Raw genomic sequence first — 57671 nt, 5'->3', positions numbered from 1 at the left:
CGCTGAATCAGGTCGCCATAGGTAAACAGCCCCAGTTCTTTGCCCAGCAGCTGCGCCCGTTGGGTGCTGCCCACCGTACGCAGGAATTCAAGCCGCGTGTTGAAGAAATTACTCATTGCATTTGACAATCAACATGTAACAGATAACATCTTTCCAAGCCGCCCCAAGGTCTCGCCAGCATGTTAAATGTTAAGCATTGAAGGCTGACTGACTATTTGTATTTCAGGGTATTCAGCATCCGCACCATATCCGTTTTCACGTACTCAATCACTGGCGCGAGCGAATCATTGGCCGTAGCCGTTTGGAAATAAAGAGCTCCCCGCAGAAAGTGCCGGGTACTGTCGGTGATATAAAACTGAAACTGGCTGGGCACCTCGCCCGATAGCTCAAAAACCGAGGCGCGCATGCCGCTGGGCGTCTTCAAAATTCGCTCCTCAATAGCTGTGGCCTTGATTTCGTGCTTACCGGTGAGCTTGCGAGCGTCTTCCATCATCTTGTTGTAAAGGCGTTGGTCGCGCTGCACGTCCATGTAGGTAATCTGCACATTGGCGTGCAGCTTGGGATAGTAGATATTGAGCCAGTGCGGCTGAGCTATGTAGGATGAATCGCGCTTTATCACGGCTTCCCTCGAGTATTCGAACGAGTACGGATGCCCCGCAGGCAACTCCTGATAGCGGTGTGCGGGCAAGTCAATACGGTTATAACCCTTAGGCTTAGGGGTGAAATCCGGTGCTGACGAGCAGCCCATCAGCAGCGCCAGCCCTACAACCAGTACGGGAAGTTTTTTCAACAGTGATATCACGTAATTGCGTCGACTAGAAATGGGGCTACCAGTGTTTCGAATAGCGTCCGAAGTTCCAAAGGTAGCCTTTGGCCTTTGCTGGGCGCAACGAAAAAAGCCCCGAGCTAGTGCCGGGACTTTATACCCAAGTCAGGAATTCGTACGCGCTTTCCACATTACCCAGGTTTCACACCTGGATTCTTGAAAAATGATAATTACTAATTCGTCGCAGAGGCCATGAGCCATTGTTTTATCATCAGTTACATAAGGGCGTTGGAAGTAAACAAAAAGGCCACCGTAAGGTGGCCTTTTGTTAGTTAGAGTCAACTAGAAACTCTGTACGATTTTAAAAACATTAACCAATTTATGGCCTAAAAAGGCAATTGGTCTAGCTCCGGCTCTTGTCGGAAGCTTTGCTCTGGTTCGGCTACGGCTTGGCCGTTGGCATCGGCAGCCCCATTAGCTCCCTGGGGTCGACCACCTAACATCGAAATCTCATCGGCGATGATTTCCGTGATGTATCGCGTCTGCTGGTCTTTGTCCTGGTATTGGCGGGTCCGTAATTTGCCTTCGATGTATACTTGCTGTCCCTTTTTGAGGTATTTGTCAGCCATATCAGCGAGCCCGCGCCAAGCCGAGATGTTGTGCCATTCGGTGCGCTCCACGCGGGTCCCTTGTTTGTCTTTGTAATATTCGTTGGTAGCGAGGGTGAAGTGAGCCACGCTCACGCCGCCTTCTAAGTGCCGCACCTCTGGGTCCTTACCTAGGTTACCTACCAAAATTACTTTGTTTACTCCGGCCATATTAATGCACGTTAGGAAATACAGAATCGAAAAAGCCACTCGGCCCTTTCTGCCTTAAAGGTAAGAAATTAAATTAGATGAAGCTAATATTTTGCTAAAAAAAAGAGCAGAAATTTCTAATGTAACTGGGAAGAGCTGCTCAGAGGTTTTGACTGCAATAATTGGCGATGAGCTTCGGCTTGGGCAAAGCCTCAATTTCATCGGTGGAATAGGCCCGCAGTCCCAAGTCGCGCAAGGTGGCCGCCGGCAAAGGCTGGCTCAACGTCATCGGATGGAAGCGTGCTTCTAGCTTTTGGTGACTTAGCACGTGGCGAAACATAGCGCTTGGCTCAGCGGCCTGCCTAGTATCAAGCTGAGCGCCTAGCGCATCCAGGTGGCGTACCAACTCGGCCGCTGGTAGCTCTGGCGCGGTGGTTTCGGCTAAGGCAAAGTCGTATAGGCCTTGCCAAATGTCTTTTTCGCGGCGCTCACGCAAATAGGTCTGGTCACCGTGGCGTAGCACAAAGTAATGGAAGTAGCGCGTCCGCGAAGCTTTAGCCTTGCTTTTCACAGGTAGTAAGGCCACTTGCCCATGCTGGAAAGCCCAGCATTGACTTTGTAAGGGACAAAACAGGCAATCGGGCTTGACGGGTGTGCACTGAATGGCTCCAAACTCCATCACAGCTTGGTTGAAGTCAGCTGGGGCATCGGCCGGGATATGCTGGTCAGCCAGCGCCTGGAATTCTTTGCGTGAGCTAGGCGCGGCGATATCCGAATGCAGGCCGAAAATGCGCGCCAGCACGCGATACACGTTGCCATCCAGTACGGCTACCGCTTCATCGAAGGCGAAGGAGGCAATAGCAGCGGCTGTATAGGGTCCTACGCCGCGTAGTTGCAGCAAGCCCGCATAAGTAGTAGGAAATCGGCCTCCGTATTCATTTACAACTTGTTGGGCGGTGTGATGCATGTTGCGAGCTCGAGAGTAGTAGCCCAGCCCTTGCCAATAGCGCAACACTTCCGCTTCCGGGGCCGCGGCCATATCCTGGACTGTGGGATAAGCCACCAAAAAAGTCTCATAATAAGGGAGACCTTGTGCCACACGGGTTTGCTGAAGAATGACTTCCGATAGCCAAATTGCGTAGGGGTCGCGGGTGTGGCGCCAAGGTAGGTCGCGGCGGTGGCGGGGGTACCAGGCCAGGAGCGCAGTTGCCAGAAAGGAGGGACGCGAAGTTATTTTTGTCAAAATTTTGAAAGCGAATAATTTGAGTATGGGCCTTGTTTAGAGGTCCGGGTTGTTAAAACGAAAAAAGGGGACTACCTTTGTGGCCCCAATTCAAGGGCGAACCGCCTACCGGGCAAGGGCTTACGCTGGAATCAGGGATTTTTTTGCCTAAAAACCTATTTTTTTCAACCACCTAAGTACCATACCAACGTGACTAAAGCTGAGGTAATCGCCGAAATCTCTACGAAGACCGGCATCGAGAAAGCAGACGTATTGATGACTGTTGAGGCTTTCTTCAAAGTCGTGAAAGATTCAATGACGGAGGGCAATAACATTTATGTGCGCGGCTTCGGCTCGTTTGTAAATAAGAAGCGTGCCCGCAAAGTAGCCCGCAACATCTCGAAAAATACGTCGCTCATCATCGAAGAGCACTACATTCCGAGCTTCAAGCCGTCGAAGACTTTCGTGGCAAAAATCAAGAACAGCAAGAAGGTGAAAGCCGTTGCGGCCAAAGCCTAGTTTTTTGGTAGCCGATACTGAGTCTCTAGTAATCAGATTGCCAAATTGGGCGTCTGACAATTATTCCAATATCGACCACTAAGTAATGAATTGCCGGCCGCGCCGCCGGTGTCTTTTCCGTCAGGGAAAGCCCGGCGGCCGGCTTTTTCAGCCTATGGCCACTACCCGTTCAGCTGCTCATCAATTGGTTATTCTCGCCGTCGCACTTGCGCTGATTGGCGGGTTATTCGTGTTGCCCAAAGGCATCATGAAGCCGAAAGAAAGCCGTTCGGAATTGAGCAAGGATGCAGCTAAGACGGGGAACCGGGATGGTGGCGGTCCAGCTACCAACGGTTCCAAAACCGAGGCTTCTTCGGGACCCGTGTCAGCTAATGCCACGGAGAATAATGGTCCCAATGCGGCTCCGCACACGTCGGCAACTCCTGCCCAGCGCAAGGAACTAGCCCGTTTGTTGGCGGAATACAAAGCGGCTCCCAACTCGGCAACCCGTGCCACGGTGGCCGCCACCTTGGCACGGCGCTACGAAAGCGTGGAGCGGTTCGACAGTGCTGGCTATTACTTGGAGCAAGTAGCCCAGGCCAACCCCAATGCCCAAGCCTGGCAACATGCTGCTGATGCTTACTTTCAGGCATTTAGCTTTGCGGCAACTGACGAGCGAGTAAAATTGCTTGGTGGTAAGGCCCGGGAATTGTATGACAAAGTATTGAAAGACGAGCCCGGCAACCTTGACGCTAAAACCAACCTTGGCATGGCCTACATGGCCTCTGATAACCCTGTGCAGGGCGTAACACTCCTGCGTGAAGTGCTAGAAGCCGACCCCCGTAATGAGAAAGCCCTATATAATATGGGTATTCTAGCGGTACAAAGTAACCAGTACGATAAAGCCGTGAAACGTTTTCAGGACTTAGTGAAGGTCAATCCGAAAAACGTGAACGGACAGTTTTACCTCGGCGTCACCCTGGCCCGCACCGGTGCCAAGGAAGAAGCCAAGGCGGCTTTCCTCACCGCCAAAAGCCTCAGTGCCGACCCGGCCCTAGCCGCTTCAGTAGATGAGGAGATTGCAAAGTTGAAATAAGATTAGTTGTTACATGAAATGCTAATTAGCAGCTGTTAATGATGTTTTAAAAATACCATCTCGACGCAGTAAGAAGTATTTCTGATGAACGACAACAAGCAACAAAATAACTAACTCAACAACCAATTTAACCCCCAAGCATTATGCCCTGCGGTAAAAAAAGAAAGCGTCATAAGATTGCCACCCACAAGCGCAAGAAGCGTCTGCGCAAGAACCGCCACAAGAAAAAGTAAGCCTCACGGGGCGTAGCGGCGGCCGGCAGTTTTCCTAACGGGAAGGGAGCCAGCCGTCTATCTCTCACGTAGCCTCCTGGGTGTGGCTAGCTGAGTGCTTTTCCCGTGGCTCGCGAGGGAAGCCAGGACCTAAAGTTCTGGCTTCCCTTTGCCGGTTTGAGGGTAGTGCTTTGGCGTTATTACCAGCAGGTTACCTTAACTAAATCAATGCTTTGAGTAATGAATTAGTCATTAATTCTACTCAGGAAGGCGAGCGAATTGCGTTGTTGCAAGACAAGCGGTTGATTGAATACCATTTCGACCGCAATGACACCAATTACTCAGTAGGCGACATCTTCCTGGGCACCGTGAAAAAGGTGATGCCTGGCTTGAACGCGGCGTTTGTGGACATTGGCTACGAAAAAGACGCGTTTCTGCACTACGGCGACCTTGGCGAGCAATACAACTCTTTCACGAAGTGGGTGCGAACGGTCCAAAGCGGCCGGTCTGCAACTGCTGGACTAGAAAAATTTACGTTTGAGCCCCCGCTCGACAAAGTGGGCAAGGCCGAAAACGTGTTTAAGAAAGGCCAGCAAATCGTTGTCCAAATCATTAAGGAGCCGATTTCTACCAAAGGCCCTCGGGTGAGTACCGATATTTCAATGGCCGGCCGCTACCTCGTGCTGATGCCATTTTCAAACACCATTAGCGTCAGCAAAAAAATTGTGAGCAAGGGGGAGCGCGACCGTCTCAAGCGCCTCATTGCTAGTATTAAGCCCGATAACTTTGGCGTTATCATCCGCACTGTGGCGGAGGGCCGCGAAGTGGCGGAGCTTGATAAGGATATGCAGGATATGGTGGCCAAATGGGAGCAGCTTTATACCACGCTCCGCACGGCCAAGTCCAACGATAAAGTGCTGGGCGAAATTGGTCGTACGTCGTCAATGCTCCGGGACATGCTGAACGAGTCCTTCGACAGTATCTTGGTGGATGCCCCGGCTATGTACGAAGAGATGCGTGATTACCTGCAGAAAATAGCGCCTGATAAATTAGGATTGCTGAAGCTGCACAACTCAAAGATTAAGATCTTCGAGCAAACCGGAATTGAGAAGCAACTCAAAACGCTGTTTGGCAAGACGGTGACGGTACCTGGCGGCGGCTATTTGGTTATCGAGCATACCGAAGCCCTACACGTTATCGACGTGAACTCGGGTAGCAAGAGCAATCAAGAGAATGATCAGGAGGCGACCGCACTGATGATTAACCTGCTGGCAGCCAGGGAAGTGGCTCGTCAACTACGTTTGCGCGACATGGGTGGCATCATTGTCATCGACTTTATTGACATGCGCTCAGCCGAAAGCCGGAAGAAGGTGGAGGACACCGTGCGCGACGTGATGAAACACGACAAGGCGAAGTTCACCGTGCTGCCCCTTACTAAGTTTGGCCTGATGCAAATCACTCGTCAGCGGGTGCGTCCGGCTGAGAACATCGTGACCGGGGAAATGTGTCCTACTTGTGGCGGCACCGGTAAAATTTCGGCTTCCATCCAAGTAACTGACGATATCGACAACAGTATCGATGACCTGCTGGTGAATCAGAACCAGTCAGGCATCACGCTGTCAGTCCATCCATTCTTGCATGCTTATTACACCAAAGGGCTGGTTTCGCGCCAGATGAAATGGTACCTTAAGTACTACAAATGGGTAAAAGTAGTGAAGGATAGCAGCCTTGGGCTTACCGATTATCGTATTGAAGATGAGCGAGGTGAAGAAATTCAACTGCGTTCATCAGCAGCAGCAATGAGCCGTTTGCAAGACCGCGAAGTGGAAATTGTGGATTAACTCAGCAATCGCACTAGCAGCTAATGCCAACAGTTAACAAAACGCCCCAGCTTCTTTAGAAGCTGGGGCGTTTTGTTAGCCGGATACAATGGTTTTTGCAAAGCTCTAGACAATCATTAAGAATTTTTTGAGTTAGAACTTGATGCCTAAATCCAGTGCGAGAGCACTGTTTTTGATAGTGATGTCTTTAAAATCCCGGTTTTTTTCAAAGTAGCGGTCGATGTCCACTAAGCCGCGGTGATAGCTGATACCGGCGAAAAGTTTGGTGCTTTTGGCCATTTGGTACTCGGCTCCAAAACCCGCTAAGGCATCGGCATCAATGAAGAGTACATGCTTACTGGCTTTGGTTTCTTCGCGCGTGGCCGGGTCAGTGTAAAACTTACTGTCGTTGATGCGTGTACCGATAGGCACGTTTAGCGACCCGCCGATTTGGAAGTAAAGGCGCGTGGCCGAGGCAATTTCATTGGTGAAAAGCTTGACAGTCACTGGTAATTCCAGATACTGCATGCTAATTTTTTGGCTCACGGTGATGGGCTGGGGAATAATGCCGGCCGAAGCATCTTTGTAGGTAATGGTGCCGCCTTTGCCCGTGAGCAACAAGCCAGTGCTGAAAGCGTAATTTTCACCAAAAAAATAATCAATCACTAATCCGCCGCCAAAGCCAAATTTGCTGCCATCGCTCTCAAAGCCGCGGTCAGTAGGCGATTCGGCCCGAAGGCTGGTGATGGACGGCGACACTTTCAAGCCGATTTCGACTTGAGCTGAGGCCGTACTAATTGTGGCCGCAAGGACCGGTAGAAAGAGAAGAGTTTTTTTCATAAGAGACAGATAATCCGACTGTATATAGTAATTGCCAACCGCCGGTAGGTTTTGGCTAATTTTACCCTAAAGTAACACGTGTGGAAAAGAATAATGTTATCTGGCGACGCTGGCTGCCGATGTTTTTAGGGTTGAGCTTAGTCTTCGGAGCCTGTAGGCAAGGACCGGCGGAGAATTGCCGGCCAGATGCCGCAGCTGATGCGCCAACTGTGCCGATGCGCCTGCAGCGCCTGGAGCCGGCCTTTTTCAGAATAAAGACTGCCGCTGATGCACAACAATTCATGGATGCGCATCCGACCTTTTCGCGGTACTACCTGCAGCGTCAGCCCGCTAATGAAAAAGAATTGGAGGCAGGCTTGCCGCAACTGGCTACTAATGCGGCTTTGCAGCAATTGGGGCGTGAAACGACGGCAGCTTTCCCGGATAGCGCCGCGTTGAGGCGGGATTTGGGTGAGCTATTTCGCCGGGTGCATTACTACTTTCCCGATTTCCGGGCACCGGTGGCATTCACGTACGTGAGCGGCTTTTTGGGTAAAGATATTTATGTGAATGACAGTTTGTTGGTGCTTAGTCTGGATTGGTTTGTGGGTCCAAACGCGAGCAGGCGCCCCGACTTGCCGCAGTATATGCTGCGCCGCTACAAGCCAGCAGGTCTGTTGCCCTTGCTAGCCCAGAATGTAGCGAGCAAATACAACCGTCATGAGCTGACGGCCAACACCACGCTCGATGCTATGGTGCATCAGGGCAAGGCTCTTTACTTCGCCAGTCAAGTGTTGCCCTGCACCCCTGACTCGTTGCTGCTAGGGTATACCACGCGTGAAATGATAGGCTTGGAAGCCAATGAGGGGCGAGTATGGGGGCATTTTCTAGAGAAAAATCTGCTGTATTCGACAACACCTTTTCTAGTGCAGAAATACGTGGGAGAACGTCCCAACGTGCCCGAAATCGACAAAACCTGCCCGGGGCGGGTGGGGCAGTGGGTAGGCTTGCAAATCGTGCGCAAATACGTGACCGAGCATCCGGAAGTGAGCCTGGGCCGCCTGATGGCTGAAAAGAATGCTCAACGCATCCTGAATGAGTCACACTACAGGCCTAAACGGTGAGTAGCAACCAGTGAGGTGGAGGCTATTGTTCTGTATCCATTTTGCGGTACAGATAAAACGCTAGATGTCAACTTTGCTGTCTTGTCTATTTACCTACGTTTTCATGCACATCGCCGTTTTCAGTCAGTACCACACCAATCCCGACTGCCCTGCCACCAGCCGGCACTACACGCTGCTGGCTCACATTGCGAAAAAGCATCGGGTAACGTTGCTGACGACGCCCGCCTGGAAAGCCCAGCGGCTGACAAAGGATTTTCCGTGGGTACCAGCCGGCGTGGAAATCCGCGAGGCCAATGTACCTTATGAGAATAAAATGGGACCGGCGCGGCGTGCGCTGGCCTTCGCTCATTATGCCGCCTGGGCCATGCGCGAAGGATTGCGCATCGATAAGCCGGATGTCATCTGGGGGATTAGCACACCGTTGACGGCGGCGTGGGCAGCAGCCCATGTGGCCCAGCAGCGTCGGGTGCCGTGGGTGTTCGAAGTGCAGGATTTGTGGCCGTCTTTTCCGATTGCAATGGGGGCGGTGCCGACCAAACTAGCGCGGCAACAACTCTATCAGCTGGAAAAGCGGCTTTATAAGAGCGCGGGGCATATTTTGCCGCTTTCACCCGACATGACGCGCTACGTGGCGGACTTGGGTATTACCCCCGCAAAAGTGACGACCGTGCTCAATGGTACCGACTTGGAACTGGCCACGCGCGCCACGCCTGATGCGGTGGCCATGCTCCGCCAAGAGCAGGACTTACTTGACAGGCGCGTTATTTTGTATGCTGGCACTTTTGGGCGAGCCAATGATATCCCGACGCTGGTGGCAGTGGCGGAATCAGTGGTCGCGGCTGATGCAGATGTGGTGTGGCTATTTCTGGGCCACGGCTTTTTTGAACCATTGGTAGCGGCGGCGGCGGCTCGCTGGCCTGGTCGCATCAGACTGGTAGGCGGACAGGCACGGCATGAGGTGTTCCGATGGTTTGCGCTGGCCGACATTTCGATAGTGTCGTTTTTGGGCTTGCCGGTCCTGAATTCGAACTCGCCGGCCAAGCTTTATGATTCGCTGGCGGTGGGGACACCAGTTATCGTTACTAATGAAGGCTGGACCAAGGCGTTGGTAGCGCAGTATGATTGCGGCTGGTACGTACCCGCTGGCGATGTCAATGCACTGACGGTACAGCTACAAACCTTATTGGCCCAGCCGCCAGGATATTTGGCCGCTGCCGGGGCCCGCGGCCAGCAACTGGCCCGTGCAGAGTTCGACCGGCAGCAGTTGGCGAGTCAGGTGCAAGAAATATTGGAAGCAGTAGCAGAGAAGAAATAAATCAGCGGGCACGTTACGCTACGGGAATGGGCTCATAGGCGGCAGCTTTGCCAAAATGCTTTTCGAAATAGGCGCAGCTAGGGGCCAGGGGGCAAATAGTACACTTGGGCGAGCGCGCCACACAGATGTAGCGGCCGTGCAAAATCAACCAGTGGTGAGCTTTGGAAATAGCTTCTTCTGGGATATAGCGGACCAGGGTTTTCTCCACTGCCAGTGGTGTGGTCGCGGTTTTGGGCACGAGGCCGAGGCGGTGCGACACCCGAAATACGTGGGTATCGACGGCCATAGCGGGCTGGTTGTAGATGACAGATGCCACTACGTTGGCCGTTTTGCGGCCTACTCCGGGCAAGCGCTGCAATTCCTCAATCTGGCTGGGGACTTCGCCCGCAAAGTCTTCGGTGAGCATGCGACCCAGGCCAGCCAGGTGCTTGGCCTTGTTGTTGGGATAGGAAACGCTGCGAATGAAGGGAAAAATGTCGTCGGCAGTGGCGGCACCCAAGTGGGCAGCAGTCGGAAACTGCTCGAGCAACGCAGGCATTACCTGGTTCACGCGCTTGTCGGTGCACTGAGCGCTTAGCACCACGGCCACAATCAACTCGTACGGATTGCCGTAAAGCAGTTCGGTTTTGGGTTCCGGGAAGTTGGTGGTGAAGTAGTCGAGAAAGTAGCGAAAACGGTCGGCACGGCGCATAGGGAGGGCAAAAAAAGGTCATCCTGAAGGTTCCGCGCAGAGAGCGAAATCTTCGGGATGACAAAGCTAACTTAACCGAGGGAGGAGAAGTTTATCCCACCATAAACGTTCGAGAGTACTGCAGAATAGCGTCAGTAGTAGCCTGACGGGGTTCCAGGCGCAAGCGGTCGAGGGTACGCTGCGCGAGGAGCAGGTCGGCGCAGGCAGTGGCCAACTCAGGGTCGTGCAGTAGCGCTGCCTCTACCTCACGCAGCTCTTTAGCTGGCAACTCGTTGTACACATAGCGAAGCAGTGTCGAATGGGGTAATGTTTGAATCATAATGGTGGGAATTGGCGGCTATTTTCTTCCGCAGATTTATCAGCGCGTAGCGCATCCGGCCTAGGGCCGTATTAATGCTCACGCCGGTTGCGTTAGCAATTTCCTGAAAGCTCATGTCGCCGTAATGGCGCATCAGCAATACCTCCTTTTGGGCGGCTGGTAATTCTTGGATTAACGCCCGAAGGCGGCTATGGGTTTCTTCGCGGGCCATAATATCATCGGCAGCGTCGTCGGCCATAGGAAGGGTGTTGACCAGTCGGTCATTGTCGGTGAGGCTAACGTGGGGCACACGCTTGCTCCGCCGAAACGAATCGATGGCTAAATTATGGGCAATGCGGCAAATCCAGGGAGCGAATTTGCCTTCCTCATTGTAGCGTCCACTTTTGAGGGTGTGGATGGCCTTGATGAAGGTATCTTGCAGTAGGTCCTCGGCCATTTCCTCGTCGCGCACGATGAGGAGGATGGTCGTGAACGCACGGCTTCGATGCCGCTCCAAGAGGATGGCGAAGGCAGATTCCTGGCCGGCCAGGTAAAGCGAAATGAGCGCGGAGTCGCTCGGCTGCAAGAGGTCCATAAAGGGCTACGGATGAAGAGAACGTAGAGCTTTAGGCCGATAGTATGCAGTTAGCGAAAAAGATTATAAAAAGCGACCGGTAACTTGGCGTTAATGTCCGGCTAGAATCAGACCAAATGTAGAGGTATGAGGCGCATTCACGCAATAGTGCGGAAAGAAAAATGACAAAATCTTTTTGTCGAAATGGCGCAACCTTCCTTAAATCTTCATTTAGGCCGGTTTATGCAGAGTTAATTAAAAAAGAAATTTTACCTGCCAAATATTAGTTATTCGGACTTGTTCGTTAGCCCGCGAGCCAGCGGTAGGCCGCGGCTTCGTCGGTAAAGAGCCCGGTGAGGTAACCTTGATTGGAGCGCGGAGCGGCGCTGATGGTCGCCACGGAGCTTGCCGACTGCTCCCGGAGGGCTCGCAGGGGTGATACCAAGAAGGCGATGCGCACGGGCTCGGCGTAGCGGCGTGGAAGCTTAGGAAAGAAATCGTTATCTATCCACGCCGCTAGCTCGGGCGTGGCCAACTCGTCGCGGCGGCGCATGTCGAGGAGCCAGCGCCAGCAGCCGAGGGCATCGGCCGCATCCAAGATGGCGAAATAGCCGGCCTGCAGTTCGGGCGCGGTTATTTCGCGCTGCCAACGGGCAATTATGGCTGGTAGATCGGGTCGGGGCGTTATTTCCAGGCCGAAAGTATACATGAGCCGGGGTGGCATAAGCCATGATAATCAGCCTGCAAGGTAGGTTAAACCGGTCTTCCTGCAAAGCAGCCCGGCTGAACTGCCATACCTTTGAGCCCAGCCGCCGCAAAGGCGTGTTTCCGTGCTGTTATGCTTACTCCTGCCAACGCGCCTGTTGCCCACGACCCTTACGCCGTTCTCCGCCTGCCTGATTTCCGTCGTTTGGTGTCGGCCCGAGTGTTATTTACAGTAGCCAGCCAGATTCAGGGCGTAGTGGTGGGATGGCAGATTTATGAACTGACCAACAATCCATTAGCCCTGGGCTTGATTGGGCTGGCAGAAGCCATTCCGAGCATCACGGTGTCGCTCTACGCGGGGCACGTGGCCGATTCGGTACCGCGCAAGCGGATTATTATTCCGGCTATGCTGGTATTGCTCCTGTGCTCGGTGAGTTTGTTCTTGTTAACCAAGCCGGCCGGCATGGCACTGTTTGCGGGCAAGGGAGTGCTGGCGTTTCCACTGTATGTGGTGATGCTGTATGTGGTGCTGTTTGTGAGTGGCATCGCACGCGGCTTTTTGGGACCAGCGGTGTTTTCGTTCATGCCGCAGCTGTTGCCTGACCGCAGCCTGCTATCGAACGCGGTGACGTGGAATTCGAGCAGCTGGCAGGCGGCGGCGGTGCTGGGGCCGGCCATTGGAGGGCTGTTGTTTGCGAAGCAGGGCAAAGCGTTTGCCTACGGGGTAGATGCAGTGTTGATGCTCATTTCGCTGCTGTTGTTTCTGAGCATCGCAAGTCGGCCGTTGCCACCCCGAGAGGGAGAGCGGCTGAGCCTGGGGGAGAGCGTGCTGAGCGGGGTGAAGTTCATTTTCAATAACCAAATCGTGCTGGCGGCGCTGTCGCTCGATTTGTTTGCGGTGCTGTTTGGCGGCGCGGTGGCGCTACTGCCCATTTTTGCCAAAGATATTTTGCATACCGGCCCCGATGGACTGGGCTACTTGCGGGCCGCGCCAGCGGTGGGGTCGGTGCTAATGGCCGTGTGGCTCACGTACTCACCCATGCGGCGCGGGGCGGGGCGCAAGCTGCTATGGGCGGTGGCTGGTTTTGGACTGGCCACTATCGGATTTGCCCTGTCGAGGAACTTGGTGCTGTCGCTATTTCTATTATTTCTGACGGGGGTATTCGATTCCGTGTCGGTCATCGTGCGTTCCACGCTCATTCACACTTACACGCCAGAGTATATGAAAGGCCGCGTTTCGGCGGTGAATAATATTTTCATTGGCTCTAGCAACGAGATTGGGGGCTTTGAAAGCGGGGCGGCGGCGAAGCTAATGGGAACGGTAACGTCAGTGGTGTTTGGCGGGCTGATGACGTTGCTGGTGGTCGGTATTACGGCTTGGAAAGCGGATAAGCTCCGGGGTTTGGAGACGGGTACCAAATAAGGTAACAAAGGAGCATAGAATACTTCCTTGCTAAGTAAATCCTAAAAGGCGTGTATTTTGCAGTAAATCAATTATTAGCTCTGCTGACCTGCGATTCAACGATGTGAGCGAGATGCTTCGATCCGCTCTGCCGGACCGACCTGTTGGTGCTGTTACGTTTGTTCGGATACCTAAAAAGGTAATTTGGAAGTACTGTAAAAATGCTGCGCTATGCACTTTCAGCAAATTGCTCCGCCTGATTTTCTCAGAGAGTACGTTCGATATTTCTGGACGCTGGAAAACCGTGACGGGGATGTGGTTTCCAGAACGTTTAGAACCATAGCGGATGGTTGCCCGGGGCTTCTTTTCCAGCAGGTGGGACACGCCTTATTCTACGACCAAACGCATGAGCCTTGGCCGCGTCTGCTGCTGTACGGGCAGGCCACAAGGTCGGGAGAAGCCTATGCTCAGGGCTCTTTTCGCATTCTGGGAGTCTGTTTCTATTCCACCGCCCTGACTTCGGTTTTTGGACTTGATGCTGATGAGTTGACCGACTCCTGCGTAGACCCGGACCTGCTTTCGACAACCCAGGCCGCGCATCTTTCCGAACAGTTGAGCAATACGCCTGCGCTGAGCGACCAGATTGAGCTTCTATCGGCCTACTTACTCGCCAAGGTCAGGAAAAACCAAGTGCTTGTCGGCGATGGTATACGGCACTGCCTGACGCAGCTTATGGATTCGGGAGGCCGTGCCTCCTTGCAAAACCTGCAGCAGCGGTTGGGAATATCTGAACGAAGCTTTCAGCGAAAGTTCAAGCAATGCGTGGGCCTTTCGCCTAAGCTCTTTGCCAGAATCTGCCAATTTCAAGCGTCGTTGCAGCAGCTGCGGAATCAGCGGTATGACAAGCTTTCTGACGTGGCGCTCGAAAACGATTATGCCGACCAGTCGCATCACATTCGGACTTTCAAGGAGTTTGCGGGCTTTTCACCTTATCAGTATCAGAAATATGCCAACGGGTTGGTCGATAATTTTACGGAGCTAGTCCGATAGCGGCTGTCGCTTTTGTTCTATTTTGCGGGTTGAGGTGCCCTCGTACTTTGTCAAAAAAGCAAATACGATGAACATCCTCATTTTTGGCTCAACTGGCGGCACGGGACGTGCGCTGGTTGAGCAGGCTCTGGCGCAAGGCCACACCGTTACGGCGTTTGCCCGTACTCCCGCCAAGCTCGCGATTAGGCACCCCCAACTGCGGATTGTGCAAGGTGACGTCATGGATTTTGCGGCCGTCAGGCAGGTCATGCCCGGCCACGAAGCCGTCTTATCCGCCCTTGGGGCGCCTGCCACAGAGAAAGTTGCCGTACGTTCGGAAGGCACGCGGCACATCTTGGCGGCCATGGCTGCGGCTGGGGTCGGGCGCTTCGTCTGCCTGACGACTCTCGGCATGGGTGACAGCCAAGCCGCCCTGCCTTTTTCTTACAAGTATCTAATTGTGCCGCTCTTTCTTCGCCACGCATTTGCCGATTCTGAACTGCAGGAAAGCCTTATCCGCCAGAGCCCGCTGGCCTGGACTATTGCTCGCCCCGCCACCCTCACCAATGGTGCTCGGACGGGGGTGTATCGGCACGGTTTCCCGGCCACTGAGAAAGGGCTAAAGATTAAAATATCGCGCGCCGATGTAGCCGATTTCATGCTGAAGCAGCTGCACGATGTCACCTATCTGCGCAAAGCTGCAAGCTTGTCGTATTAACTACCTCCTTGTTTTATGCGCAGCAATACCATCGTCTTAGTACTAGCCACTACCACGACCGGCTTGGTAGCCGGTGTGTTCTACGGATTCTCCGTGGCCGTAAATCCAGGTTTCGCGCGTCTGCCAGACCCCGCTTACATTGCCGGCATGCAAGCAATTAATCAGGTAATTCAAAACCCGGTTTTCGCTGCCAGCTTTTTTGGGGCGCCCATTTTCCTGCCGCTGGCCGCCGTGCTGCATGCCCGCCGAGCATGGTCGCGGCGGTTTACCTTGTTAGTCTGCGCATCAGCTATTTACCTGATTGGTGGATTGGGGGTGACGGTTGCGGCTAATATTCCCCTGAATGAGACTTTGGCCCAATTTCCTCTCCGTACTGCTTCATCGGAACAAGCAGCTACGGCCCGAACCCGCTTTGCCGGACCGTGGAATAAGTGGCACGACATCCGGACACTCGCTAGCACAGTTTCCTTAGTCCTGTCCATCTGCGCCTGCTTGTCGGCTGATCCGGCTCGCCCCAGCCAAGCAGAGGAGACAAACGAGGTACTTTGACCCTCCACCGCTCTCCAAACAGGTCTTCTAGCGCAATCTTGGAATGAATGTATTGTAGCGCGAACTCTGTTGTTCGCGTGCTCACGCTGGTCGCATTGTTTGGCCATCGTTCGGGTATCTGCCGGGGACGTGAACGACAGAGTTCGCGCTACGGGAATACGAAGCCGCGCTAACTATAACCTGGCCGCAGAACCGCTGGCTTACGAGTATCGGGGAGAAGCAGTGGCACGGTTAGATCGGCTCTGTACTCAGCAGAGCAGCGTATTGTTCTGGTGTATCCACATCCAGCAAGCCAGCTGGGAAAGGCACGTGGCCGACGGCCGCGCCCAAGCTGGCGATAAGACGAGTAGCACCTTGCGCGCCCTCCAGCTGGTGCAGGGCTGGTAGCATGGTTTGGTCAAAAATAGCGGGTACACCCAGCGTATCACCGTAAGCGGCCGCCACGATAGGCGCTTGGTTTTGCTGCTGTTGCGCTACTAACAGCCGCAGTAATTCTGGCGTCACCAGCGGCTGGTCGGTCAGCATGATGAGGCAGGCGGTGGGATGGGCATCGGCCACCATCGCCAAACCAACTTTTATAGACGAAGCCATGCCAGTTCGCCAAGCTGGATTGTGAGTTATTTGCAGGGGTAAATCGGTTACCTCGGCTGCTAAAGCATCGTGAATAGCTCCGGTGACCAGCACAATGGGCGTGCAGCCGGTAGCCACGGCGGTTTCGGCAGCGTGACGCAGTAGCGTGCGGCCACGGTAGGGGAGCAACTGCTTCGGCTGGCCCATGCGAGTGGAAGCCCCGGCGGCCAGTAACAACAGGGCTACCGTCCTCGGAAAAGCTGGAGTAGTGGCGCTGGAAGCGGATTCGGCGGGTGATTCAGGCATCTATGCTGGCTTTCTGCTCACTATCTTTTTGGGCAGGAATACGGCATTGGCTACAGCGGTGGATATACCCGTCACAGAAATTTCGCCGATGTCGCCCCCTCTTTTCGCGCACGATATAGAGCAGCGTCGCCCGCGGCTTGGCGCTGATGATGTACTCGGAGCCTCCCTTTTTTCGCAGGAGTACCGTGCTACTCACAGCGCAGATAGGGACGCATCTTTTCCCAGTCTTCCTCCTTCAAAATAGGAATCTGCTTCAGGTCTTCCACTCGCTTAAATGGGCCGTGCTGGTTGCGATACGCCACGATAAGGCGCGCCCGTGGCTTGCCGATGTAGGGCTGCAAGTACATTTCATCGAAAGAAGCGGTGTTCACATTCACCAGTTTAGGCGTGTAACCGGGAGCAACGAAGGTGTACTTCTTCAAGCTGTCGCGCAAATCTGGGGCATCCCGCAACACGAAAACTTCGTCTAACTGCTCTTCCCGCAAGTAGCCGCCGAGCTGGTTGCGATACTTCACCACCCATTTGGCCCGGCCCGCCCCGATGCCGCGAATCTGCATCAGCTGCGTGGTGTCGGCAGTGTTCAGGTCGAACGGCTGCAGGTTGCGCGGCTTGCGCGGGAATTTGCCGGGTGAGTCGCTAACCGTGGCGTAATCAACCCGCTCATTGTGCTTGGGCGCTTCGTCGGGGAGCTGCATGAACGGGGCCAGCCGTTGGTACACGGAGTCGTCGAGTCCGTACATTTTCTTTACCTGGGCCTTGGCTTTGAATCCGCCGGCTGCCGTGCGGTATTTCACGAGGCGGGCGGCCACGAAATGCGGAACGCCTCGGGCCTCCCAGCCTTCGGCCGTCAGTGCGTTGGGGTCGAAAGGCGCCAGACGTATTCGCGGTACCACGGGATAGCGCGAGGTGCCCCGGTCAGCCTTTTTGTACTCCCGCTTGGGGTAGCGCGAGGCGTAGCTATTATCCGATGTCCGGTGCTCCTTAAGATCCGCCACCAGTTTGTCAAGCCCTTGCTGGTCAGCTGCAGAAAGGTAAATGGGTAGTTCCGGGCGCAGTAGCAGCGGTACTACACTGGCAGCCAGCATGAGGGCCAGAAGCCCAACCATCCCCCTAGCTTCGCCCCGGGAGTAACCCAAATGCCGCCGTATCCAGCGCATCGGGCCGGAGTTGGACCAGGACCAGCGGGGACGCGGCGAGGGGGGCATAGCGGCCATGGACGAAAGTCGCCAACGCGCAGTTGGACGATGGTAGAAGACGAGAAAAAAGCAAGCCGTATGGAGACTACCTCTCGCTTGCTATTGACAGACAAGTATAGGTATAATCTCTGGCTATTTGTTGTTTGTCATGGGTGTTCTTCAAGTTTCTCTGCTAGTGAGTTGTGAAAGGACGCTACGAGGCATGATTCAGCCTGAAGCTAAACTGCCACGTGTTGGCCCTGCAACCGGTCGGGGGCTTTAGCAAAGAAGGGAGCTACATGCTTTCCACCCGGTCGAAGGGCGCGGCGATAGTGAGTACGTGCGCTCTGAATAAGTCTTGCACTGCGTCAGGTAGTAGTAGTCACCTTGAGCCAGAGGAGTGCCGCCGCAGGTAATGGCAGCAGCAACAGGTAGAGCCATATGGAAAGAAAGGCTACATGGGTAGAGAGCGGGAAGTTACCTATTTTAAACTAGGAATTTTATTCGGAAATCTCAGGCTATCTAAGTTCTAGTATTCACCTAATGACTACAAGGAAAAGATAGGTAATAGTGACCAGACTAAACAAAATGGAGAGAATCCGAAAGAATAATTCACATTATCTCCACTTCAGGAGAGAATCTGAGAAAACATTTTACATTCTCTCCAAATTAGGAGAGAATCGAAGAAAATAATTTACTTTCTCTCCATCTTTGGAGACAATATAAATTATTCCTCCAGATTCTCTCCATGGCCCGCGTCCTTACTCATTCGATTGCTTCCACCTCACTGCTATTGGCCGTGCGCACTTATTTCGGTCTCACCCAGGCTGAGTTGGGCCGCTATTTCGGCATGCGGGGTGCTTATGTGGCTCATTTGGAAGCTGGCCGCCGCCGAGCTTCCCCGCAAACCAACCTACGTCTGACCCGTTTGGCGCAACTGTTGCCCCCGCCCGAAGGCCGGGGCCAAGCCGCTCCCTCGGCTCGGGTTTTCGTGCTACCGGCCGCGAAGCCGCTATTTAACCCGGAGTTGGCGGGGCCGGCTACTCTGGCAGCTGGAGCCCTTCACCAGCGGCAGCGCCAATGTGCGCGCCGCTTGGCCTACCTGCGTCGTAACCTCTATGTGCTAGCTAGCCGCGCTGCCGACGAAGAGCGCCGCCGCTGGGCCTTACCATTACTGGAAACGCTGCTCGTGCCTACCCCCCATGACCCTGCGGCGGATGCTCCAGCTGAGCAGGCTCACCTGCGGCGCTGGCTCGATGAGTTGACTACCTCCTTGCCTGTAGCCCCGGCCCTCCGGCCCGATACCGACACGGCGCTGGCCTTGCTGCTGGTGCGAATTGCCGCCTTGGAGGCCGAAATTCAAACCTTGACAGAGCTACTGGCAAAGTCCGCTTAAGCTTGCGGACCCTGCCCATAGCGTAATAGATAGAAGGATTTTTGTTATTTATAATTATAATAACATAAGTACGACCGTTCGGTAGGAGTAAATCATTTTGTTCACTCCTACACCCAAGTCCATGTCGTTTCCCGTTGAGTTAATCACTTATTCAACGAAATGTGCGTATTCATGTACCCCAGCGTTAAGCGTTACAAGACTTCTGGCAATGCGGACCGAAAAAGTTAGGGCTTAGACTTCCTTGCCATAGTCTGCTGCGAGTGAGACATTGAAAAGAAAATAATTAGGCTTACATGCAGTTACAAAATTTGGGAGTCTATTATGCAGCCAGTCGCCCTCGCATACAAACTAACCCGACCTGTACAATAAGCAAATTCAGCTTATTGTACAGGTCGGGTTAGTTTGATTAATACGAAAAAACTGGTGGATTATTTCGTCACCATCAGCTTCATCGAATCCGTTTTGTTCGCTTGCTTTACGTTTATCAGATAGAGCCCGGTTGGACAGTTACTCAAATCTAATTCGTAATGGTTTAGCCCTTGCGTAAATAGCTTAGTAGTTCGAATAACTACTGCACCTACGGGGTTAGTAACTGTTAATTCTACCAGCCCAGTTTTAGGAGCGTCAAATTGAACGTGAACCATCTCGTTCGCCGGAAAAGGATACAGCGTGGCCGAACTTTCAGACTGCGTTTTCGAGCTAGTCAAAGCAGGTCGTGCTGAAGAACCAGTAATGCTTTCCAGGCTCCATAATTGATTGGTGCCTGAATTAGCGGTCCATTGCTGCACATTGGCACCATTGGCTTGGCCATCTACGCCGCCATTGGTGGCTGAATTAAGATTCACGTCTACTACTTTGCCGCTTTCTTTATTGACTATTTTGTAGTAACCATTGCCCGCCGGCTCTATTCTCCAGAGTTGATTGTCAGTGCCAGCGTACGTCCATTGTGCAACGTTAGCCCCATCATTGAGGCCGGCGCCAGTTATATCCAGCGATTTTCCGGAGCTTACACCAATGATTTTGTAATAGCCATTGGCTACAGGAGTAATCTCCCATTGCTGATTTAAGCCACCTGTATACTCCCATTGCTGTACATTGGCACCATCAGCTATGGAGGCATTACTGACATCTAAGTACTTGCCGCTGTGCGAGGCTTTAATTCTGTATTTGCCAGCAATAGGTGCGGCCGTGTTTCGATACAATGCAGTAGCTGGAAGCAGCCTTCTGCTAATTCCCGGCCCAGCATATTGCACTCGCAACGCATCACTTCCGGCTTTCTCGAAATAAAGCACGGTGAAGGCATGTTTGCCCGCTTGTAGCTCTATTGTACCGGATTTTTCTAGCAGCCCGTGGAGGCCATCATTATTTACGACCAGCCTATTTCCAATATACAGCTGGCTGCCATCGTCCGTCGCTGTATAGAACGTGTACGGGCCATCGGTCGGCACTTCGATATAGCCCGTGAATTTAAAGCCAAAATCATCCGCCCTTGTTTTAGGGCTCAGTGAAAGATTAGGTAGGGCACCCTTTTTAACAGGAGCAAGCGTCGTAAAATCAGGTAACTGTGACCAAGCGCCCGTGAAATAGGTATACTCGATGCCGGTTGTTACATCCGCAGGGTTTTCTGGTTTGCGTAGCGTGGAAATGAGCGGAATTGGCGGCGGATTCTGCCAGAGCTGGTTCTCCGTCAGGGTGTGCGCACTAAACACCCGCCAGTCGGATGTTACGTATTTAAACCGACCAATAGCAAAGTCGCCGTTGGTGGTCCAGTTGTCCCAGCGTGCAGTTAAATCCTTCCAGTAGTCGCCGCCTACGGATAGAATATACTTCGCACTGGCTCGGTCATCTGGCAGATTGGGGTTGTTTACAATTAACCGCGCCTGGCAAGTGATGAGTATCCCCGCGATATCAGTGGGATTAATAGATGCTCTTCCATTCGAGGACCAAAAATGGAAATTATAGCCATTGCCTGCCGTTACGGAAACCGAACCATCCGGCTCATTTCGAAGGTCAGCGGGCTTATTGACGTCCCCCGCGAAGTCTTCTACGTAGGCGGCTCCTTGCACGTCCACTGAACCCGTCAGCAGACGCCATTGGTTATCCGTCTTACTGAGGTAGTGGGCTTGCAGACCTTTCAATTGAACCCGGGAATTAGTTGCCGGATTGCCGGCTACCGTCTCATACACCTGCCCCCAGGGAATCATGGCCGTGAAACCGCCCGAATTATTCCCCATCCCTACCCGGGGACAGTCCCGCCAGCTTACGTTCCCGTCTAATCCATGAGGGGTCGCCTCTCCACACCGATTCATATCATCGACCAATTCGTTTACTGATGTGCTGGTTTGGGCCTTCACTGGCACCCGAAAGAACGAGTATAGTAGTACCAAAAAGAGGAGAAGAGTGCGATTCATAGCTTGGTGGATTTGATTCTGTGATGAAAAACTTGGAGCGCATTTGCCTGATAGTACACAATATACGCTTCTGCACTCGCTTTATCATGCGGTGTGTCAAATACTTATCACTCAACTAAAACCTCTCACGCCTGTGGCCCCCGGGTAGAGCCCTTGGATGAAGTACAGCTTATTATTTGCCGTCCAAAAAAGAAGTGCCCCGTTTAGACCCACCTCATACGGAGAGGTGGCTAAACGAGGCACTGTGTTGCTACATTAAACTGAGCACGAGCGCAGCAGTGGCAGCATTCACTATTACAATTCTGATAATCAGACTATCACGGCCTTCTTGATCAAAGGGCTTTTCTATCATTAACGGCAGGCTTCAGCTAGATGGCTGCCCCTAATTGAAGGGCGTGGTGCTCACAGTAAGTCAATGGTGGCCTGGGTGTCCCAATAAAACGGGCGTATTTCGGTTACCAGGCCGTCACGCAGCTGCCAGCATTCGGCCAAAGGCATTTGCCAAGGCTGCCCCGTTGTGCGCGAGGTGGCGGTCATGGTCGCGAATACCACTACGTAAACTCCGGCGGCCACAAAGTCAGAGGGGACGCTTTTAAAATCCTGCCAGGTATTGAAAATGGCAGCGCCCATGCGCCGGAAGCCCTCATGACCATCGTAGCGCCCGCCGTAGGAAAGTGAGTCTGCCTGATAAGCAACCACCTCAGGTGCCAGAAAAGCGAGCACCCGCTCCAGGTCGTTGGCGGCTACTGCGGCATATATGGCCTGCACTATTTCCTCATTGCTCATGGCTGGGCGCTTAGGCTGTGGGTTGAAGTGTGCGTGCCTGGTCCATCAGCGCGAGGCTGAGTAGGGTGTACCCGTAGCCAGCTTCTTCAACGAAGCGTTGGCGCAGCTGCTGGTTCAGCACCCGGCGCGTGTTGCGCAAGGTGGTGGCCGGCTGCTGGGTCAGGGTCCTCGCCAAGGCGCGAGCGCGGGGAAGTAAGTCGGCTGAGGGTACTACCTCATGCACGACGCCATATTCCAGGGCCTGTTGCACATCGAGCTGCTGCCCGGTGAGTAGGAAATACTTGCCGCGCACAAAGCCCAGCAGCTCCATCCAAATAACCTGCGCTATCCCACCAGTGACCATGCCGGCGGCAATGTGAAAGTCCTGAATGGTGGTGTGCGACGCCGCCAGCACCAGGTCGGCCGTGACCATGATGTCGGCGTGAATGTGGGCCGGGCCATTGAGGGCCGCGATAATCGGGGCATCAATGTCGAAAAACGGCTCGTACATGTTCTTGGCGTCGCGCGTGGCCAAGTTTAGGCTGTTGGGGTTGCCGAAGTTGCCCGGAGCGTCGCTCTGGGTACAAAAGACGTCGCCGGTTCCCGTCAGAATAATGACCTGGTTTTCGATATCGGAGCCAATGTCCTGCCATGCGAACTGCAGGTTGGCGTGCAGCGCGTCGGACATCACCAGCGGGCCCCCGTTAGTGTGAAACCGTACTTCCAGAATGCCCTCCTCCCGGGTCATGTGCAAGAAGTCGTATTTAGTGGAATACTGGTTGAAAGAAGCCATTTTAATAAGTTTTCTAGGGTGAAATTGAAGTATGCGCAAGGCCTAAACTGCGGCTGGTGCCGGCATGGGCTTGCCTTCGCAGCCCCCGTAATTTTCGAGCAGCGACACGCCCAGGTGCGCCATGCCGAAGGGCGCTTCCGTGAGCACCCGCTTGCGGATGCGTTGGTTGAGCGCCAAGCGCGAGTACCGTAGCGTGAGGGCGGGCAACTGGGCCAGGCGGCGGGCATGTTCCCAGGCCCGGGCCACGAGCTGGTCCTGCGGCAGCACCTCGCTCACCACGCCGAAAGCGAGGGCTTCCGGGGCCGTGAGGAGCTGGCCCGCAAACTGGAAGTAGCGATGCCGGACCGGCCCCAGAATTTCTTCCCAGATGACTTGGGTGTCGCCGCCGGGCACGTTGCCCGTTGGGATGTGGGTCGCATCCTGAAACGTGGCATTCTCCGAGGCCAGAATGATGTCGGCCCCCATGAAGATTTCACCGTGAATAAGGGCCGGGCCGTTGATAGCCGTAATAACGGGAGCCTCAATCTTGAGAAACTCCGTCAGAAAGCGTTTGCCGTCCCAGTACCAGGCGTCTACCTGCTGGGGAGTCATGTGGGTGAAGAGGTAGCCGACTTCCTCGGGAATGGCATCCTTGCAGAAGGCATTGCCGGTTCCCGTGAAGATGACCACCTTGTTGTCCCAGTCTGCCGCAATGTCCTTGAAGGCGTAGCCGAACCCGTTGTGGGCTGCGTTAGAGAAAACCCAGGGCCCGCCGTTGGTGTGCAAAGTCACCTGCAAAATGCCCTCGGGGCTGCGCTCCATCTGAAGGAACTCGTACTTGTCTTTATAAACTGAAAATGGGGTTTTCATGGGATGCAAACCTTAAAAGGATGGATGTTGAATTAATTGGCAGCCAGGCTTTCGAGGGCCAGTCCCTCCAGGGCCAGGCCGTAGCCCATGTCGGCCTGAAGCTGGCTTTTGAGGCGCTGCGTGACGATGACCCGGGTGTAGCGGCGCACCAGGTTGGGCAATTGGGCCAGGCGGTTGGCGTGTTCCCAGGCCCGGTCCAGTAGCGCAGCGCGGGGCACCACCTCATTCACTGCCCCCACTTGCAGGGCCTCCGCGGCGGAGAGCGTCTGACCGGTCAGCAGGAAATACTTGGCCCGGCTCGGCCCTAGCACCGCCGACCATACCGTGTAGATGCCATCGCCGGGCACTAGGCCCCCGGTAAAATGCCCCCCGTCCTGAAAGGTGGCCGTATCGGCGGCCAGCACGATATCAGCCAGCAGCGGAATGTCGCTGTGCAGGGTGACCGGACCGTTGATGGCCGCCACCACCGGCACCTCAATGTTGAGGTAATTGGTGATGAGCTGCCGGGCTTCCCAGTCCAGCGTGGCCACCCCTTGGGGAGTGGTGAGCGCCGCCGGGTCGGCAAACCGGGCGCCCGTGCAAAAGGCCTCGCCAGCACCGGTCAGGATGACTACCTTGTTGTCGCGGTCGGCGCCGATGTCCTCGAAGGCGTAACTCAGGTCGGGGTGCGAACGCTCGGTGATGAGAAAGGGACCGCCCTCCTCGTGCAGAGTCACGAGGAGCACTCCTTCCGGACTGCGCTCCATGCGGATGTTGGGGTACTGCTGTGAGTACACGTCAAATGGGGTGTTCATGCGATTCAGCAAAAAGTGAAAAAGTGAAAGCAACTGTTGGCCCGAGGGGCGCCGACTCCTGAAGGATGCGGGATGCGGCCGACCACGAAGCTTGATTCCTCGGAGCAGGGTCAGTGGTGGTGGCCGCTATTTCTGCGGCCCAGGCAGAGCGGAGTTTCCAAGTGCTATGCCAAGCCTGTGCTTCAGAGTCGGGGCAAGAGAAAAACAAGCTTTAATGGCCCAGGAACCCCCTTTTTGCGTCGGCCGTACTTTGCTATATTGTTAAATTAAGCACGTCATTCCAAAAGTTTTGGGAGTTGTCTTGGCGTAACTCCCAAAAAAATGGGAGGCACGATGAGCGTAATTTCAAAAGGCACTTAACTTTATCACAATGCCTTTCCGCGACCCCGTTATTCAGCCTCTTGTTCCAAAAAAATCGGACAGTAGGTGCAGTTGGATTTTCCCCGCAGTACCGTCTCAGGAAGCGCGTTTGGACTAAAACCTGCGGCCATGCAAGCCTTTCTTAGATGCACGGAGTTTCCACAACCTATTCTGCAATGAGTTCGAAGCACCTGAAAAATTCCGTAGCAAGCTCAACGGCAGTGCTCCCTGCAGGGGCTGATAGCATTGCCCCCGAAGCCCTACCACTGCTCCTTGAGTTGAGTACGGCCATTGCGTCTATCCGCGACCGGGCAACGCTGTTGCGGCTTATCTTCCAGAAAGCACAGCCAGTGTTCGGTTTCCACGACGTAGGGTTGTTTGTCCTTAGCCCCGACGGCCAGCACATTGCCGACTGGACTACGGTCGACCCAGGTATCAATCCCTCCTTTGGCAACCAGGAGTTTCATCAGCTGCCGCAGCAACAGTTCGCCTACCCCGACTCCGGCCTTGCCGTGCTGGTTGACCGCTTCGCCCACGCCGGGCAACCAGTCGTCGTGCCCTATGATGAAGCCTACTTCGCGCTGATCAATGACCCGGATTTTCGGACCCAGTGCGCACGCATCATTGCAGCCGGCGGCTACCGCGAATTCCTAGGCACGCTGCTGCGAACCGGGGGGCGGGTGCTGGGCTATTTGTGCTTCAACAGCTTACAAAGCGGCTATTTTCAGCCCGCCCAGTTTGAGTTGTTTCAGGCCGTAGCTGACCAGGTGACCGGGGCCGTGGCCAATATTCTGGCCCGGGAAGAAATAATGGCACGGGAGCAGGAGAAGACAATTTTATTGTCCATCAGTGAATCCATTACCTCAGCTCGTAATGCGGTTGAATTGCTGAGCATCATTCGGGAAAAAGCCCAGCACCTTATTCCCTTCTACAATACCGGTATTTTAATTGTCGAACCCGATGGGCAGTACCACTATGACTTAGCGGTGACTATTCCCGTTTGGGATGATTCGGAAGGTAACCAAAAACTCTACGATGCGGGCTTGCTTCGCTTAACCCACCCCAACTCTTACATCGCTTATGTAATGCAGTTACTTGAGAAGCGGAAAACACCAGTTATTGAAGACTATGAACTTCGTTTTGGGCAATTTGACCATCCGTTCTTTCCAGTCATCAAAGAGGTTGGCGCCAAAGAGGGCGTTGTCGCTCTGCTTCGAAGCAGAGGCAAAACGTTCGGAACCTTCTGGCTAAACGCCTTGGCAAAGAATCACTTTCAGCCTAAGCAATTCGAAATCTTTCAGGCTTTGGCCGACCAGGTAGCCGTAGCGGTGGCCAATATCCTGGCCAACGAGGAAATTCTGGAACGTGAGCGGGTTAAAGCCGCCCTGTTGGGTATTTCCGAAACCCTGGCCGAAGCCCGCACCCGCCGGGAGCTGCTGCAGGTCATCTTCGATCAGATTCGGGCCGTGTTGCCCTTTGCCGACGCGGGCCTGTTTGAGGTACGGCCTGACGGTGCTCACCGCGACCTTACAGTCGACAACCACCTCGACGGGATGCCGACTGGTAGGGCTATTAGCCAAGCGGGGCTGTACGGCTTTCTGCCTGCTCACCCGGCGGTCGATGAGTTCTTGCACGAGCCCCGCGTCCGGTCGCTGGCATGGCTGCTGGAACACTACCCTGGCCACCCGCACTTTCCATACATCATCGACGCCGAGCTACGTGAAGTCCTGGGCGGGCCGCTCATTCACAATGGTCACCGGCTGGGTATGCTCTGCCTTTGGGGCCGCGAAGAAGGCACCTTCCACGCCCGCCAACTGCCTTTATTCAAGCAGCTGCTCAGCTTATTGGCCACCACTATGGCCAACCTGTTGGCCAACGAGGAAATTATCAGGCGGGAACATGAGAAAACCAGTCTTCTGGAAATCAACGAACTCATTGCTCAGGTCAAGTCCACCGACAACTTGCTGCGGCTTATCGTCACACAGATTAAGCCACTATTTGGCTTTCACGACTTTAGCCTGTTCGTGGTCAGTACCGATGGGCACACGCATACGGACCTGGCCGCCGTGTTGCCGGAAGTGAGCCCGAGCGAGAGGAACAAGCATGTTGCGGCGGTGTCGGCCGCCGTTCCCCACCTTGGCTCAGTCATTGAATGGATGATGGAGGCGCTGGCAAAGACTGGCCAGCCGGTGCTTTTCGATTTTCAGGACCTAGCTGTTCAATTTCCGGAATATCCGCAATTGAACAGAGATATGTTGGAGATGGGCTATCGAGACTGCTTGGCGGCTAACCTGACAGTGCGCGGCCGGGCTATCGGTATGTTCTGCATCAACGCTCTGCAGAAGGATTTTTTTCAGCCGGCCGTGATTCCGCTATTTCAGTACATTGCCCACACCATTTCCATTGCCATGGCTAATATCTTGGCTAATGAGGAAATCATGGCGCGGGAGCGGGAAAAGGCTCAGCTATTAAGTATCAGCTCGGCCATTGCCACTATCCGGGATAAGGAAGACTTATTTAAGGTAATCACCGATACCATCCGCCCCATCCTCGGCTTCGAGCACGCGGCCCATATTTTTTCCATCGACCCCGATAAGGAAACCATCGGCATCTTCCTGCGCAACACCACAGAGGAAATTGCCAACGACAGCGAGTATCGACGCTTCGCGAAGGTTCGATTTCCCATTAAAGGCTCGCCTTTCGAAGAGGTACTGGCTACTGGTGGCATTTTCCTGCTCGACCCAGAAGTGATGGCCGAGCGCTACCCCACTTACCAGGGCTTCCAGCTGATGAACCGGATGGGCTTGCGCCAATCCATCATTGCCCCGCTCCGCCATGCGGGCAAGACCATCGGCACGTTTCACCTGTTCAATTCTCAGAAGAACTACTTCAACAGTAGTCACTTTCCCCTGCTCCAGACCATCGCCGACCAGATTGCCGTGGCCGTTTCCAATATCCTGGCCAATGAGGACATCATGGAGCGCGAACGGGAGAAATCGCTGCAGCTGGCCATCAGCAACTCCCTGATTACCTATAAAGAGCGTGACCCGTTGTGCGTCGCCCTGGCGTCGGAAATCAACGAGATTGTTCCATTTCGCTACTTCAACGTGCGCATGCAGGTGCAAAACGATGCGCCCTACTACTGGACTTCCCTGCGCAAGCAGCCTAACCGCAGCTTCGTGAGCATCAGCGAGGAATTGGTGGAGCAGCGCGCCCTCTTCGAATCGGCCGACCCCGTGCTGAGCGGCTTGGTCGAGTGTACCGCCGTTTGTGTGGGCGATGAATTTGTGCAACTCACCCAGCAAAGTGCGCTGGCGCATTTCTTTGCCCAGCAGTACGAGGTCTGCTCCCAGCTGCGGCTGGCTTTGCCGTTATCCAATGGCTCAGTAGCGGCCATCGAGTTGCTGGAAACCCGTGCGTACGCTTTCTCCGATAAGGACTATGGGCTGCTTCAGCTGCTCATCCCCCAAATCTCCATGGCCTTCGACAACCTCTTTGCGTTCGAGCAAATTGCGACGTTGAAGAGCCAGCTTGAGCGTGAGAAAAGCTACCTGGTCGAAGAAATCAAAACCACCTACAATTTCGAGGAAATCATCGGCGGCAGCACCACCCTCAAGCAGGTTTTCCGGCAGGTGAGCCAGGTAGCAGCCGCGACGACTACCGTCCTCATTCTGGGCGAAACCGGCACGGGCAAGGAGCTCATTGCCCGGGCTCTGCACAATCAGTCGCCCCGCAAAGAGCGAGTGCTCATCAAAGTCAACTGTGCTGCCTTACCGACCAATCTCATTGAATCGGAGCTTTTTGGCCACGAAAAAGGTAGTTTCACGGGCGCCTATGAGCGGCGTATTGGCAAGTTTGAACTTGCCAACAGCGGCACCATCTTCCTCGATGAGATAGGCGAGTTGCCTCTGGAACTGCAAGCTAAGCTGCTTCGCGTTATTCAGGAGCGTGAGTTTGAGCGGCTGGGCGGCAAAGGCCCCCTGAAAACAGACGTGCGCATCATTGCGGCCACTAATCGCAACCTGCAGCAGGAAGTGCTGGAGGGCCGTTTCCGCGCCGACCTATATTACCGGCTTAGTGTATTTCCTATCACATTGCCTCCCTTGCGCGAGCGGCAGGAGGATATTCCGGTTCTGGCCACCTACTTTGCTCAGAAGTTCTCCCAGAAAATGGGCCGGCCGTTCCGGGGCATCAGGGAGCGCGCCCTGCTGGAGATGGTCGACTACGCCTGGCCCGGTAACATCCGGGAGTTGGAAAATATGCTGGAGCAGGCCGTCATTCTGGCCAATGGGAATAGCCTGGATTGGACACGTCCTTTGGTTTCAGTAGCATCGCGCCCCTCCGCGCTGGCTGTGGTGGCCGACTACAAGGCCCCGGAAAATGACCGGGAACGCATCCTGGCCGTCCTGAAAGAGACAAAAGGCAAGATTCTGGGCGAGAACGGGGCCGCCCGGCTCCTGAACATGCGTCCTTCTCAGCTGGAGGGCGTGGAGCGCGACTACCTGCTTGCCATTCTGGCCCAAACCAGGGGCCGTATTCGCGGTGTGGAAGGCGCTGCCGAGCTACTAGGAATGCACCCCAACACGCTGGATGCGCGCTTGCGTAAGCTAGGTATCCGCAAAGAGCATCTGGCCGGATAGCCATCGGGAAGGCTCCCAAATTTTTGGGGTATTGCGCGGCCAACCGGGAGTTCTCACTGCATAACTCCCTGCTATTGGTAGAAAGGAGCGTTAGAAGGAAAAGCGCATACATACAATGTGCATAGCTGCGCTCAGGGCGTGTGAGAGGTGTTTTAGTACCATAGTTCGCCTTAAAGGTCTGGGCTGGCATAGCGCTTGGCAAAGGGCTAATAGGCAAAGGCGGTGGTTTGAGGCCGAACCTAGCCTGTTCATCTCTTACTGAAGGCGCGAGGATTGTCGTACTGCGTTGCGGCAAGCTGGGCCCTGCTCACCATGTGGCATATGTATGTTTTCGCGCTTTTGCTCCCGCCGGCTGCGCCAGAGTCCGCAAAAAGGTATGCGTCTGCAAAGCCATTGTCCAACTGTAAGTGCCGGCTTCGATCGGCCAGAAGCTGGCGCAGAACTCCGCGACGACGAGAGCAGGTTAGGTCAATACCAAAATTGGAACGTCCGGCTGCCAACCTTCTGCCCAGTGCCAGTGAGAGGATGCTGATACTAGGGGAAGTGCTGTTTGAAGCCGATTTGCTGCCGCTGGAGGGCTGGTGCGAAATGGAAGCGCCGACCACAGAAATAGAGCAGCTAGCGTCTTCATGGCAGACTGATTTGATTCAGGCATTTTGGGTATTCACCTCTCTGCTATAATTAATTAAATAGTCATTGTTGGCTTCTCGCTAGCTACTTTTTAGCGTGTTCCTGCTGGCTTGTAATAGTTTGTATATCAACAATGTGAATTAATATGAAGTCTATTCGAATCAATGCGTTTGGTGGGCCAAAGGTGCTTCAATGGGAGAAAGTGCCGGACCTTACACCACAGAGCGGACAAATTCTGATTCGTATACGAGCGGCGGGACTTAATCCAGCGGATGTGCTTTGTCGAGGCGGTGGCAATCCGGCGCAATCATTGCCTTACACACCAGGTACTGAAGAAGCGGGCATTGTGGAAGAACTCGGGGGCGGCGTGTACCAGTTTAAAGTGGGTGACCGCGTATACCTTTCCGGAGCAATAACCGGTACCTGTGCCGAAATGGCCCTCTGTGAACCGATGCAGGTGCACTTGCTGCCCCGGCACATTTCCTTCGCGCAAGGGGCCGGCATATCGGTGGCTTATGGTACTGCCTTTCGGTCGCTCATCCAGCGAGCTCACGCGAGGGCAGGAGAATCTGTCTTTATTCATGGTGGCAGTGGAGGCGTCGGCATTGCTGCCGTGCAGCTGGCGCGCGCTCACGGCCTAGAGGTGACGGCCACCAGCAGCACGCCCGAAGGCCGGGAGCTAGTGCGAGCACAAGGAGCGCACCACGTCCTGGACCACACGGCTGCCGGCTACCTGGACCAGGCCCGGGAACTGACCGCCGGCCAGGGATTCGACGTGATACTTGAAATGAAAGCAGACCTTAATCTGGCCCACGACCTGCACCTGATTCGGCGACGCGGCCGCATCGTGGTTATCGGCGCGTCTGGAGGCGCATTAGAAATCAACTCCTTGGATATAATGCACAGCGAGGTCATCATTTTAGGAGTCGTGCTGAGTCCTTCTAAGGCGGAAGCCGCACAGATGGTAGCGGCTATCGATGCAGGGCTAGCCAGTGGGGTGCTACAACCCGTCGTGGGACGAGAATTTCCTTTAGCTGATGCCGCCCAAGCGCACACACACGCGGCACAAGCTCGCGGATTTGGCCGAATAGTGCTGGTCAACCCGGGGAGCTAACTCTCTCAGATTTATCAATAATTATTATGGAATATACTTTAATGGATAGCCTCGCTGAAACGAACAAAATGGTCGTCTTCAAGCTGCTGGACAATTACACCAGCCAAGATTATGCTGGGATAGAATCTACCCTGGCGGAGGATGTAAGCTGGTACGTGCCGGGGAGTCATCCACTTTCCGGTAATAAGCTGGGCCGGGCCGCCGTGATGGCCTACCTACGGGTGTTACGCCAAATTCCTTTGCATACTGAGCGGCTTATCCTGGCAGCCAACGACAACTTCGTCACCTATTGCTATCGGGGCTGGGCTCCGCACGAAGAACATTCCCTCAATCTCAACTGGGTGTTACTGTTTGAACTGGCAGCAGGTAAGATTCAGCGGGTGGAGCATTTCACCAGTGACCAGTTGGCGGTGGACTTTTTCTTTTGGAGCATTTGCAAATCATTGCCAGGGCAGGAAGGGTTGGACTGCCGCCCGCACGGCCTTTAGCGTGGGGTAAGCTTTTACAGGTCGTTACAAGCCCAAGCACAGGCTTACGAACAAAAACGCTAAACGGAAGCTAGGCCCTACAGCCACTAGCTGCGCAGGCGGGACACGCCAGCGGCTTTGGTAACTTTGGTAGGGGCGGCGGCTGGCTGTTTCCCATTCGGGGGCGCCGGGGTAGTAGGGTCCTTGGTAGTCAAGGCGACCCAGGTATTGATTTTCTTTAAGGCTTCGGGGGAGAATGTGGCTTGCTGCACACCATTTACCATGGGCCACTGAGTGTGCGGAGGTTGAAACAGGTGGTTGACGCCATCGAGGCGGGCGGTACTTACGCGGCGCTTGGCGCGGTGCAGAGCGCGGCTCAGCGGCGTCATGTTCCGCTTGGCCGATACCTGCAGATCGGCGGTGCCGTTGAGGAGCAGCACCGGGCACTGCACTTTGCTGAGCTGCGCCTGAGGGTCGAAATCAAAGAAATAGCGCGACCACTGCGAAGTGAGCTGCACGGCGCGGGCGCGGGCCATGCTGGCATCGAGGCCCGCGTTGATATCGTTGAGCAGGGCTGCTACTTTGGCGCGGGCTACTGCGTTGTCGGGCGTTTGGCGGATGATGCCCACCATGCGTTCGTAGGCATCCTGAGCTGCTTTCACCTGGCCGGGGTCGGCTCCAATCAGGCGCATGATTTCGCCCTGCTGGCGCATCAGTACCTCATAGCCCGACTGGCCGTAGCCAGCCAGCGATACCACAAACGCGGGCGGCTGGCCCGTTCCGGCCGCTGTTAGCAGGGCCACGTTGGCACCCTCGCCGTGGCCGAGCAGGCCCGTGCGGCTGGAGGCAATCAGGGGGCGGGTGCGCAAATAAGCCAATGCAGCCTGGGCGTCAGTCACAAGGTCGGCGGTGGTGGCGTTGGCGTAGGTGCCACCCGACTTGCCCACGCCACGGTCATCGAACCGGAGCACGGCGATGCCGTGGCGGGTGAGGTAGTCGGCGAGCTGGCCAAACATACGGTAGCCAGAAACTTCTACGTCGCGGCTTTGCGGGCCCGAGTCGGAGAGCAGCACGGCTGCCGCGAAAGGACCTTCGCCGGCTGGCACGGTGAGCGTGCCGCCGAGACGCTTACGAGTGCTAGGATTTAGGAAAGAGACTTCGGACTCGCGGTAAGGTGGCGTTACCTTATACTTAGGGGCTGGCTGCGTCGACGATGCCGCTCGCTTTAGGATGATGGGAGATTTTACGCCCGGCTGCGTCCAGGTGCCCGTGATTTTGGCGCCCCCATCCGTCACTTTACCCACAAAGCTGCTGCCCGCTTGTTCGATGCGCATCTTGAGGTCGGGGCCTTTCAAATCAACCTCCACCGGCATGCGGCTGATGCGCTGCTGGGGTGCGTCGAGGGCCGCGTAGTAAGTGCCATTTGTGAGGGGCACGATGGTAATGACAATATTGATTTGGCCGCCGAGTAATTTTAAGGGGCCTTTCCATTGGCCATTCAGAGGGGCCGCCACGGTAGGGGTACTCGCAACTGCAGCCAGAACCCGTGCAAATAAGGCCAGAAATAGCATTGCGGGGGGTAGAAATCTCATCATGGGATTAGGCTATGGAGAGAGTGTAATTTTTATAGCAAATAGAAAGTAGAGCTGAAAAGTACGACATAGCTCCCTTATTGCCAACTTGTTTACGCAATAGTGAGCATTCGGTTGAAGTGCCTACGGCCAGCCCCCCCTAGCTAGCCATATTCAGTGGATTCATCAAACCTACGCTGCGGCTTATTTTTTGGACTGTTGCATTATCCAGCTACCAATAATTTGCAGCGCTTGCGGCGCAAAAGTTTCCTCGATAGTGCCGTATTCTTCCGGGCCACCAGTGCTAGCAGTTTGAAATAAATGGTTGAGTCCGGGCAGCTCTTGCACCATCACGTCGCGGTTGCCGCCGGCTTGGAGAGCGGTAGTGGTGGCGGCCAGGTTGCGAGTGGCAGGCACCTGTACATCCTTGCTGCCCCCGAGAGCCAGCACCGGACACTGTACTTTGGCCAAGGTCTCGGCGGGCCGGTCGGCCAGCAGTCGGCGGTAGTCGGGCGAGGTGGCGGCGGTCAGTTGCGGCTCCAGCTGAGCTAGCTGCTGCGGGGTGGCCGTGTGTGCGGGGTCGAAGAGGCGGAGGAGTTGCATCCGGAGCTGCGCATTATCGGGCGTTTGCTGGATCAGCCGGGTCATGGCGCGCTGCTGCTTTTCGATGGCGGCTAATTGGGCAGCATCAGTGGTTTTCAGGCGCGCCAAGGCCAATGATTGTTCCACAATCAGTTCGTCGCCCGCCAGGCCCGGCGCTGCCAGCAACACCAGAAAATCGGGCCCACCGGGTTGGATGGCAGCCCCAATGGCGGCCGTGCCCCCCTGGCTGTGCCCTAATAAGCCCACCTGATTTTGGCGGATGCCGGGCTGCGCCCGTAGCCAAGCCAGCGCGGCCTGGGCATCGGCGGTATAGTCGGCGCTGGTGGTGCCGGCCAGGGTGCCGCCAGATCGGCCCACGCCACGGTCGTCGAAACGCAGTACGACCACGCCCTGGCGGGCGAGGTAATCGGCGAGCACCGCGAAGGGCTGGTGTCCGAAAATGGTTCCGTTGCGGTCTTCTGGCCCCGAGCCCGTGAGCAGCACCACGGCCGGAAACGGGCTTTTGTCGGCGGGCACGGTATAGGTGCCGGCCAGGGTCACGTTGGCCTTCTCGTTTTTGAAGGTGATGTCGGCCTCCAGGTAGGGGAAGGGTGGCTGGGGCTTTTGGGGGCGGCGTGGGGCGGTACTCGGCTTGGCTGGGTCGCCTTCACGAGTTAGCGTAAGCGGAAAAACTCGCAGCCCTTGCTGCCACTCGCCCAGCAGCTGCTGGCCGTCGGCGGAGCGGCGGCCGGCGAATTTGGCGCTGGGCTGCGCGATGCGCAGGTACACGCTGTCGCCGGGAGCTGTGAATTGCATGGTCATGCCTCGCACGTTTTGCACCGGAATGTCGAACGTGGCCGTTCGGGGTCCGGCGGCTGGGTCGGCCAAGTGGAATGTAAAGTCGATGGGCCCTATCGCAGCGGTCCAGGTGCCCGTGAGGCTGGGACGGGCCGTTTGGGCCTGCGCGCCGGTGGTAGCTAGCAGTGCCACGGCTGCGGCGCTGCAGAAAGTGCGAGTAAGCATTTGCATAACAAGGAGGAGCTTGTACTGATATTCGATACTCCGCAACTTAGGATTAAATAATCAAGCTGCCACTCGGTTGGTCACGGTTTATTATTTAAAATCAATTTACCCTGGCTTACCCGCGGCCGTACCTTCGTAACCCCAAGCGGTGGCATCCGGCCGAAACCTTCCGGCCCCTTCCCGCTGTTGGTTTATTTATGCCCAAAAAAGACTCGTTACAAGTATCGGCCCCCGCTGCCGACCCCATTGATAGCCTTGACCCGCGCGAATTCATCCTCATTAAAAACGCCCGGGTTCACAACCTAAAAAACCTCAGCGTAGCGCTGCCGCGCAATCAGTTTATCGTGGTGACTGGCCTGTCGGGGTCGGGCAAGTCGAGCCTGGCGTTTGATACGCTGTATGCTGAAGGTCAGCGCATGTACGTGGAAAGCCTGAGCAGCTACGCCCGGCAGTTTCTGGGCCGGATGGACAAGCCCGATGTAGATTACATCCGCGGCATCTCGCCGGCCATCGCCATCGAGCAGAAGGTCAGCATCAAGAACAACCGCTCGACGGTGGGCACCAGCACCGAGATTTACGACTACCTCAAGCTGCTGTTTGCGCGGGTGGGGCGCACGTTTTCGCCCGTCAGTGGCGAGCAGGTGCGGAAGGATAACGTAGCTGATGTGGTCGATTTTCTGGCCACCCGGCCCGAGGGCACCAAGGTCATGATTCTGGCCCCGCTGCACCGCCCCGACCCAACCCGGCCCATGAGCAAGGAACTGGATTTGCTGCTGCAAAAAGGCTACAGCCGCGTAGTGGTGAACGATGAGACGGCCTTCATCGAAGAGCTGATAGGGGAGGGGAAGCCCGAGGTGAAGGGCGACGTTTTCATCATGATTGACCGCGCAGTTTTGCGACCCAATGATGAAGACTTGCTTTTCCGCCTATCGGACTCGGTCCAAACCGCTTTTTTCGAAGGCCACGGCACCTGCCTAGTGCAATTGACTGCTGACGCGGCCGGAGATGCACAGCCAGGCACCGAAACTCGCACCTTCTCCGACAAATTTGAGCTGGACGGGCTGGTGTTTGAGGAGCCGAGTGTCAACTTCTTTTCCTTCAACAATCCTTACGGCGCCTGCCAAACTTGCGAGGGATTTGGCTCGGTGTTGGGCATTGATGAGGACCTGGTCATCCCCGACAAGAGCCTGACCGTGTACGAGGGCGCCATCGCGCCGTGGCGCACCGAGAAGCAAGGTGAGTGGCTCAAGCCGCTGCTGAAAAACGGCATCCGCTTCGACTTTCCCATTCACCGACCTTACAATGAGCTCAGCGAAGCCGAGCAGCGCCTGCTCTGGACCGGCAACAAGCACTTCCAGGGCCTTGACGCTTATTTTAAATGGGTAAGCGAGCAGACCCACAAAATCCAGTACCGCGTGCTGCAAAGCCGTTACCGGGGCCGCACCGTATGCCCCGACTGCCGCGGCACCCGCCTGCGCAAAGACGCGCAGTACGTGCGCATCGACGGCAGCAGCATCGCCGACATCGTGCTACTGCCCATCTCCGACGCGCTGAGCTTCTTTAACAACCTCAGCCTGAACGAGCACGACGCTAAAGTGGCCGAACGCCTCGTGACGGAAATTACCAACCGGCTCGGCTACCTCAACCGCGTTGGGCTGGGGTATCTGACCTTGAATCGTTTGAGCAATACGCTCAGCGGCGGCGAGAGTCAGCGCATTTCTCTGGCTACTTCGCTGGGTTCGGCGCTGGTGGGCTCGATGTACGTACTTGATGAGCCCTCAATCGGCCTGCACCCCAAAGACGCCGAGCAGCTCATTGGGGTGCTGCGCTCGTTGCAGCAACTGGGTAATACCGTCGTAGTGGTGGAGCACGAGGAGAAGATGATGGAGGCAGCTGACCAGATTATCGACATCGGTCCCGAAGCCGGCAGTGGTGGCGGCAACCTCATGTTTCAGGGTACCATGCAGGAACTACTGCAGGATACTGGAACCTACACCGGCCAGTACCTGAGCGGCCGAATGGAGGTGCCCGTGCCCAAAGTGCGCCGCCCCTGGCGCAATGCTTTGGAGCTGACCGGTGCCCGCGAAAACAACCTCAAAAACGTGAGCGTAAAAATCCCACTCGGCATAATGACGGTGGTAACCGGCGTGTCGGGCTCGGGCAAGTCCACGCTTATCAAGCGAATTCTGGCTCCGGCGCTGATGAAAATGCTGGGCGGTGGCGCAGGCGAAAGCACCGGCAAATTCGACCGCCTCACCGGCGTCAACGGGCAAGTGTCGCACGTCGAATTTGTGGACCAGAACCCCATCGGCAAATCGTCGCGCTCAAATCCGGTGACTTATGTAAAGGCCTACGATGCCATTCGGACGCTGTTTTCGGAGCAGCCTTTGGCCAAGGCCCGGGGCTTGAAACCGTCGCATTTCAGCTTCAACATTGACGGGGGCCGCTGCGAAGTTTGCCAGGGCGAGGGCCAGGTGAAAATTGAGATGCAGTTCATGGCCGACATCTACCTGACTTGCGAGGGCTGCGGCGGACGCAAGTTCAAGCAAGACATTCTGGAAATTAAATTCCAGGATAAGGGCATTGACGAAGTGCTAGAGCTGACCGTGAGCGACGCCGTACAGTTCTTCAAAAGCCAGCCCAAAGTGGCCGACCGCCTCAAGCCTCTCGAAGATGTGGGCCTGGGCTACATCCGCCTTGGCCAGTCGGCCAACACGCTCAGTGGCGGCGAGGCCCAGCGTGTGAAACTGGCTTCTTTCCTCACCAAAGGCGCCACACTCCAGCAAGACAAAATTCTTTTCATATTCGACGAACCCAGCACGGGCCTGCACTTCCACGACATCGCCAAGCTGCTGGGCGCTCTAAATGCGCTGATTGAGCAGGGCAATTCTGTGCTCATCATCGAGCACAACGTCGATATCATCAAGTGCGCCGACTGGCTCATAGATCTGGGCCCCGAAGGTGGCCTCAACGGCGGCCATCTGCTCTTCGAAGGTACGCCCGAGGAAATGGTGAGACTCAAGGACTCCAACCATACTGCCCGTTTTTTGGCGGAGAAGGTTTAAGCCAGATAGTCATGCAGATAGCATGCAATTGACCATATAGTTCGGATACGCGCTGATTGATTTGTAAAAACCTTATCAGAGTGATTTTGGAGTCGATGTATCGCAACGCGAACTGTGTAGTTCGCGCTACTGCTCGCTGTACACTGGTGCCGAAACTACCCTAATAGTTAACTAGATACTACAAGTGCGGAGTTGAAAGCATGAACTTTCAATTCCGCACTTGTAGTGTTCAATTGAACGTCAGCTAGCGTTCAGCTTATAAGATTGCTTTCGCATCCTGAAAATTCTACATTTAGTCTTGTTACCAGCAGCTATTAGAAGACAATTAGCGTCTTACCTGTTACGGGTAGACTGAAGCGGAACCGTTCCTAAGGATAAATACGTAAGTTCGCCACCCCTCCAAATTCGTTAATTCCCAACCATTGCGATTATGTCGAAGTCAACACCACCCTCGGACCACTACGCTGCCCCGAATCGGTCGGCCATGGGTAGGGTGTGGCGATGGGCAACGGCGCTAGCTGTTTTTGGCAACATTTTTCTTAATTATTACTCGAATACCCACCCCTTTGCCGGGCAGACCATGGGTATGGTTTCGGCCCGGTACCCAACGTTGCTCACGCCAGCCGGCTATGCATTTAGCATCTGGGGGCTGATTTTTCTAGGGCTGGCGGTGTACGCCGTGTGGCAACTGCTGCCGGCACAACGCGCACTGTCATTGCCCGATGCCGTAGCCAAGCCGCTCATGTTGGCCAGCGTGGCCACCGGGACTTGGGTCGTCCTATTCGCCTACGAGTTGATTTTGCCCAGCGTGGGCGTGATGCTCGTCATCCTGGGTTCTCTCGTGGTGGTTTACGGCCGGGCCCGGCGGCGGGTGTTTGCCGGTGCCGCCCCCACGTTGGCCAGCATTCCGTTTTCGCTGTATCTGGGCTGGATTTCGGTGGCTTCAGTCATCAACATTACCATTGGTTTGCGGCAGTTAGGTTGGCAGACCGCCGAAGACCTGTCGGTGACTCTGGCCCTGGGTTTGCTCTTCGTGATTGTGTCTCTGGCCCTGCTAATCAGCTGGGCATTTCGGGATATGGTGCTTCCGCTGGTAATGGCCTGGGCCCTGGCGGCCATTTGGGTGGTGCGGCTGCGCGAAGTACCAGAGCTGGGCTGGACGGCCCTGATTGGCGCCACGGTGGCGGCGCTTGGCGGAATCCTGCTGTCGCGGCTGGGCGGGCGCAAAACCTCCTGGCAGCTACGCGACGAAGCCGCTGTCGCCATTGAGGCCGAAATAGCGGCCCGCCGGCCCGTGCGGGCCGGCGAGTAGGCCGGCTGACCGACGCGCTTGGTTTTGGGCCTGGGGTTTGGCAGTTAGCTTTGCGGGCCATACCTCCCACTATACCCGCCCTCTCCGCTTATGCGCCAAAATCTCGTTGCCGGCAACTGGAAAATGAACCTGACCTACCCCGAGGGCCTAGCCCTGGTAGAAGAAATAACCCGCCTGGCTGGCGATGCCGGTGCTACTGGCCCGGAAATCGTGGTCTGTCCACCGTTCCCGTTGTTGCACGGCGTGGGGCAGGCGCTGCCACAGGGCGGCAGGTTTCACCTGGGTGCTCAAAATTGCCATCAGAAAGAAAGCGGTGCTTTTACTGGCGAAGTATCAGCCAAAGTGCTGGCCTCGGTGGGCTGCGAGTACGTCATCCTAGGCCACTCGGAGCGCCGCCAGTATTTTGGTGAAGACGATGAGCTACTGAGCCAGAAGCTGAAAGCTGCCCTGGTAGCGGGCCTGAAACCCATTTTTTGCGTGGGAGAGTCGCTCGACACCCGCGAGGCCGACGAGACGTTTGCCTTCATCAGCAAGCAGCTGACTGATGGCCTGTTTCACCTCAGCAATGAGGAATTCGAGCAAGTAACCATCGCCTACGAACCCATCTGGGCCATTGGTACGGGTCGCACGGCCAGCAGTGCCCAGGCGCAGGAAGTGCACGCCTTCATCCGCGAGCAAATTGCCCGCGCCTACGACGCCCAGGCGGCCCTCAATACTACTATTCTCTACGGGGGCTCGGCGAATGCGCAGAATGCGCGGGAGCTTTTTTCGCAGCCCGATGTTGATGGCGGACTGATTGGTGGCGCCTCGCTGAAAGCGGTAGACTTTGCCACTATCATTCAGTCGTTTTAAAACTAGCGCGAACTTTGCGTTCTCGTTTCCGCGTCGTTAAGGTTGCGTCGGGCGTGGGCTGTGAAGTTCGCGTTACGGCCAGTCCGGCGTTATTCCTCGCAACATCCTGCTGCTCCGACTATGTTCTTTTCCTTTCTGCTTACGGCTTTGCTGGCGGCTGCGCCCGCTCATCACTCCGCTGCTGCTGCGCCGCAAGTAGCCCGAATTCACGCTACTGGTTCGCTGGAGCCGTGCAAAATATACGGCTCCGTTTACCTCGAAACCGACCCCAGCCGGCGCAGCTACTGCTTCGGTACCGTGTACGTGGAGCCCGAGGAAGCCTTTGCCGACCTGCTCGTTTTCAAGGAAAACAACAAGCTCTTTGCCGACCGCGCCGGGCTCTGGGCCGACGCTCCCGCCCGCGACTTCGCCGACTATGTGCTGTTCGTAACACCCGACCGGGGCAAGGCGGACTTCGCAATTCACTACACCACGGTGCGCTCATTTGCCGGCTGCAAGCAGTAGCGGGTTAGTCTCAGCAAATAGAGCAGCTAGGGCATTAAGGAGCTTGCCAAAAGACTCTTAACGTGCTAACTGCTCTATTTGCTGATACAGGACTTGGTAGACAAGCGGCCTCTGGCTCAAACCCGAACGGCTTCTGAGAGACTACCCAGCGTCTTATTCTCTGACAAAACGCATTTCGCTGATATTGCCTTTGGCAGTGGTCAGGCGCAGATAATACAAGCCCGGCTGTAGTTGACTGGTATCAATGCGGGTGGTACTCGGGGTCAGGTGTTGACGGAACACCACCCGCCCGACGGCGTCACCTATTTCAGCCTCCGCCGCCTGATTCAGCGCTTGCGGTAGTTGTAGCTGCTCACGGCAAGGATTTGGGTAAGCCTGTAAACGCCTGGCAGCAACGGCCTGAGGTGTAGAAAGCACCAGCGTATTGTCGCGCGTAATACTGCCGACGCCGTTGAGAATCCATTGATTGGGGTCTACGATAAGGCTGGCAACCGTACCCGTGACGGGCACACTGAAACCGGATAGCGGCTGGCCCTGGCGCAGGCGTACGGTTTGCATGGTGCCATCGGTATAAGTGAGTTGGTAGTCCACGTCCGTATCGAAAAAGGGCGTGACGGTCGGCATGGACGTGGTTTCGTTCGTGCGCACATAGAGCGTGTTGCCGACTTGGTTCCAGCGCACCTCGAAGCTGGGATAGCCTTCGCCTTCGTACCACTGATCGAAGAAATATTGCAGCGAACGGCCGGCCTCAGCCTCAAAGATGCGTTGCAGGTCGCGGGTGCGAGCCGTGCGGCCGGCGTAGGTGCTCTGGTAGGTGCGCAGGGCCCGGAAGAACTTCGCATCGTCATTTAACAGATAGCGCAGCATGTGCACCACAAAGGCCCCTTTGGCGTAGCTCAGGCGCTGGTCGAAGATGCGCTCCACATCCATCGTATCTGGCACCTGAACGCTGCCGCCAGTTTCGGATAATACCAGCCCGCTGCCTTGGTCTAAGAACATCTGCGCGTCTGTGGGGGACAAGGTTTGTAGCGCTAGATAAGAGCCATAGGTAGCGAAACCCTCGTTGAGCCACATATCCTGCCAGGAGGCGCACGTTACATTATCGCCAAACCATTGGTGAAACAGCTCATGGGCTACGAGCAGGACGTCATCAAAGGTACTTATTGTCGTCATGGTCTGGTTTTCTACTGCTGTTCCCGGCGACTCAGGCACAAGACTGTGCCCATATTTCTCATTCGCGAAGGGGTACAGGCCCACCAGATTGGAGAAGTTCTCAATCATGGTCGGCACCAGGTCCAGTTGCGGCTGTGCTTGGTCGATGGCCGCTTGGTTGTAGAGATAGTTAAGGGTGGGAATGCGCGGGCCGCCGGTGGGGCTGGCATAGTTAACGTATTCCACGTAAGGGGCCACAGCTACCGAAATGAGGTAGTAGGCAATCGGATTGCGGGACTTCCACTCGTAGCGGCTTTTGTTGCCAGGCAGCGGCGTCACCCGCTCCAACAATCCGTTCGAGCCTACCTTGTTCAGGCGACTCGTCGTCACCCACACGTCTACTGAGTCGGCCTTATCGGTGAGTACTTGCTTGCACGGGAACCACTCGTACGAAAAGAAGGGCTGGCTGAGGCTCCAGGTCACGTTCACACCGGAAGTGGCATCCTGGTTCGTCTTCAAGGCACTGCGCGGTCCGGTGCTGGGCGCCGTGCCGTGGTAGTAGATGAGGGCATTGAACAACTGCCTCGTAGGTACGGCCACCCCCAGCCCGACGCTAACATCGCCCGCGACTCGACGCATACCGGTGGCCCGGCGCCCCTCCACCACCACCGAGTCAATGGTGTAAGTAGGATAGAGTTCGAAGGCCAGCGTATCGAGGTTTGTTGTGCCATTACGAGCCTGGATGCGCACTGATCCCGCGACATCGACAGATGTGTTTTCCAGGGCTAGGTCCAGCTTATAATAGTTGATGTCGTAGCGCTCCATTTGCTGCCGGTGGCGCACGGTGGTAAGGGGCCGTTGGGCCGCAGCCACTAGGTGGGCAGCCGCACAGTGCTGGGCTGCATCCGGCTTGATGGCGGACGACTTCACAAGCGGCTGGGCCGCCGTGCTCAGACTAAGCGAGGAGCCCGCCGCGAGCAGGCAGCAGAAGCGAAATAGGTTTTTCATACGGGGTGTGGTTTGGATGAATCAGAACCCAAAGCTTCCCGCAAAAAAACCGGCTATCGTCTACGTAAGCTTAGCCGAATAACAAACGGACAGACAGCTGTCCACGTACACTTAGGTGGATAGGTAACCACCTGATATGAAAGGGTTAACTGTTTTTTGCAAATTCAGATGGTGAACAGCCCACAATGTCTTTGAAAGCCTTGTAAAAGGTGGATTTGGCATTGAATCCGGCCTGGTAGGCGATGCCGAGCATGTTGTAATGTGCGCAAGCGGGGTCGCGCAACAGGCGCTTACTTTCCTCGACCCGGTAGCGGTTCACGAACTTATAGAAGCTCTCGCCGAAGCCTTCGTTCAAGACTTGAGACAGATGATTGGGGTTAAGCTCTAATTGTTCGGCTAGCGCAGTTAAGGACAACTCATTATTGAGGTAAGACTTCGCCTCATCCATGTGCGTCGCGATTCGCGCCATCAGGACTTGCATATCCTCTGGGGTCAAGGTCGAGTTACGGTAGCGTACTTCCTTTTCCTGCTCATTCTCCAGAACAATAAGCTGAACAGCTGCCGCCTCGGCTTGCCCAAAAACGTATTCTTGGGCGATGGCGTGGTAGCTGACCCAGTAGCTAAAACCCAATAAGGTCAGCCCCAGGATATAGGTCGTATGGTTTGTTTCGTTGACTATCAGCCAGGCAACGAATAGTATCGTAGCCATTAGTAATAAATTCCGCAGCCAGTGCAATTGCCGGTTTTCAACCGCAGAGGCCACCTCCTGAATGACGCGCCCATGCTGTAGGAGCAGGCGGTAGCAGACTACCCCATACAAAAACAATTGCGCTTCCTTGAAATAAGATGCCAAATCATAATGTGGAATATTTGACCTGTTCCCTTGCTTGAGATAAGCGAGTTTAATAGACGAGCCACTCGTATAGAACTCCCAAAGTAACAGGAAATAAATGAGCAAAGGCAACAGGTGCAGCAGATGCCGGAGCCGCAACCTAAAGCCGGGGCGAGTCTGATAAAGAATGTAGCTATAGAGTAGAGGCCCCAATAGAAGCGTCAGGAAAGGGTCATACTCCATCCAATGAGGATAAGACTTGAAGAAATCGTTAACTCCGAGGATATCACCCAAAAAGCTTATGGCCAGACACAGCATCAAGACGGCGAGCATAACGTTTGCTTTCCGATTTCTGGCCTTTTTCAACATGCTAACAAGCAAGGCTGCCAGCAGCAGGTTGATAATTGCAACGGCAACGCAGTCATCATACCAGCTAAGGTGTAAAGTCATGCAGCAAACTATTGAGCGTATATAATACAAAAATCACTGAATACTGAGCTGCTGCGTACCGGCTAAGCACAGCGGTGTGTAGTTGCGCCGGAAAACGGTCTGAAGCACCTGCCCGTTGCCCTTTATGAATGGTTTGGAGAACGTCCTATTCAGTTAGCAGCACTCAGATAACGGCGTACGGTAGGTGAATCTTCACAATAAAAGCACTAGCCCACATGCTGCTGAGTTTGGAGGATTTGTCGCGATGAAGCGAATTACCCCGAAACGTGGGCTTACCTGCTAAGCTCAATTGCCTGAAGTAATCCAATTCATGGTAGCCCAAGCTTTGCTGAGACTACCCTTAGCGTAAGCAGTCCCTAGAAGAAACCAAAAAGCCCTTCCACAATCCGTGGAAGGGCTTTATTCACGCTGCAATATTAGCGCTTTACTAATTCTACGCGCCGGTTTTTCGCTTTGCCGGGCTCTGTGGCATTGTCGGCTAAGGGTTTGCTTTGGCCGAAGCCGGCGGCTTGTAGGCGGTTGGCTGCAATGCCTTCATTGGTGAGGGCGGCTACCACGGCTTGGGCCCGGGCTTCGGAAAGCTGCTGATTGTGAGCGGGCGTGCCGACGTTGTCGGTGTGGCCTTCCACGGCGAGCTGTAGTGTCGGGTTACCCTGCAACAGCTTCAGGACTTCGGCCACTACTGGCTCCGATTCGGGTTTGATGCTGGCCCGGTCGGTGTCGAAATTGACGTAAAGCGTCGCCCGGCCTTCCGTATCTAGTTTTTTTTTAACTCGTCGGCTTTCATCACTGTGGCCTCCTGGGGCATGGCCGCGCGCTCGGTCACGTTGAGCGCGTAGTTGCCGTCGCTGCCCAATGGCGTGACTTGCACCCACACTTCCTTGTCTTTCTGCCGGATGACGTAGGTATCCGTTACGTGGTCGGTGCTGATGACCCATTTGCCGTGCTTGTAGACTTCGTCGTTGCCCAGCTTGTCGATGGCGGCCCGCTCGACCTTGCCCGAGTGCACCTTCGTCGCGCCCAAGGTCTTGAGCAAGTCCTCGTAGTTGCGCTGAATCATCAGCTCCGAAGCCTTGCGGTCGCCGTGGTCCAGCAGGCGTTGCGATACCTTGCCCTCAACGGTTACCAGGTTTTTGCCGTCGTACACGTAGGAGCGCTCAAAATCATAGGCTTCGCTGTTACTGGTGTTCACGGTGTAGCCCTTCAGCGGGCCGAGATAGGGGAAACTGCCCAGCTCCGCGCTGGTTACGGGTACCGTGTTGATATCGAACGTGACGGCCTGCGCAGTATCGGACTTGGCCACGGCGGCGTCGGTGGTGGGTTGGGTTGCCGCAGCCGTTTCGGCCGGGGCCGCAGGAGCAGTGACCTGAGTGGTTTGCTTGGCGTCTTTGTTGCCACAGGCACTGAGGCCATTGGTCACGGCAAGGGCGACCAGCAGGTAATGATGAATCTTAGTCATGAAAAGGGGATGACGATGAAACCATTTGTTGACACAAATAAAGCTATTGATTCGCGGTTGTGGCCGGGATGAAGCGCGACAATTCGTTTTCGGCGACTTTTGTGCGGAATTAACTTTTTATGACGCGCTGCGCCCATGGATTTTATTGAACTGACCGTTGAAGCCCCGCGGGAGCTGGCTGATATTCTGGTAGCCGAACTGGCCGAAGTAGGCTTCGATACTTTTGAGGATAACGACGCGGGCTTTTGCGCTTACACTACCGAAGACGCCTTCAACCCCGACGCCGTGGCCGAAATCATGAGCCGCTACGCCGGTATCGGCGAGCTGAACCACTCGCACCGCATCATCACCCGCCAGAACTGGAACGCCGAATGGGAGAAGAATTTCCAGCCGCTCATCATTGCTGACCGGGTTTCGGTGCGGGCTCCGTTCCATCCCAAGCCGGCCGGCGTCGACTACGACATCGTCATCATGCCGCGCATGTCGTTCGGCACCGGCCACCACGAAACCACCGCGCTGATGATAGAAAACCAGCTTAACGTTGACCATAAAGGCCTGCGCGTGCTCGACATGGGCACCGGTACGGGCATTTTGGCCATCATGGCCGAAATGCTGGGCGCCCGCCAGGTGCTGGCCGTTGATACCGAGCCCTGGACCGTGGAAAACGCCCGCGACAACGCCGCCGAAAATCAGTGCCACGCCATTGAGTGCCGTTTGGGTGGGGTCGAAACCCTGGCCCATGAAGAGCCTTTCGACCTCATCTTGGCCAATATCAACCGCAACGTGCTGCTCGAAGACATGCACGAGTATGCGCGCCTGCTGCCCAGTGGCCAGCTCATCCTGTTCAGCGGGTTTTATGAGGAAGACTTGGCCAAAATCACCGCCGAGGCCGCCCGTCACCGCTTGCGGTACAGGGAGCATCGCACGCTGCGCAGTTGGGTGTCGGCCATCTTTGAGAAAGAGTAGGCCGGAGCTTTCACCAAGTAGAGTCTTTCACAAGAGCAGCAAAAACCCGGCTAAACCGGAGTTGCCCCCGCCGGTAGGGGTGGGGCTGCCGTCTCGAAACCACTCGCGGGAGGCGGGGCGTAGTGTTCGGGCTTCATGGCTTCGCCATCTTTGCGTTGTAATCCAGCGGCTGGTTCAGTAATTAGAACTGGCTGTTTTCGACAGAAAGTCAACATGAAAGTAGTGCGAGTGCAAACTGGGGTTCTGGCCGTCTTGCTGGCTAGTGGCGTGGCGCTAACGGCTTTTCGCCCGCAGCCCACCGATGAGGGGTTAGTTGAGCGGATTGCACGCCAGTTGGGCGAGTTCTATTCGGCCGCCCAGCAGGAAAAAGCCTACCTCCACCTCGACCGTCCGGTGTACGCTACTGGCGAAACCATCTGGTTCAGCGCCTACGTGGTCGATGCCACGCGGCACCAGCTCGACTCCCTCAACCAAGTGCTGTATGTAGACTTGCTCTCGCCCCAGCAAAAGGTAGTGGCCCGCCGCACCCTGCGCTTGCAGGGCGGCCGGGCCAGCGGCGACCTCGATATTGCCGACTCCTTGGCCGCCGGCACCTATGTACTGCGCGCCTACACCAACTGGATGCGCAACGCGGGCGACAACTTCGTTTACAGCCGCCGCCTCAACATCTGGCCGGCCTCGCCCCTGGGGCCGCAGGAGCCCACCGACAATGCCACGGCCGCTGGTCGCAAAGCCACCGGCCCGGCGGGCGCAGCCAACAAGCCCGACGTGCAGTTTTTTCCGGAGGGTGGCTACCTGGTAGAGGGGCTGCCCGGTGTGGTAGCCGTTAAAGCTACCGATGTCAGCGGCCGGAGCATCGATGTGCGCGGTCAGGTACTAAATGCCCAGAATAAAGTGGTGGTCAGTGCCTTCAGTAGCCGTCACGCCGGGATGGGACGGTTTGCCATCGTGCCTGGTGCCGGCCAACGCTACCATGCCCACCTCACCCTGCCCGACGGCAGCTCCGCCGACTACCCCTTGCCGGCCGTGCAGCCCACGGGCTACACCCTGCACGTGGTCGAAAGTAGCACGGACTTCCTGGTAGAAGCGCGCTACCGGGGGGCGCCTGGCACACCGGCTTCCGGCCCGGTGCAGCTCTTCACGGAGGTGCGCGGTGTGGTGGCCTACCCAGGGCCCCGCCCCGTGACGGCTGACGCCCCGGCCGTGTGGCGCATGCCAAAGAAGAATTACCCAAACGGCATCGTGCATTTCACGCTGTTCAACGCGCTGGGGGAGCCGCAGTGCGAGCGGTTGGCGTTTGTGCAGAATGGGCCGGCGGGGTTGCGGATGACCGTCACGGCCGACCAGCCCAGCTACGGACCCCACGCCCCAGTGCAACTCACGGTGCGCGTAGCCGATGCGACGGGCCAGCCCGTGGCCACCAACTTCTCGGTAGCAGTGAGCGACGCCGGTCTTAGTGCTCTCGACATCAATGCGGAAACCATTGCCTCCAACCTGCTGCTAACTTCCGACCTGGTGGGCTACATCGAAAACCCAGGGTACTATTTCCGGGAGCAGTCGGCTGCCACGGCTCAGGCCCTCGACGACCTACTGTTGACTCAGGGCTGGCGGCGGTTTGTCTGGAAAGAAGTGCTGGCCGGGCGGGCCCCGGCTATTCGCTTCAGCCCCGAGAAGGAAATTGTACTGACCGGGCAGGTAGTGAGTGAGCACGGCAACCGCCCCATTCCCAACAGTCAGCTGACCTTTCTGCAAACAAGGCCCGCGAAGAACATCACCACGGCTACCACCGACGCCCAGGGGCGCTTTACTTTCCTGGGCTTCCCGTTGCGCGATACGGCCGTGATTACGCTCCAGGCGCGGCGCTCGCAGGGCGGCAGCAACGTTATTATTCGTCCCGATAACGGCCCGACTCCCGATGGGCGGCTCTTGCCCCCGCTGCCGTCGCTGGCAACCGCGCCGGCCGGTGTGGCCGCCTTCGTACGCCGCAGCCGCCAGGCCCAGGCCGCCGACCTCGACCTGCACCCCGAAAAGGGTATCCGCAACATCAACCTGGGCAACGTGGCCGTAACTGCCAAGCGCGAAGCCGTTCCCCGCGACGACCCCCGCCGACTTTACGGGGCCACGGGAGGCACGGTGATTGATTTTGCCAATATGCCGCAAGGCCAGTCGGGCATGTCGGTGCTTCAGCTGCTGCAAGGCCGGGTGGCGGGCCTGACCATCAGCGGTACGCCGCCCAATATGACGGCCCAAATCCGAGGCAGCGGCACGCCGCTATTTATTCTGGACGGCCAGCGGGTCGATATCGATTTAATTACCAACCTGCCTTCTGCCGATATCGAGTCGGTAGAAGTATTCAAAGGGCCCGAGGCGGCCATCTTTGGCGGCACGGGTGGGGCCATTGCTATTTATACCAAGCGGGCCGACCCCAAGTACAAAGGCGCTGACCTGCCCCCGGCGCCCGGCATCGCCACGATAAAGCTTCCCGGCTTCTACCAGGCTCGCGAGTTTTACCAGCCGCGCTATAACGCCCTACTCACCAACCCGCCCCTCGATCCGCGCACCAGCACCCTCTACTGGAACCCCAGCGTGCGCACCAACGCCAAGGGCGAAGCCGAGCTGCACTTCTTCACCGCCGATGGCAGCGGCACTTTCCAAGCCGTAGTCGAGGGCCTGAGCCTGGATGGGAAGCCCGTCCTCGGTTCGGGTACCATGGTGGTGCGCGGGAAGTGAGCCTCGCAGTCAACTCTGCTGGGGTTTTATCTAGTGGCTCAGCTATTACCCCGCAGTCTCGGCCTAGCCGCGGCAGGTTTGTACAACGAACGGCGGGAAATAGGTAAAACCGCATAGCACTGACAGAAACGTTTGAACTATACTGTCACCGTTACGCGGCTTTGAATCCGGCATGGCCTGCTGCTACAAACCTATGCCATTACGCAACTACTCACCATCGCACGTGTGAAGTAGTTGACGGCAATTGACTTAATGTTTAGACGATAGAGGGTTTGGAGTACACCGTGTGGGTGGTTTGCAAGGTATGCCGGCGCTGCTTCAAGCGCTTCCGTATTCTGCACACAGGTTTTAGTTGGTCTTTCCCGAAAAAAAGTCTATTCCGAGTGATTCGCGAGAGCGCCTAGCGGCGGATGCGCGACAAGCAGCACCAAAAAGTCAGGCTTGTTCTGGCTTTTTTTATTAGCCTTAGTCCTCAAGTGGAGGTCTGATCGGTGCTTCAGCTGCCAAAATACTGCTCTGCTTTCGTGCAATCGATTGCGCCAAATAGCTTCTTAAAGCGAGCGAGGTTGAAAATAATACTTTCAGAAGCGGTTTTTTTACCGGAACATTGCTTTCCCATAGCTTCGCTATTTTGGCGCCAATCGGTACCTGAGCCAGCTACTATGCTTTAATTCCCACCCCTTCCTTACTCAATGAACAAGCTCGCCACGATTGACTACATCGTCTTTTTCGTTTACTTCATCATAGTAGCCGGCTACGGCATCTGGATTTACCGCCGCAAAAGTGGCCACGACGGCACGATGGAAGGTGATTCGAAAGACTACTTCCTCGCGGAGGGCTCCCTGACGTGGTGGGCCATTGGTTCGTCGCTGATTGCGTCCAACATCTCGGCCGAGCAGTTTGTGGGCATGTCGGGCTCGGGCTTTAAGATGGGCTTGGCCATTGCCACTTATGAGTGGATGGCCGCCATTACGCTGGTGGTCGTGGCCGTGTTCTTCATTCCGGTGTACCTGAAGAATCGCATTTTCACGATGCCACAGTTCCTGAGCCAGCGCTACAATAGCACGGTAGCCATGATTATGGCGCTGTTCTGGCTGGCGCTCTACGTGGTGGTTAACCTGACCTCGATTCTCTACCTCGGGGCCATTGCCATCAGCAGCATCGCTGGGCTCAACCTTACTTTCTGCATGTACATGCTGGCCGGGTTTGCCGTCCTCATCACCCTAGGCGGCATGAAGGTGATTGGCTTCACCGACGTTATTCAGGTATTCTTCCTCATTCTGGGCGGTCTGGCTACTACCTACTTGGCCCTGAATATGGTGGCTGAGCACTACGGCACCACGGGTGTGCTCAATGGCTTCAATCTGATGACTAAGAATGCCGGCGACCATTTCCAAATGATTTTCCACCGCGAGAATCCCAACTACATGGATTTGCCGGGCCTTACGGTGCTGCTCGGCGGCATGTGGATTGTGAACCTGAATTACTGGGGTTGCAACCAGTACATCACCCAGCGCGCCCTCGGCGCCGACCTGCCCACGGCCCGTGCCGGCATCCTGTTCGCCGCCTTCCTCAAGCTGCTGATGCCTGTGATTGTGGTACTGCCCGGCATTGCGGCCTTCGTGCTCTATAAGAGCAACGTGTTCAGCGGCGAGATGATGCAGAATGGTGAGCTCAACCCCGACCGTGCCTACCCGGTGCTGCTCAACATTCTGCCTGTGGGCCTCAAGGGCCTGTCCTTCGCCGCCCTCACCGCGGCCGTAGTAGCCTCACTGGCTGGCAAAGCCAATAGCATCGCCACCATTTTCACGCTCGACGTCTACAAGAAAGTAATCAACCCCGAAGCATCGGAAAAGACCTTGGTTTCGACCGGGAAAATTGCCGTAGTGGTGGCCATGATTCTGGGCGTGCTCATCGCGCCGCACCTGGGCATCGACAAAAAAGGTGGTTTCCAGTACATTCAGGAGTACACCGGCTTCGTGTCACCCGGTATTTTCGCCATGTTCATCCTGGGTTTCTTCTGGAAGAAAACGACGTCGACGGCGGCCCTGTTTGCCACCATTGGTGGCTTCCTGCTGTCGGTAATGTTCAAGTTTATGCCGGGCTTCATCGACCTTTCGTTCCTGGCTCCCCTCGGCTTCGCGGTGAGGCCGGAAGGCTCTAACATCTACGAGATTCCCTTCCTCGACCGCATGGGTTTTGTCTTCATCATCTGCGTCGTGATGATGATAATTATCAGCCTGTACGAAACCAGCCGCGGCGTGAAAACCAACGGCTTGGAAGTTGACAGCAGCATGTTTAAGCCCCAGCCAAGCTTTACCATCGGCGCGGCGGCCATCATCGTCATCCTCACCACGCTCTACACCATTTACTGGTAAAGCCGGGCGGGTGTGGTTTTGCTTTCATACCCGCACCTGAAGAAGTTTAGCGAACTGAATAAATCCTGTCGCGGGGCAAGGTCCTAAGCCTCGCCCCGCGCTTGCCGTAAGGCTCCGCCGTCGAAACCCCGGTTACATTGCCAGGCAAAACCTTACCTGCTCGTGAAGTCGATAGAAAACCACCCCTGTTGTTGTTGCCCCGCCATTGTCTGATTTGGTGTAGTGGGGCCGCGCTGTGGCCCGTTTTCTGTCGGCTTTTTCGTTTCGTATGCCTACTGCCCCCGCGGCTACTTCGCGGCCCGACCTGATTCGCGGCATCCGCCGTTGGGACTTCGTGGCTCTCATTATCAACATCACCATCGGGGCTGGTATCCTGGGGTTGCCCGCCAAGATTTATGCGCTGGTAGGAGCCTACAGTCTGGTGGCGTATGGCGCTAGTGCGGCCATTGTAGCCCTCATCATCCTGTGCTTTGCCGAAGTCAGCAGTCGGTTTAGCGGCGCGGGTGGGCCATACTTATACGCTCGGGAAGCCTTCGGGCCGCTGGTGGGTTTTGAAGTGGGCTGGCTTCTGTGGGTTTCGCGCCTGGCTAGCTTCGCGGCCCTCTGCAACTTGTTTGTCGACTACGCGGCATACTTCTGGCCGGCGGCGGGGGTGGGGGGCGGCCGGGCTGCCCTCATGGCTGGCCTCATCGTTAGCCTCACCCTCCTCAACCTAGTAGGCGTACGCACGGCTTCTCTGGTTAATAACCTCTTTACCATCAGCAAAGTATTAGTGCTGGTGCTATTCACGGGCGCGGGGCTGTTCTTTATTGACTGGCAGGCTTTTTCCTTTGCCGTGCGACCAACGTACCCCAGCTTCTCCGGTGCCGTGCTGCTGCTCATCTTCACCTTTTCCGGGTTTGATGTGGCGGCCATTCCGGCTGGTGAAATTCAGCAGCCCCAGCGCAATGTGCCATTTGCGCTGTTCACGGCTATTGCCACGGTGGCCGTGCTATTCCTGCTGGTACAGGTGGTGTGTATTGGCACGCTGCCCGGCCTGGCTACAGCTGAGCGGCCTTTGGCCCAAGCTACCGAGCGGTTTCTGGGGCCGGCTGGAGGCGCGTTTATCGCGGCGGCGGCCATGCTCACAGCCCTTGGCACACTCAACGCCCTCATGCTGACAGGACCGCGCCTGCTCTTCGCCCTAGCCGAGCAAGGCCAGATTCCGGCCTTTTTCAGGGCCACGCACCCACGTTTTCGCACCCCGTACGTGGCTCTGCTCGTGTCAGCAGGGTTGAAGTTGGGCCTAGCCATCTCTGGCACTTTTATCTATGCTCTGACACTCAGTACCATCATTCGGCTAACCTACTTTGCCCTCACCTGTGCCTCGCTGCCGGTGCTGCGTCGTCGCTATCCGGCCGCACCCGCGCCGTTTCGTTTGTGGAGCGGCGGCGCAGTGGCGGCCCTCTGCGTAGTGCAGTGCATGTGGCTGCTGGCGAATAGCGAAGCCGCCGCCGCGCGCGACGTGGCCGTGGCCGCCGCAGTGGGGTTGGTGTTGTATTTCTTATTCAATTCCACTACAAAAGCTGCTGGCAAATGAATGTCGGCCATCGGCCAGTTCGAAGTCGTGGCCGGGATTCAATGCTAGTCCGATAAGTATACCAACTGGAGAATGGCTGCCGCCCGCCACGATTACCATAATTGCTTGGTTAATAGAGAAGTGTAGCGCATAAATCACCCGTTGGTAAGTAGATTTTTGGCCTGCGCTGGTCTCGTCGCACCTTGCTTGCTATTGTCGTTATGGTTGTGCTACCTTTGATGTATCAATTCCTCTTGTTTGAAGGATTGTTTTTATACAGAGGCGTGGAGAGACAGGCTCTATGATACGCCGGCAACCATCCGCAACCGCGGGCAAGGTGCCAAGTCCTGACCATATAAAAACAAGTTACCATGGTTTACGCCAACCTACTTCCCGTCAACACTTCCTCCTTCCTCGCGTCGTTGCGCCCGTGTTGTTGCTTGTCCACGGCCGGCGAGTGTGCGGAAGTAAGGGTGGTAGTGGGTTGTTGAGGCTAGCCTAATCCCGCTTTGGCCCTTGCACTTGGGGCCACTTTCCGCGTTGGCTCCGCAATTGGTGGCCACAGATGCGTCCCACAGTCTGGCCGTTGCCGAGTCCTGGCGCCCAGTCGTCGTGGATTCCTCAACTCTCTTCACTTTCTCGGCCCACGCTAACGAAGCCGGTATTGACGCAGGTTGCGCGGTGGTTGCCCGCTTCCTGATGCGTTCAGCGCGTCGGCTACGAATTTCCCCGCGCAGCATTCTTCCTCCTATTTCGTGCCAGCGTGGCCACTGATAAATCTTCATACCGGGCATTTCCCCGTTTTAACCCTCTTTCTTGCTTATTTCTATATGCCCGCACTCCTAGAAGTTCTGACTCGCGAACAGGCACCTGCTGCAGCTCAGCCCACGTTCGATGGTCTGCACGATAAGCTGGGCTTCGTGCCCAATCTCTACGCCACTTTTGCCCATTCGGCCCCGGCCCTGAACGGCTCCATCGGCTTTGCCAATGCCTTGGCAAGGGGTGAATTCAATGGCCGCGAAATTGAAACCATTTATCTGGCGGCCTCCGAAGCCAACCACTGCGACTATTGCATCGCCGCGCACACCACCGTGGGCCAGTTTCAGGGCTTAACGACTGCCGAAACTCGCGCCGTGCGCACTGCCAGCAGCAACGACGCCAAGCTCAATGCCGTGGCCGCACTCACGCTGGCCATTGTGCACACCAACGGGCACCCAGATGCGGATGTGGTAGCAGCGTTTTTCGCCGCTGGCTACAGCAAAGCGGCCCTGGTAGAACTCATCGGCTTCATCGCCGTGAACACCTTCAACAATTACGTGCAACACCTCGCTAACGTGCCCATCGACTGGCCGGTAGCCGAGTCGCTGCCGGCCTAAGCAGCCAAGTATTCTGCCGCGATTACTCCGTTTTTTTACCTCACTTTTCAATCTTCACCTCAACCCCAATGAGTCAGATTCTTGATGAAGTTCTCGCGGCTAACGCGCAGTATCAAGCCGGTTTCGGCGACAAGGGCAGCCTGGCACTGCCACCCGCCCGGCGCTTCGCCATCCTCACCTGCATGGATGCCCGCCTCGACCCAGCTAAGTACGCCGGTCTATCGGAAGGCGACGCGCACGTCATCCGCAACGCGGGCGGCCGGGCCAGCGACGACGCCATCCGCTCGCTGGTAATTTCCTATAAATTGCTCGGCACCAAGGAGTGGTTTGTCATTCACCATACCGACTGCGGCATGCAGTATTTCACCGACGACATCATCCGCGACTTGCTCTCTCAAAGCCTGGAAACGGCTATTGTGAATGAAACAGGCTGGCACGACGTGGGCCAGGGTCCGGGCTCCGACGAAGCCCGGTTCATCTCCTTTCTCACCATTCGGGACCTAGCTGGCAGTGTGGTCGAAGACGTGACCCGCATTCGCCAGCACCCGCTCGTGCCCGCCAACATCCCCGTCTACGGCTACATCTACGACGTGAAATCCGGCCAACTCATCGAAGTGCCCGAAGCCACTACGGCCGGCCGCGCTGCCTGATAGCAGAGTTAGGCGTCAGCGCAACTGAGAAATGTCGCTGACGCCTAATTCCCGGCGGCAGGTGAAGCCCTCGGCATAGCCAGCCCCAATGATTTCGCCCAGCACTCGCGACCGCGCTTCCAGCGTTTGGAGAAAAGAGGGAGTAGAGATGTAGGTCTCCGTCGATTCTTCATATTCTGGGTTATAAAACTGGCTTTTGAAGGCCTGAAGCACCGCTATCTTCTGCCGCCAGTAGGCCGTGATATCGACTGCCACATCGGGCCGCACGTAGGAATTGTGAATGGCTTGCAGCACCAGCTGGGGGCGCCACGGTGCCTGCGGCGCGCCATTATCCTCTGTTTTCAGGGTAGAAAGGCCCGCCAGGTCGGCAGCATCGTGCACCAGGTCGGCGGCCCGGCCGTGGTCGGGGTGGCGGTCAATATTCGGGTTGGTAATCAGAATATCAGGCCGGTAGCGGCGGATAACCTGGATGACCTGCCGCTGATGGGCTTCGTCATTCACAAAAAAGCCGTCGCGCAGGCGCAGATTTTCCCGCACGTGCAGGCCGAGCAGCTGCGTGGCGGCGGCAGCTTCCGCATCACGCTGCTCGGCCGAGCCCCGGCTGCCTAACTCACCCCGGGTGAGGTCGACTACTCCCACGCGTCGGCCAGCGGCTATCTGCTGGAGTAGGGTGCCAGCGCAACCAAGTTCGGCATCGTCGGGGTGTGCCGCAATCATCAATACATCAAGCTTCATAGAAGGCAGAAGGGATAGCAAGGGAGGGGGCTCATGGTGCTTAAAGTCCATCCTAAAAATAAGCTGAGCCAGAAAAAAAATGTGTCATGCGAGGTAAAATATTTTATTTGGCGTCAGTAAATCAAATGTTTACAGACAAAATGTAAAATCTTTCACTTCGCATGACGCTCAGCCTTTCGGCAGTAGGCTCTGGTAATAAATAAATGGTCAGGCTCTACTTGCCCTGTATTCGGTTACGCTGCGGGGCGGAGGGCAGGGGCAGCCGGGCCATGCAGCGAGGGCGGCGTCAGATGGGCTACGTAGCTGTGAAAAGTGTTGGCTGCTATCAGGCCAATCAGTTCTACCAGTGCTGCTTTGGAGTAGCCCGCTGCGAAAAATTGAGCAAGATGAGCCGGTTCGGGACGGCCCTGGGTGAGCACAACGGCACGCGCCAAGACTGCTATAGCCTGAAGCCGGGGGTCGGAACTGGTGGCAGTGCGGGCGGCCAGCATCTCTACTTCGGTCAGTCCACAGAGCCGACCGGCGGCGGTGTGTACGGCCAAGCCATCAGCGCAGTGATGTGCTTCGGAAGCAGCCAGATAAGCTGCTTCGATTTCGGCACCGTCGAGCTCGCCGGTGCGCAGGGTGGTGGCAAACTCAAGGTAGCCATTGAGGGCCGGGGCCGAATGTGCTACCGTAGCATAGAGTTTGGGCACAAACCCCAGCCGGCTGCGCAGGCTGTCTAATACGGGCTGCGCATCTTTGGGTGCCTTGGCACGGGTTAGAGTATTCAGAATCTTCTTCATGACAACCGCAACTCTGCTGAGGCAGCGTATTGGGCAGACGGTGGGGAATGGGAGCGGCTGATACTGAATAAAGTCGAAAGCGGCTCAAGCCGTAACCGTCGACTTTATTCAAGCAAAATGGCTTGCTAATACGGCATCGAACGTTGGTCAGGCCGCCTCTAACGGAATGACCAGAGCAGTTTCACAATTAAAGAGCCGTTCGATATCTGCGCTGCCTTTTTTAATACTAGGAATACCGTACTCCGCGCCCGAGCAGGTGGTGAATGCTCGAACGAGTGGTAAACGATTTATAGAACCAGTTTAGTACGTTGCCTTCACCCGACCCACGCTGGCAATTCGCTCTTCGGCCTGGCGAATGGCCGCAGCTTGGGGGTGCGTGCCCTCCTCTTCGGCTTTATCGAGAACCTGGAGGGTGAAATCGTAGATTTTTTCGGTTTGGGTGAGGGCGCCTTGGCGACTGGTGCCGACGACTTCGGAGTAGACGTTGATCAGGCCGCCGGCATTGATGAGGAAGTCGGGGGCGTAGACGATGCCGCGGCGCACGAGTTCGGGGCCGTGCTGGTTCTCGTTCTTGAGCTGGTTGTTGGCGCAGCCGGCCACGACCCGGCACTTGAGCCGGGGAATGGTCTCGTCGTTGAGCGTGGCGCCCAGTGCGCAGGGAGAGTAGATGTCCAGGTCCTGGTCGTAGATGTCCTCCAGGCCCACGGCCGTGGCCCCGAAACGGTTGGCCGCATCCAGGGCGCGGTCTTCGTAGTAGTCGCTGACGAAGAGCTGGGCG

At 56.0% G+C, this 57671-nt stretch carries 48 protein-coding genes and 1 riboswitch (1 of these 49 running past the window's edge); of the genes, 23 read left to right on the top strand and 25 right to left on the bottom strand.

Translation table 11 applies throughout. The features are described from left to right. The 4 genes from recG to mutY form a co-directional block, all read right to left on the bottom strand. On the bottom strand, positions 1 to 116 hold the 5' portion of the coding sequence (gene recG / locus WX88_RS13125) for an ATP-dependent DNA helicase RecG (RefSeq protein WP_046244843.1). It extends 1984 nt beyond the left edge of the window; only the first 116 of its 2100 coding nucleotides appear in the window; it begins with the start codon at positions 114 to 116; its stop codon lies beyond the left edge, outside the window. Between the two features lie 95 nt (positions 117 to 211). Beyond that, positions 212 to 748, bottom strand: a complete 537-nt coding sequence (gldD, locus tag WX88_RS13120; protein ID WP_046244949.1) for a gliding motility lipoprotein GldD — start codon at positions 746 to 748, stop codon at positions 212 to 214. Positions 749 to 1152: 404 nt separating this feature from the next. Next, positions 1153 to 1584 carry a single-stranded DNA-binding protein gene (locus WX88_RS13115; RefSeq protein WP_046244948.1) on the bottom strand — a complete coding sequence of 144 codons (432 nt, stop codon included), beginning with the start codon at positions 1582 to 1584 and terminating at the stop codon, positions 1153 to 1155. A 139-nt stretch (positions 1585 to 1723) separates the two neighbouring features. Further along, a complete protein-coding gene (gene mutY, locus WX88_RS13110; RefSeq protein WP_316932327.1) occupies positions 1724 to 2806 on the bottom strand; it encodes an A/G-specific adenine glycosylase in 1083 nt (360 codons plus the stop codon). 189 nt (positions 2807 to 2995) lie between these two features. Here mutY and WX88_RS13105 point away from each other — a divergent pair, with 189 nt between their 5' ends. The 3 genes from WX88_RS13105 to WX88_RS13095 all read left to right on the top strand — a co-directional run bounded on the left by WX88_RS13105 (position 2996) and on the right by WX88_RS13095 (position 6432). Next, entirely contained in the window at positions 2996 to 3304 is a 309-nt protein-coding gene (locus WX88_RS13105; protein WP_046244842.1) for an HU family DNA-binding protein, read from the top strand. A 154-nt stretch (positions 3305 to 3458) separates the two neighbouring features. Beyond that, positions 3459 to 4379, top strand: a complete 921-nt coding sequence (locus WX88_RS13100; RefSeq protein WP_046244841.1) for a tetratricopeptide repeat protein — start codon at positions 3459 to 3461, stop codon at positions 4377 to 4379. A 445-nt stretch (positions 4380 to 4824) separates the two neighbouring features. Continuing rightward, a complete protein-coding gene (locus tag WX88_RS13095) occupies positions 4825 to 6432 on the top strand; it encodes an Rne/Rng family ribonuclease (protein WP_046244840.1) in 1608 nt (535 codons plus the stop codon). Between the two features lie 132 nt (positions 6433 to 6564). On the opposite strand, the gene WX88_RS13090 is transcribed toward WX88_RS13095, so the two are convergent. Beyond that, entirely contained in the window at positions 6565 to 7251 is a 687-nt protein-coding gene (locus WX88_RS13090) for a porin family protein (RefSeq protein ID WP_052732660.1), read from the bottom strand. A 119-nt stretch (positions 7252 to 7370) separates the two neighbouring features. Between WX88_RS13090 and WX88_RS13085 the strand changes: the two genes are divergently transcribed. Next, positions 7371 to 8354: a gliding motility protein GldB-related protein gene (locus WX88_RS13085; RefSeq protein WP_046244946.1), complete on the top strand. Its 984-nt coding sequence runs from the start codon at positions 7371 to 7373 to the stop codon at positions 8352 to 8354. A gap of 103 nt (positions 8355 to 8457) precedes the next feature. Further along, positions 8458 to 9669 (top strand): glycosyltransferase family 4 protein, encoded by a 1212-nt coding sequence (locus tag WX88_RS13080; protein ID WP_046244838.1) that lies wholly within the window; start codon positions 8458 to 8460, stop codon positions 9667 to 9669. Between the two features lie 13 nt (positions 9670 to 9682). On the opposite strand, the gene nth is transcribed toward WX88_RS13080, so the two are convergent. From nth to WX88_RS13060, 4 genes are all read right to left on the bottom strand, one after another. After that, positions 9683 to 10360 carry an endonuclease III gene (gene nth, locus WX88_RS13075; RefSeq protein WP_046244837.1) on the bottom strand — a complete coding sequence of 226 codons (678 nt, stop codon included), beginning with the start codon at positions 10358 to 10360 and terminating at the stop codon, positions 9683 to 9685. A gap of 91 nt (positions 10361 to 10451) precedes the next feature. Continuing rightward, the gene (locus WX88_RS13070; RefSeq protein WP_052732658.1) at positions 10452 to 10640 is read right to left on the bottom strand and encodes a hypothetical protein; all 189 of its coding nucleotides are present in this window, start codon (positions 10638 to 10640) and stop codon (positions 10452 to 10454) included. Beyond that, the gene (locus WX88_RS13065) at positions 10618 to 11253 is read right to left on the bottom strand and encodes an RNA polymerase sigma factor (RefSeq protein ID WP_046244835.1); all 636 of its coding nucleotides are present in this window, start codon (positions 11251 to 11253) and stop codon (positions 10618 to 10620) included. The genes WX88_RS13070 and WX88_RS13065 overlap by 23 nt, the downstream gene beginning before the upstream one ends. Positions 11254 to 11536: 283 nt before the next feature. Further along, on the bottom strand, positions 11537 to 11941 hold the full coding sequence (locus WX88_RS13060) for a hypothetical protein (RefSeq protein ID WP_046244834.1): 405 nt from the start codon (positions 11939 to 11941) through the stop codon (positions 11537 to 11539). A 129-nt stretch (positions 11942 to 12070) separates the two neighbouring features. On the opposite strand from WX88_RS13060, the gene WX88_RS13055 reads away from it, so the two are divergent. The 4 genes from WX88_RS13055 (at position 12071) to WX88_RS13040 (ending at position 15635) form a co-directional block, all read left to right on the top strand. Beyond that, entirely contained in the window at positions 12071 to 13360 is a 1290-nt protein-coding gene (locus WX88_RS13055) for an MFS transporter (RefSeq protein WP_046244833.1), read from the top strand. Positions 13361 to 13570: 210 nt separating this feature from the next. After that, positions 13571 to 14389 carry a DUF6597 domain-containing transcriptional factor gene (locus tag WX88_RS13050; protein WP_046244832.1) on the top strand — a complete coding sequence of 273 codons (819 nt, stop codon included), beginning with the start codon at positions 13571 to 13573 and terminating at the stop codon, positions 14387 to 14389. Positions 14390 to 14456: 67 nt separating this feature from the next. Next, positions 14457 to 15086, top strand: coding sequence for an NAD(P)-dependent oxidoreductase (locus tag WX88_RS13045; protein ID WP_046244831.1), 630 nt, complete (start codon positions 14457 to 14459; stop codon positions 15084 to 15086). Positions 15087 to 15101: 15 nt separating this feature from the next. Beyond that, on the top strand, positions 15102 to 15635 hold the full coding sequence (locus WX88_RS13040) for an anthrone oxygenase family protein (RefSeq protein ID WP_046244830.1): 534 nt from the start codon (positions 15102 to 15104) through the stop codon (positions 15633 to 15635). 231 nt (positions 15636 to 15866) lie between these two features. Here the strand turns inward: WX88_RS13040 and WX88_RS13035 are convergent, their stop codons facing one another. Together WX88_RS13035 and WX88_RS13030 are read right to left on the bottom strand one after the other, a co-directional pair. Then, positions 15867 to 16511, bottom strand: a complete 645-nt coding sequence (locus tag WX88_RS13035) for a nucleotidyltransferase family protein (RefSeq protein WP_046244829.1) — start codon at positions 16509 to 16511, stop codon at positions 15867 to 15869. A gap of 188 nt (positions 16512 to 16699) precedes the next feature. Further along, positions 16700 to 17596 carry a ComEA family DNA-binding protein gene (locus WX88_RS13030; RefSeq protein ID WP_197076779.1) on the bottom strand — a complete coding sequence of 299 codons (897 nt, stop codon included), beginning with the start codon at positions 17594 to 17596 and terminating at the stop codon, positions 16700 to 16702. 838 nt (positions 17597 to 18434) lie between these two features. On the opposite strand from WX88_RS13030, the gene WX88_RS13025 reads away from it, so the two are divergent. After that, positions 18435 to 19082, top strand: coding sequence for a helix-turn-helix domain-containing protein (locus tag WX88_RS13025; RefSeq protein ID WP_046244828.1), 648 nt, complete (start codon positions 18435 to 18437; stop codon positions 19080 to 19082). Between the two features lie 428 nt (positions 19083 to 19510). On the opposite strand, the gene WX88_RS27635 is transcribed toward WX88_RS13025, so the two are convergent. The 5 genes from WX88_RS27635 to WX88_RS13000 all read right to left on the bottom strand — a co-directional run bounded on the left by WX88_RS27635 (position 19511) and on the right by WX88_RS13000 (position 24694). Beyond that, positions 19511 to 21286: an RICIN domain-containing protein gene (locus tag WX88_RS27635; RefSeq protein ID WP_197076778.1), complete on the bottom strand. Its 1776-nt coding sequence runs from the start codon at positions 21284 to 21286 to the stop codon at positions 19511 to 19513. 609 nt (positions 21287 to 21895) lie between these two features. Next, entirely contained in the window at positions 21896 to 22279 is a 384-nt protein-coding gene (locus tag WX88_RS13015) for a nuclear transport factor 2 family protein (RefSeq protein WP_052732654.1), read from the bottom strand. A gap of 10 nt (positions 22280 to 22289) precedes the next feature. Next, positions 22290 to 23051: an enoyl-CoA hydratase/isomerase family protein gene (locus WX88_RS13010; RefSeq protein WP_046244827.1), complete on the bottom strand. Its 762-nt coding sequence runs from the start codon at positions 23049 to 23051 to the stop codon at positions 22290 to 22292. 42 nt (positions 23052 to 23093) lie between these two features. After that, positions 23094 to 23900, bottom strand: coding sequence for an enoyl-CoA hydratase/isomerase family protein (locus WX88_RS13005; protein ID WP_046244826.1), 807 nt, complete (start codon positions 23898 to 23900; stop codon positions 23094 to 23096). 32 nt (positions 23901 to 23932) lie between these two features. Then, positions 23933 to 24694 (bottom strand): enoyl-CoA hydratase/isomerase family protein, encoded by a 762-nt coding sequence (locus WX88_RS13000; RefSeq protein ID WP_082116020.1) that lies wholly within the window; start codon positions 24692 to 24694, stop codon positions 23933 to 23935. 536 nt (positions 24695 to 25230) lie between these two features. On the opposite strand from WX88_RS13000, the gene WX88_RS29455 reads away from it, so the two are divergent. The 3 genes from WX88_RS29455 to WX88_RS12985 all read left to right on the top strand — a co-directional run bounded on the left by WX88_RS29455 (position 25231) and on the right by WX88_RS12985 (position 31926). Continuing rightward, complete coding sequence (locus WX88_RS29455) at positions 25231 to 29694, top strand: sigma-54-dependent Fis family transcriptional regulator (protein ID WP_052732653.1); 4464 nt, start codon at positions 25231 to 25233, stop codon at positions 29692 to 29694. Positions 29695 to 30469: 775 nt separating this feature from the next. Beyond that, the gene (locus WX88_RS12990; protein ID WP_046244825.1) at positions 30470 to 31438 is read left to right on the top strand and encodes an NADPH:quinone reductase; all 969 of its coding nucleotides are present in this window, start codon (positions 30470 to 30472) and stop codon (positions 31436 to 31438) included. A 26-nt stretch (positions 31439 to 31464) separates the two neighbouring features. Then, positions 31465 to 31926, top strand: a complete 462-nt coding sequence (locus tag WX88_RS12985; protein WP_082116018.1) for a nuclear transport factor 2 family protein — start codon at positions 31465 to 31467, stop codon at positions 31924 to 31926. 86 nt (positions 31927 to 32012) lie between these two features. Here WX88_RS12985 and WX88_RS12980 read toward each other — a convergent pair whose 3' ends face one another. Both WX88_RS12980 and WX88_RS12975 read right to left on the bottom strand, forming a co-directional pair. Further along, a complete protein-coding gene (locus WX88_RS12980; RefSeq protein ID WP_197076777.1) occupies positions 32013 to 33419 on the bottom strand; it encodes an alpha/beta hydrolase family protein in 1407 nt (468 codons plus the stop codon). 261 nt (positions 33420 to 33680) lie between these two features. Then, positions 33681 to 35081, bottom strand: coding sequence for an alpha/beta hydrolase family protein (locus WX88_RS12975; protein ID WP_197076776.1), 1401 nt, complete (start codon positions 35079 to 35081; stop codon positions 33681 to 33683). A gap of 197 nt (positions 35082 to 35278) precedes the next feature. Here WX88_RS12975 and uvrA point away from each other — a divergent pair, with 197 nt between their 5' ends. The 4 genes from uvrA to WX88_RS12955 all read left to right on the top strand — a co-directional run bounded on the left by uvrA (position 35279) and on the right by WX88_RS12955 (position 40814). Beyond that, complete coding sequence (gene uvrA / locus WX88_RS12970) at positions 35279 to 38146, top strand: excinuclease ABC subunit UvrA (RefSeq protein WP_046244823.1); 2868 nt, start codon at positions 35279 to 35281, stop codon at positions 38144 to 38146. Positions 38147 to 38576: 430 nt separating this feature from the next. After that, positions 38577 to 39458, top strand: coding sequence for a hypothetical protein (locus WX88_RS12965; protein WP_156176105.1), 882 nt, complete (start codon positions 38577 to 38579; stop codon positions 39456 to 39458). A gap of 90 nt (positions 39459 to 39548) precedes the next feature. Then, positions 39549 to 40310, top strand: a complete 762-nt coding sequence (gene tpiA / locus WX88_RS12960) for a triose-phosphate isomerase (protein WP_046244822.1) — start codon at positions 39549 to 39551, stop codon at positions 40308 to 40310. 120 nt (positions 40311 to 40430) lie between these two features. Continuing rightward, the gene (locus WX88_RS12955; protein ID WP_231590695.1) at positions 40431 to 40814 is read left to right on the top strand and encodes a hypothetical protein; all 384 of its coding nucleotides are present in this window, start codon (positions 40431 to 40433) and stop codon (positions 40812 to 40814) included. 153 nt (positions 40815 to 40967) lie between these two features. Here the strand turns inward: WX88_RS12955 and WX88_RS12950 are convergent, their stop codons facing one another. The 4 genes from WX88_RS12950 to WX88_RS31385 all read right to left on the bottom strand — a co-directional run bounded on the left by WX88_RS12950 (position 40968) and on the right by WX88_RS31385 (position 45715). Next, positions 40968 to 42974 carry a M1 family aminopeptidase gene (locus tag WX88_RS12950; protein WP_046244821.1) on the bottom strand — a complete coding sequence of 669 codons (2007 nt, stop codon included), beginning with the start codon at positions 42972 to 42974 and terminating at the stop codon, positions 40968 to 40970. A 145-nt stretch (positions 42975 to 43119) separates the two neighbouring features. Further along, on the bottom strand, positions 43120 to 44256 hold the full coding sequence (locus WX88_RS27625) for a helix-turn-helix domain-containing protein (protein WP_052732649.1): 1137 nt from the start codon (positions 44254 to 44256) through the stop codon (positions 43120 to 43122). Between the two features lie 416 nt (positions 44257 to 44672). Continuing rightward, positions 44673 to 45131: an OmpA family protein gene (locus tag WX88_RS31785; RefSeq protein ID WP_072053010.1), complete on the bottom strand. Its 459-nt coding sequence runs from the start codon at positions 45129 to 45131 to the stop codon at positions 44673 to 44675. Further along, positions 45014 to 45715, bottom strand: coding sequence for a hypothetical protein (locus WX88_RS31385; RefSeq protein WP_052732647.1), 702 nt, complete (start codon positions 45713 to 45715; stop codon positions 45014 to 45016). Before WX88_RS31385 ends, WX88_RS31785 begins: the two co-directional genes overlap by 118 nt. Before the next feature lie 135 nt (positions 45716 to 45850). Here WX88_RS31385 and prmA point away from each other — a divergent pair, with 135 nt between their 5' ends. From prmA to WX88_RS12910, 6 genes are all read left to right on the top strand, one after another. Continuing rightward, positions 45851 to 46681, top strand: a complete 831-nt coding sequence (gene prmA / locus WX88_RS12935; RefSeq protein WP_046244820.1) for a 50S ribosomal protein L11 methyltransferase — start codon at positions 45851 to 45853, stop codon at positions 46679 to 46681. Positions 46682 to 46894: 213 nt separating this feature from the next. Then, entirely contained in the window at positions 46895 to 49411 is a 2517-nt protein-coding gene (locus WX88_RS12930; protein ID WP_046244819.1) for a TonB-dependent receptor, read from the top strand. 692 nt (positions 49412 to 50103) lie between these two features. Beyond that, positions 50104 to 51789 (top strand): sodium/sugar symporter, encoded by a 1686-nt coding sequence (locus WX88_RS12925; protein WP_046244818.1) that lies wholly within the window; start codon positions 50104 to 50106, stop codon positions 51787 to 51789. A 268-nt stretch (positions 51790 to 52057) separates the two neighbouring features. Further along, positions 52058 to 53368, top strand: coding sequence for an APC family permease (locus WX88_RS12920; protein WP_046244935.1), 1311 nt, complete (start codon positions 52058 to 52060; stop codon positions 53366 to 53368). A gap of 248 nt (positions 53369 to 53616) precedes the next feature. Further along, positions 53617 to 53709, top strand: a riboswitch (SAM riboswitch). A gap of 468 nt (positions 53710 to 54177) precedes the next feature. Next, positions 54178 to 54723: a carboxymuconolactone decarboxylase family protein gene (locus WX88_RS12915; protein WP_046244817.1), complete on the top strand. Its 546-nt coding sequence runs from the start codon at positions 54178 to 54180 to the stop codon at positions 54721 to 54723. A 68-nt stretch (positions 54724 to 54791) separates the two neighbouring features. Further along, the gene (locus tag WX88_RS12910) at positions 54792 to 55373 is read left to right on the top strand and encodes a beta-class carbonic anhydrase (protein ID WP_046244816.1); all 582 of its coding nucleotides are present in this window, start codon (positions 54792 to 54794) and stop codon (positions 55371 to 55373) included. A gap of 15 nt (positions 55374 to 55388) precedes the next feature. On the opposite strand, the gene bshB1 is transcribed toward WX88_RS12910, so the two are convergent. The 3 genes from bshB1 to WX88_RS12895 all read right to left on the bottom strand — a co-directional run. Then, positions 55389 to 56108 carry a bacillithiol biosynthesis deacetylase BshB1 gene (gene bshB1 / locus WX88_RS12905; RefSeq protein ID WP_046244815.1) on the bottom strand — a complete coding sequence of 240 codons (720 nt, stop codon included), beginning with the start codon at positions 56106 to 56108 and terminating at the stop codon, positions 55389 to 55391. 233 nt (positions 56109 to 56341) lie between these two features. Further along, a complete protein-coding gene (locus WX88_RS12900) occupies positions 56342 to 56893 on the bottom strand; it encodes a carboxymuconolactone decarboxylase family protein (protein ID WP_046244814.1) in 552 nt (183 codons plus the stop codon). A 300-nt stretch (positions 56894 to 57193) separates the two neighbouring features. Continuing rightward, on the bottom strand, positions 57194 to 57671 hold a 478-nt coding region (locus tag WX88_RS12895; RefSeq protein WP_046244813.1), incomplete at its 5' end, for a Glu/Leu/Phe/Val dehydrogenase family protein.

The organism is Hymenobacter terrenus (assembly GCF_000972495.1).
GTDB lineage: Bacteria > Bacteroidota > Bacteroidia > Cytophagales > Hymenobacteraceae > Hymenobacter > Hymenobacter terrenus.
Note: the sequence above shows the minus strand (reverse complement) of the source record. Positions and strands in the feature narration are given on the sequence as shown.

Bases quoted from the DNA above. Each gene is read 5' to 3' on its own strand.
- gldD (WP_046244949.1), bottom strand. From the start codon at position 748: ATGGGCTGCTCGTCAGCACCGGATTTCACCCCTAAGCCTAAGGGTTAT.
- WX88_RS13115 (WP_046244948.1), bottom strand. From the start codon at position 1,584: ATGGCCGGAGTAAACAAAGTAATTTTGGTAGGTAACCTAGGTAAGGAC.
- WX88_RS13100 (WP_046244841.1), top strand. From the start codon at position 3,459: ATGGCCACTACCCGTTCAGCTGCTCATCAATTGGTTATTCTCGCCGTC.
- WX88_RS13090 (WP_052732660.1), bottom strand. From the start codon at position 7,251: ATGAAAAAAACTCTTCTCTTTCTACCGGTCCTTGCGGCCACAATTAGT.
- WX88_RS13085 (WP_046244946.1), top strand. From the start codon at position 7,371: ATGTTTTTAGGGTTGAGCTTAGTCTTCGGAGCCTGTAGGCAAGGACCG.
- WX88_RS13080 (WP_046244838.1), top strand. From the start codon at position 8,458: ATGCACATCGCCGTTTTCAGTCAGTACCACACCAATCCCGACTGCCCT.
- nth (WP_046244837.1), bottom strand. From the start codon at position 10,360: ATGCGCCGTGCCGACCGTTTTCGCTACTTTCTCGACTACTTCACCACC.
- WX88_RS13065 (WP_046244835.1), bottom strand. From the start codon at position 11,253: ATGGACCTCTTGCAGCCGAGCGACTCCGCGCTCATTTCGCTTTACCTG.
- WX88_RS13060 (WP_046244834.1), bottom strand. From the start codon at position 11,941: ATGTATACTTTCGGCCTGGAAATAACGCCCCGACCCGATCTACCAGCC.
- WX88_RS13055 (WP_046244833.1), top strand. From the start codon at position 12,071: ATGCTTACTCCTGCCAACGCGCCTGTTGCCCACGACCCTTACGCCGTT.
- WX88_RS13050 (WP_046244832.1), top strand. From the start codon at position 13,571: ATGCACTTTCAGCAAATTGCTCCGCCTGATTTTCTCAGAGAGTACGTT.
- WX88_RS13045 (WP_046244831.1), top strand. From the start codon at position 14,457: ATGAACATCCTCATTTTTGGCTCAACTGGCGGCACGGGACGTGCGCTG.
- WX88_RS13040 (WP_046244830.1), top strand. From the start codon at position 15,102: ATGCGCAGCAATACCATCGTCTTAGTACTAGCCACTACCACGACCGGC.
- WX88_RS13035 (WP_046244829.1), bottom strand. From the start codon at position 16,511: ATGCCTGAATCACCCGCCGAATCCGCTTCCAGCGCCACTACTCCAGCT.
- WX88_RS13030 (WP_197076779.1), bottom strand. From the start codon at position 17,596: ATGCTGGCTGCCAGTGTAGTACCGCTGCTACTGCGCCCGGAACTACCC.
- WX88_RS13025 (WP_046244828.1), top strand. From the start codon at position 18,435: ATGGCCCGCGTCCTTACTCATTCGATTGCTTCCACCTCACTGCTATTG.
- WX88_RS27635 (WP_197076778.1), bottom strand. From the start codon at position 21,286: ATGATTCCCTGGGGGCAGGTGTATGAGACGGTAGCCGGCAATCCGGCA.
- WX88_RS13015 (WP_052732654.1), bottom strand. From the start codon at position 22,279: ATGAGCAATGAGGAAATAGTGCAGGCCATATATGCCGCAGTAGCCGCC.
- WX88_RS13010 (WP_046244827.1), bottom strand. From the start codon at position 23,051: ATGGCTTCTTTCAACCAGTATTCCACTAAATACGACTTCTTGCACATG.
- WX88_RS13005 (WP_046244826.1), bottom strand. From the start codon at position 23,900: ATGAAAACCCCATTTTCAGTTTATAAAGACAAGTACGAGTTCCTTCAG.
- WX88_RS13000 (WP_082116020.1), bottom strand. From the start codon at position 24,694: ATGAACACCCCATTTGACGTGTACTCACAGCAGTACCCCAACATCCGC.
- WX88_RS29455 (WP_052732653.1), top strand. From the start codon at position 25,231: ATGAGTTCGAAGCACCTGAAAAATTCCGTAGCAAGCTCAACGGCAGTG.
- WX88_RS12990 (WP_046244825.1), top strand. From the start codon at position 30,470: ATGAAGTCTATTCGAATCAATGCGTTTGGTGGGCCAAAGGTGCTTCAA.
- WX88_RS12985 (WP_082116018.1), top strand. From the start codon at position 31,465: ATGGAATATACTTTAATGGATAGCCTCGCTGAAACGAACAAAATGGTC.
- WX88_RS12975 (WP_197076776.1), bottom strand. From the start codon at position 35,081: ATGCTTACTCGCACTTTCTGCAGCGCCGCAGCCGTGGCACTGCTAGCT.
- uvrA (WP_046244823.1), top strand. From the start codon at position 35,279: ATGCCCAAAAAAGACTCGTTACAAGTATCGGCCCCCGCTGCCGACCCC.
- WX88_RS12965 (WP_156176105.1), top strand. From the start codon at position 38,577: ATGTCGAAGTCAACACCACCCTCGGACCACTACGCTGCCCCGAATCGG.
- tpiA (WP_046244822.1), top strand. From the start codon at position 39,549: ATGCGCCAAAATCTCGTTGCCGGCAACTGGAAAATGAACCTGACCTAC.
- WX88_RS12955 (WP_231590695.1), top strand. From the start codon at position 40,431: ATGTTCTTTTCCTTTCTGCTTACGGCTTTGCTGGCGGCTGCGCCCGCT.
- WX88_RS12950 (WP_046244821.1), bottom strand. From the start codon at position 42,974: ATGAAAAACCTATTTCGCTTCTGCTGCCTGCTCGCGGCGGGCTCCTCG.
- WX88_RS27625 (WP_052732649.1), bottom strand. From the start codon at position 44,256: ATGACTTTACACCTTAGCTGGTATGATGACTGCGTTGCCGTTGCAATT.
- WX88_RS31385 (WP_052732647.1), bottom strand. From the start codon at position 45,715: ATGACTAAGATTCATCATTACCTGCTGGTCGCCCTTGCCGTGACCAAT.
- prmA (WP_046244820.1), top strand. From the start codon at position 45,851: ATGGATTTTATTGAACTGACCGTTGAAGCCCCGCGGGAGCTGGCTGAT.
- WX88_RS12930 (WP_046244819.1), top strand. From the start codon at position 46,895: ATGAAAGTAGTGCGAGTGCAAACTGGGGTTCTGGCCGTCTTGCTGGCT.
- WX88_RS12925 (WP_046244818.1), top strand. From the start codon at position 50,104: ATGAACAAGCTCGCCACGATTGACTACATCGTCTTTTTCGTTTACTTC.
- WX88_RS12920 (WP_046244935.1), top strand. From the start codon at position 52,058: ATGCCTACTGCCCCCGCGGCTACTTCGCGGCCCGACCTGATTCGCGGC.
- WX88_RS12915 (WP_046244817.1), top strand. From the start codon at position 54,178: ATGCCCGCACTCCTAGAAGTTCTGACTCGCGAACAGGCACCTGCTGCA.
- WX88_RS12910 (WP_046244816.1), top strand. From the start codon at position 54,792: ATGAGTCAGATTCTTGATGAAGTTCTCGCGGCTAACGCGCAGTATCAA.
- bshB1 (WP_046244815.1), bottom strand. From the start codon at position 56,108: ATGAAGCTTGATGTATTGATGATTGCGGCACACCCCGACGATGCCGAA.
- WX88_RS12900 (WP_046244814.1), bottom strand. From the start codon at position 56,893: ATGAAGAAGATTCTGAATACTCTAACCCGTGCCAAGGCACCCAAAGAT.